We start from the raw sequence: 55,785 nt of genomic DNA, 5'->3' as shown, positions 1-55,785 counted from the left end.
CACGCGCTATGCCATTTACGACAATTTCGTGTTTTTCCCCAACCGTCCCGTACAAAAGTCCCGTTACCCGAATATTGGCCGATTTGTGCGAAAGAACCTTGAGAAACAGGTCGTGCACGGAAAGTGTTGAACCGTTCGTTTCTTGAAGCGCCTTGATTTCATCGCGTGCAACCGTGATTGCATTGTTGAGGTCGTCAACATCTTTTGAAGCAAGCGCCTCGCGTAAGAGTCCGACTTGCGAGACTGTTTCCGCCTCCTTTGCCTTCGTCATAATGAAGGACGGAATGATGAGAAGAAAAGCAATGACGCCGGTTATCGTAAGAAGCAGGAGCGAGAGAACCATGCGGCGGTCATTGTAAATCGTACGGATATTTTTCTTTTCAATTTCTGGTAAAAGATTAAACATATTATTCGTCTATAGGTAACGCAAGTCCCGAGGCTTCCGCAAACAGAAGTGATTTTTCAAAGGGAATTTCGGGAATATAATCGTCAAAAGAAAAAGCATTCGTCCACACATTACCCGTATCGGTGAGCACGCCCGTTCCGGAAGATATATAGTTGAGGAAATCCTGATTGTGAGAGCTGTCGCCGCAGAGAATAATTTTTTCAATCGTTTTTCCTTCGGTGTTTCCTTTATATGTATCCCAGTAAGAAATAAACTTTTTAATGGTGTCTCTGAATACCGCCGCCGCTTCTGGCTGAAACGCTTCGGGAAGATATTTTTTCCCCTTCTCGTCTTTTTTCAGGGATTCTCGCACTTCTTCCGGAAAAGCCGTGAACAGGGACTGACTTCCACGCGTAATCGTTGAAGAAAAGTGGACCACTCCTTCGTTCACAATGTAAAAACCGGCTGTTGTTTTGTCCATATTAAGAACCAAAATCGCCCGTTCGTCGCCTTCTTTGATAACCGCCTGCGAAATAGCCTGCGACTGAATACCCAAGGACAGTGGCGTAAGCTCAGCGGCTTTAAGAATATCCGAATACATCGTTGCGACTTTGACGGGAAGAACGCACACGACAACCTCAAGGTAATTTTTGTCTTCCCGCGCCCGCACCACACGATAATCAAACACGACTTCGGAAAGGGAAAGTGGGACGTTTTCTTCAATTTTAAACTCGATACTCTCCCGCACCTCTTTAGGACTGACAATAGGCACTTCGGTCTGGAAAAGATACCCTTTCTCTTCCGGAAGCGCCGTGCGGACAAAAGAAAGATTGTGGCGTTTTTTGAATTCCTTGAGAATCTCAATAAAAGATTGGGCATTTTCAATGTGCCCGGAACGCATTACTTGCGTTGGAACGGCTTTCTCTCCAAAACGCTTGATGCGCAAACCTTTAAGCGTACGCTCGTATTCCACGAATCGAATGGCGTCATCGGAAAGTGAAAGCCCGACAGCGGGCATTTTGAGAAATTTTGGGGCGGGGAAAAAATCAAAGAAGCTCTTTTTCTTCATTATCCTCTATTATATAGTATCTTTTCTTTCAAACGGAGAGCGTCGCGCACATTATCCCGCTTTGCTTCCGAGTAGCACGTTATGCGAGGGAATAAGAAGAGAAAAATTATCTTCCGTTTTTATTCCAAGAATCATCGCCTGACTCTCGAAGCCTTTGATAATACGTGGCTCAAGGTTTGTCGCAAACGCACAACAGATTCCAACAAGGGTTTCCGTATCTTCAAAATACGGGGCTATCCCCGAGACAACCTGGCGAGGATTCTCCTCTCCGAAATCCACCACCAGACACAAAAGTTTATCCGTTTCCGGAATTTTTTCCGCAGAAATAATTTTCCCGATTTTTATTTCTGTAGCATTAAAATCATCGATTGTCGCCATTTCTTTTTTTGTCGAGATACGCTTGCAAAATAAGTGCCGCGGCCGATGTGTCTATTTTCCCGTGCTCTCCTTGAATACGGGAGGCCTGAGCGGAGGTAAGAAACTCCGGTTCAAGGTCCACGGGAAGGTTTGTCTCTTTTTCAAGAACCGACACAAAGTTTTTTATTTCTTCCATGATCGGATTATCACGACCCTTAAAATCGGTTGATTCTCCGACAACAATGGCACCCACATTATTTTTTTCACAGATAAGTTTTATCTCCTCCAAGGCATTTTTCCCGCTTTTTACCACGTTCGAGGGAAAAGCGAGACTTCCATTTTCATCAGAAAGCGCCACTCCAATGCGCTTCGTACCATAATCGATTCCCAAATATCGCATAAAAGGAGTATACCACCGAAATTGCGCTGGGGTCTTTTTCTGGTATGATATTCGCCATGGACGAGGGATTCAGAATATTCATAGAGCAAAACGCGGGACTTATATCATTTGTCCTCATTTTAATCACTATTCTTAAAGGGCTTGCCCTGTGGAAAGCGGCACAACTCAATCAGAAGTGGTGGTTTATAGCGATTTTGTTCATCAATTCCCTCGGAATATTGGAAATAGTATATCTTCTGTTAATCTCTAAAAAATACACAGTTGAGATAAAAGAAGGGTAAGTTTTCAAAATCCACCCTGGAGAGGTGGCAGAGTGGTCGATTGCACCGGTCTTGAAAACCGGAGTACCTGAAAGGGTACCGTGAGTTCGAATCTCACCCTCTCCGCAGTTTAATGTTTTTCTCCCGTGTTACAATAAATCGGTATGGAGTCTCTCAAGTGGCAGACATACGAGTACGTGTATAAAAAGAAAAGTGCTGACTGGTTTTGGGCTGTTGGCATTATTGCCGTGTCTGTTGCCGTTACTTCCGTTCTTTTCAACAATTTTCTCTTCGGAATTTTAATTCTCATTGCCGCTGGAGCGTTAATGATGTATGCGTCACGTGAGCCGCTTCTTCTTGATATTGAAATCGGGATGAAAGGAGTGCGCGCGGGAAAAGATTTTTACCCGTATGCGAACCTTGAATCGTTTTGGGTAGCGTCAGAGGATGAATGGCCACGAATTATTTTGAAAACAAAGGCCACGTTTTCTCCCCTTGTCGTTATCGGCATTGAAGACATGGGTGCCGATGTGATACAGGGATATCTCAAATCGCACCTTGAAGAAAAAGAAATTGTGGAGCCACTTCTCGAAATGATTATGGAAAGATTGGGCTTCTGATTTTCGGGTAATCAGACTTGCTTTCCTACACATCTTTATTTATTGTTTTCTCATTCGCTCCCGTAGTTCAATGGATAGAATGCGAGATTGCGGATCTTGCGATGCAGGTCCGATTCCTGCCGGGAGCACAAGGAAGAAAAAGCAAATGGTTTTGCTTTTTTGCACACTTGTGCTGAGCGGAGCGATATTTTGCCAGTAGGTAAAATCGCGGGCTTGGGTCGCGAGATTTTTGAGCGACGGCGAAAAAATACTCGTGACCGCACAAACAAAAAACAGGGTGGTTTTTAACCACCCTGTTTGGGTAACGAACTGATTTATTTAGCCCGTTCTTGGGCAACATCCTTTACAACTTTTTCAAAGAGTTCCGAGAGTTCGTGTAAACTCTCTTCTTTGAAATAAGATTTGACTTGTGTAAACTCCGCGATGAATCCCTCCTTGTCGTTTTTCTCAATCATGTCTATCAGTTTTGCAATGGTAGACTGGAAAATTCTAAGGGCAGAAAGCGCGTAGGGATTGAACAATTGTATGTCGGCATACAGTTGCGGGTCTCTGCTCAGCACCCGCGCCCCCAAAACAAGATACCAATAACACAGAGGGGTCGCCTGCTCAAGAAACATTCTTGGGTCAAGCTGTTGAATGCGCAGTATTCCCACCATTCCCATCATTGCGATGAGAGTGCTGTGCAGAACCGGCTGTCCCGGAGCTACATAGATGTCATGAGTATGCGGCTGGTAATCAACAATCTTTGCCTTGGTAAGGGCAAGAAACGCATCAAGCCAACCACGCCATCGGCCGAGTCTCTCAACACACCTGAAGATAACCTGACCTTCAAATGAATCGACAGACGGTGCGGCCATCGGGTGAAGCCCGACAACTTCCGCTTTCGATTTCCGCATAAGCTCGATTGGAATAACTTTGACCGATGTTACATCAAGCCAAAGCTGGTCTGGGCGGGAAAACGGCAAGGCTTCCTCAATAACTTTAACTGCCACATGAGGGAGAACGGAAAAAATCACGACATCCGATTTTTTCACTACGTCTTCGTTTGATAAAGGCGTGTGGAGGTCGGAACCGATGACACGGAAACCGTTTGCAAGACAGAATTCCTTGAGTCGTGTGCCGAAACTTCCTTTATCGCCGATAATGCCTACTGTAGGATTTTTCTTCATTTTTCCCCCTCCTTTCTCTCGCAGAAACGAGGAAAGGAGCCGAGAATAAACAGTTGGCCCTCACTTTGTTTTCGAAGATGAGAAACAAGGGCCAAGCCTTTTTCATCATCGGCATGACACTCAAACTCGCAATAGAATGCGTAATGTCCGAGTTTCCCGACAGGGATAGAATGGAACTGCGTCATATTAATCCCCTTATCCCTCGTAATTAAAAGAGACGAGATGAGCGAGCCGGCTTTGTTTTCTCTGCCGGGCAAGCGGAACATGACCGCTGTCCTGTCCTTCCCTGTAGGTTCCATATACTTACGCCCCACAAGATGAAAACGTGTGGCATTGGATGAGAAATCCTCAATATTCGCGTGCAGGATTTTCAATCCGTATATTTTCGCCGCAAATGCGGTCGCGACGGCAGCCTTTTTCAAGTGTTCGCCTTCGGCAATGCATTTTGCAGCGGCGGCGGTGCTTGTATCGGCCTTAATTCTCACGTTCAGCTCTTTCAAGTGTGCGGAGCATTGTTCAAGCGCCTGAGGGTGTGATATCACCTCTTCGATACCTTCCATTGAAGATACCGAGCGATGAACAAGAAGGTGATGAGAGATGGGGAGTTCAAGTTCCGCCTCCACCTTAAGCGGACATAAGACATTTTCGGCAAGCTGGGCAAGCCAGAAACCACGAAGAACGTCCCCCACATAACCGGCACTTCCGTTTTCTACCGGAACAACAGCGAGACTATCCCTGTCATGCAGAGCACGCTCGAGAGCCTCTCTGTTTGTTTCGCAAAACTCGAAAGTACCTTCGGAAGGGAGCGATTGTGAAAATTTCTTCGCCGCCTCATGTGAATTAGTCCCCTCGGGACCAAGTACGAATATGCGGATCATATAACCGCTCCTTTCTGCGTCTGTAGTTTGTAAAGGTGCTATTTTGCATTTTCTTGCCTTATATAAGCATAAGGGGGGTTCTAAAACAACAAACCCTCCGAACGGAGGGTTTTAAGAGATTTTTTTTATTGAAGCGAACATGCGGGACTTTTTCCTGTCCGCGGTGTTTTTCTTTATAACCCCGCGCTTTTGTGCTTTATCCACCGCTTTCTGAAATTCTGGCACAAGCTTCAAAGCTTCTGCTTTATTTCCAGCGACAATCGCCCGTCTCAAACGCTTGAGAACATCGGTAAGAGTTTCTTTCCTGTGAATATTGAAAACACGCTTATGTTTTGATGCGCGCAGAACTTTTTTTGCCGATTTCGTGATTGCCATAGTGAAAATTATCCTAACAAATGAAAGGATAAAATGCAATAATCGGTATTAAACTTCTTGTTCGCCCCACTCGCTCGGGAGTGCGCATGAAAACATGCGCACTTCACTCACTCATTTAGCGAATAAAGTAGCCGTTTTAAGAGACTGATGTATGATAGATACCATGATAGGAAGGCTAAAAGGTGTTGTTGTGTATAGAGGATCAAACCACCTCATCATTGAAACCGACGGAATCGGATACAAGGTGTTTGTAACTTCGGCCGTGTTGAGCGGAATTTCGGAAGAAAAAGAAAAAGCATTCTGGATTCATACGGCAGTTCGGGAAAATGCCATCGACCTGTATGGGTTCGAAACAAGAGAAGATATAGAATTTTTCGAGCAACTGCTTACCGTTCAGGGCATCGGGCCAAAGTCGGCGCTTTCCGTTCTTGACGCCGCATCGGTAAAAACACTGAAGCAAGGAATATCGTTGGGTGATACGTCTCATTTGATAAAAGTTTCGGGTATCGGAAAAAAAAGTGCAGAAAAAATAATGCTTGGCCTTAAAGACAAGTTCAAAGACATGGAAGGGCATGCGGGACTTGAAAATGAAATTGACGCACTCGAGGCCCTGACCGCCCTTGGTTACACGCAAAGAGATGTTCGCGACGCATTTCAAAAAATAGATGCGAACATCGTCGACACGGGAGAGAAAGTTAAAGAGGCGATGCGCATTTTAGGTTCAAAAAGAAAATAATGCTTTCGTTTGTAAAAAAAATAATTCCAAGGTCCCTGCTCTCGGCACTTTTGCCCGCATATCACTTTTCTGTCGCGTGGCTTGCCGCCCTCGCGTACGGTTTCCCATCACGAAATATCCATGTGGTTGCTGTCACGGGGACAAAGGGAAAAACGACGACAACCGAGCTAGTGAACGCCATTCTTGAAGAAGCGGGTTACTCAACGGCTCTTGCGAGTACGCTTCGTTTCAAAATCGGACATCGTTCGGAAAGAAACATGCTTAAAATGACGATGCCGGGACGTTTTTTTCTTCAACGTTTTTTGCGGAAAGCAATCAAGAGCGGGTGCACATATGCGGTCATTGAAATGAGTTCCGAGGGAGCAAAACAGTTCCGTCACCGTTTTATAGAACTTGACGCACTTATTGTCACAAACCTTTCTCCCGAGCATATTGAATCGCACGGCTCGTATGAAAAATACAAAGAAGCCAAGCTTTCCATCGCACGCAAACTTGAGCGGTCTTCTAAAAAAAGAACGGTTCTTGTTGTGAACAAAGACGACAGAGAGTCGGCGTGTTTCCTTCCAATTTCCGCAAGTGAAACATACACATACTCGCTTGAAGATGCTACCGCGCATTCGACGGGAAAAGACGGAATTGATATTACGATTGACGGGAAAAAAATGCACTCGCACCTTCCGGGAATGTTTAATACGTACAACATTCTTGGCGCCGTTACATATGCACGCACACAGGACATAAGTCTTGAAGTGATCGCAAACGCGCTGGAAGGATTCAGAGGAGTAAGGGGCAGAATGGAACGTGTCTGTCTGTCCTCCCCATCGCTTCAAACACGACAAAATTTTGATGTTATCGTCGACTACGCCCACACCGCCGATTCTCTTGAAAAAGCGTATAAAGTTTTTGAGGATAAAAATAAGATATGCGTTTTGGGAGGAACGGGAGGAGGACGGGACAAATGGAAACGTGTGAAAATGGGAGAGATCGCAAGTGCCCACTGCAAGGAAATCATTCTTACAAACGAAGACCCGTATGACGAAGACCCGCAAGCCATACTTCTCGATATAGGTAAAGGAATAAAAAACAAACACGTGTATACCGTACTTAATCGGCGGGAAGCCATACGCAAAGGAATCGAGGATGCCAAAAAGGGTGATGTTGTTTTTATTACCGGCAAAGGTACCGACCCCTATATTATGGAAAAAGACGGAACGAAAATACCGTGGGATGACGCAACCGTCGCCCGTGAAGAGATTGAAAAGATTCTTACAACACGCTAGGCAAAAAGAAAAACGTGCCCGAATTACCCGAGGTCCATACAACCGTTAAAGGAATAAACAAGACCGCTCGCGGGAGCGTTATTCATGCCGTATGGAGTGATTACTTTTCCAATCATTACCGTAATAAAAAGGAAATAAAGAATCCTCTTTATTTTAAAGCTTTTTCCAAAGTAGTCACCGGAGCGAAAATAATCGGTGTGCGAAGACGTGGAAAAAACATCCTCATAGACCTTTCAAACGGAAGTGTGATTTTGGTCCATATGAAAATGACAGGGCATTTCCTATACGGTGCATATAAAAAAACGCTTGTCGGAAAAAATAAGGAGGTATGGGAAGCGGTCGAAGAAGGTCCGTTAAAAGACTCTTTCAATCGCTTTGTGCATTTGGTTTTTTCATTATCGGACGGGAAACACCTTGTGCTTTCCGACATGAGAAAATTTGCCAGAATTTCGATATTCCCCAAAAAAGAAGAGCCTGAGCAAAAAGAAATAAACGGGCTCGGCCCCGAACCTCTTGAAAAAGAATTTACATACAAAAAATTCAAAAAGATTTTATCGGAGAAAAAAGGGCCGATAAAAAAGGTGCTCCTGGATCAGACCGTCATTGCGGGTATCGGGAATATCTATTCCGATGAGATTTTGTGGGCAAGCGGCATTCACCCTCTCCAAGAAATCCGCTTTCTTGGAAATACACAAATGAAAAAGGTATTTTCCTCCCTTAAAACAATACTACGAAAAGGAATCGATTTTCGTGGCGATTCTACATCGGATTACCGCGACATCAACGGGATGCGCGGGGCATTTCAAGGTGCCCATATGGCGTATCGAAAGACCGGACAAGTATGCAAAAAGAAAAAGTGTGGTGGGAAAATAGTTCGTATTTTGGTTTCCGGGAGAAGCGCCCATTTTTGCCCTGTACACCAAAAAGCCATAGAATAAGGGCATGCAACAAAACAGTGTCGCCCCCCTCATTATCGCCGTTGTTTTAGGGCTTGCTTTGTATGCGGTAAGCGTTGATAGGGGTAATTCGCAGAACCTTGCGGAAGTCCGCGATTATGGAAATAGTCTTGAGAAAGGAACCGGGAAGGATGGCGCGGTAACCGCCACTGACATTGAAAAGGATATAAAAAGCGTTGAGAGAAGTATACAAAAAGTGGGAGAGGAACTGACTTCGCTTATCGAAGAGAAAAATCGTTCTCCATACGCTGATACGGTTTCAATAAAAGGGGTAAGCGGGCTTGGTTCCGTTGACCCGAAAAAAGAGTACGTCACTATTTCACTTTCCCAGTCAAGCAAAGAAAATGTCACGATCAGCGGTTGGCAATTAAAAAGCGACTCCACGGGTAAAAGTGTTGCTATTGGAAAGGGAGCGGCGGTATATTATCCGAATACGAGTTCACAAAATGATTTTGTAGTGTTGTTGCCGGGAAACACCGCGGTCATTACTACGGGAATGTCCCCTTTGGGGCTTTCTTTTAAGACAAATAAGTGCACAGGGTATTTGAATCAGTTCAATTCATTTTCCCCCACTCTTCCCCAACAGTGCCCCCTTCCTGAAAATGAAGATTTGCGTTCGATTCCTTACGTTCCCGCAAATTTTTCTTGCTTTGATTTTATTGAACGAATGTCACGATGCCGTCTTAACACGAAACCACTCCCCGTTACGTTCTCCTCAGAGTGCGTGGCGTTCATATACGAAAAAGTGGGTTATCAGGGATGCCTTTCCTTGCACCGAAATGATTCCGATTTTTTTGGAACGCAGTGGAGAATCTATCTCGGACGAAACGAGTCCCTCTGGCTCAACAAACGAGAAACCATACGGCTTATCGACGAGAACGGAAAAACGGTTGACACGTATGCGCGTCGCTAATCCAAGGAATCGCCTTCCGTAAATTTAAAAAGTGAAATACCCACGGCAACGGAAACATTGAGAGATTCTTTTTCTCCTCTCATGGGTATGTAGGCCGACATATCGCAGTGTTTTAGAATCCCGGAAGGCACGCCTTCCGTTTCGTTTCCGTAGACAAGTGCTAGCGGATAATGAGGTTGTATAGTCCGATAGTCGAGTGCATTGTGCGTTTGCTCAAGGGCAATTATGGTGACGCCTTGTTTTTTGAGAGAGACAAGCAAGGATTCAATGTCTGCGCAACTTTCCCACTCAACACTTTTTTCCGAACCAAGAGACACTTTTGCAAAATCTTTCCGCGAGCGGCCAAATCGGTCAACGGGCGTGGGAGTGTATCCTGTAAGAAAAATTTTTGAAACTCCGGCCGCATCGGCGGTACGAAAAATCGAACCGACGTTGTATACGCTACGGATGTCATTAAGAATCAGAGAAACAGGGCCGGATGTAGAAGACATGGATGTGTATGGTACAATACCACCATGTTAACTCTTTTTCCAGAACTACTGACATACGGCCTTGTCGCACCGTTTCTTTTGCGTATATCGATCGGTTTTGTCTTAATTAATCTTGGATACCTTTCTTTTAAGGGGGAAAGAAAACAATGGGAAAATGTAGGAAATCTTCTGCGTATTCCCGAAAAAGTCTTTGCTTCCGGGTACGGAGTGTTTCAGATTGCAGGAGGTATTTTTTTCGTCATCGGTTTATGGACCCAGGCCTTCGCGCTTCTGTTTTCGGCTCTTTTCCTTGCGGAGCTCTTGGTTGAGTACAGAGAGGAGAGTATATTAAAACGGGAGCTTGCTTTTTATCTTCTTCTCTTCGTAATCTCTCTTTCACTTCTCTTCTCCGGTGCGGGGTTTTTTGCCTTTGATATCCCTCTTTAGTTCTTCCCGATTATTGTTTTGTGTGGTATAAAATCGTAATCGGTAATTACTGCTTGCGGCCGTTTTGGTAGATAGCGGCAAAAGTGTTAATTTGAAATTAGTATATCCGCCCATAGCTCAGTTGGTAGAGCAGTTGCCTTTTAAGCAAACGGTCGCAGGTTCGAATCCTGCTGGGCGGACACGAATCAAAACATAGCGCTTAGGCGCTATTTTTGTTTACGTGTCCGAGACGGAGCGCGACGGCGCGAGTTGGGCTCGCGCAAAAATTCAGCAGAATTTTATGCGTGAGGACAAAAAATTTGTGACCGAATCCTGCATTGTTTACACGAGCCGGGATCGCAGAATTTTTCCGTTAGGAAAAATACCTGTGACGACAACCATTCTCTCTTTTGTTATATAATATCCCCATGGAACACTTTGTTTGCCGCGGGGAGTGCAAAGCGGTCTCCGACAAGCCGGGAGTGTGCGAGACGGAAGAATGTTCGCACAAAGGCCAAGTCCTTGAACTATGCGTATGCGAAGATGGAACGCATGATGTAGGAGTTGACTAATACTCAAGAATAAAAAGCTCAAGAGCGTCTTCCAGACCCTCTCCCCCCCTTCGAGACTCATGATACATTCGCACAAGAGAAGAAAGCATTTCTTCCGTCTTTTGTTTGCCCTGTTTTACCGCGGCAGTTTTTGATTTTGAAAAGACAAACGGATGAAGTCCCGCCTCTACGGCGGTTTTTGAGGTAAGTGAAAGTGACAGGGCTTTTATTTGCCAGAACAATGCACCATGAATTTCTTCCGCTGAAACCCCTTGTCGGATAAATTTTTCATACAACACCCACGCCTTTCTTCTGTCGCCTTGGGAAACCGCGTCGGTGAGAGAAAACACGTTCGGTTTTTTCTCGTCTTTTTCATCTGAAATATCGAAAAATTGCGTCTTCTCCGACGATTTCTCTATTCGGGAACGAAGAACGGAAGAGGGGGCTTTTTCAATAATGACAAATATGTTTTTTGATTGTTTAAGAGAGGAAAGGGTTCGTGTTAATGCGGGCTCAATTTCTTTTTCCTCAAAAAGGGAATCAAGAACAATAATATTTTTTTCAGAAAAAAGCCCCTGGGCTTCGATTAAATTTTCAAATTTTTCTTCCGACCACGAGTTTTTATCGATAAAAACAACGGATGCGTCGGGCTTCTTTCCCAAAAGCACATCAATAAACACATGAAGTTTCGTCCTCAGCGCCTTCGTATTTTTTCCGTAAAAAAAGTAAATCATTTCTGTTGAAAAGGCCCCATCTCTCCCCAGCTTTTTCCTATTTCGACATTTACCTCAAGCGGTATGCCCTCCGTTTTCTCCTTGGGAATTATTGACTCCATTATGGAGCGGATAGCGGGAACAATTTTTTGAACCACCGATTCTTCAATCTCATACACGAGTTCGTCGTGAACCTGAAGAATGAGTTCCGCTCTATTGAGTAAATTGTTTTCTTTCAAATAGTGGTGAGCGTGAACCATGGCAATTTTTATAATGTCCGCCGATGTACCCTGAAACGGGGCATTGACGGCCATGCGTTCCGCGGCGGCCCGTATGAAAGGCAGCGGTGAACGAAGCGACTTGAAATGCCTTCTGCGGCCGAAAAACGTTTCCGTAAAACCGTTCTTTTTCGCATTTTCTTTTATTTTCTCAAGGTATTCGGCAAGAGTACTGAAATTTTCAAAGTATGCATCATAAAATTGTTGGGCCTCCTTTCTGTCAGTGCCAAGATTGACTTTGAGAGCGTTGACACCCATTCCATATAAAATCCCGAAATTTATAACTTTTGCACGACGGCGCATTTCTTTGTCAACGGCGCTGACCGGCACGTTGAATATTTTGGAGGCAACCGCACTGTGAATATCGGTACCCTCCCTAAATGCATCTATAAGGTTTTTGTCTCCGGAAAGAAAAGCGGCGATGCGCAGTTCGATTTGTGAATAATCAAAGGAAGCGAGCAAGTTCCCTTCTTGCGCTATGAATGCATTTCGAATGTTTCTTCCCAGTGTTGTTTTAATAGGGATATTTTGGAGGTTAGGGTTGTGGGATGAAATTCTGCCTGTCGTCGTTCCGGCCTGCCTGAAAGTTGCCCTAAGACGTTTGTCCTTTGGGAGCATCTTTGGAATATTGTCTATGTATGTCGATAATAATTTTTGGAGCTCCCGGTATTTTAATACGCAGTCGATAATCGGATGCAGGGAACGCATTTTTTCAAGTTCGGATTCTTTTGTTGATTTCACTCCTGTTGATGTTTTTTTGTGGCGCAAAATACTGAGGTTCAGTTTCTCAAAAAGAATGCGACTCAATTGCTGGGACGAGTTAACATTAAATTCTTCCCCCGCATATTTCCAAATTTCTTTTTCAAGAGACGAGAGTGTCGCATGGTACTCAAAAGAAAGTTTTTCAAGACACTTGGTATCAATGAGAACCCCCTTCTCGTTCATTCGGGAGACAACAGGCATGAGAGGGTTTTCAATGTTCTGGAAAACTTTTTCAAGGTTTTGTTTTTTAAGTTCCGAAAAAACAAATTGTTTGGCAACTTCAATGGATTTCGTGTTTGAGAATCTCAGCAGGTCGTCAACGGTAGGGTCCACTTTGTCTGAATCAAGAAGCCACAGGGCAATGAGAGCCTCCTTTGCTTCGGCGAGGGTTTCACCTTCAAACAAGGTTTCGGTATGCGCAATCGGAACTTCCGGAAGTTTTTCATTTGGAAAAATTTCGGGCAGACGTGACTTGAGGCTTTTGAAATCCAAATCGTCGAATAGCCGGAGTATTTTTTCTTTATCCTTGTGATCCTTCCATTCGATATTTTTGAGGGTAAAATCGATGGGGGCATCGCGTCGGATAGTTGCGAGCATCTTTGAAAATGCCGCCTCCTCTTCGTTTTCTTTCAAAAGAGAAATGATGCGTTCGGAGAGCCCGGCCGTTTTAAGTTTTTCGGGATTTTTTTTGAGAATCTTATATATATTTTCTATCGTTCCAAAATTGGTTATAAGAGTCGTTGCCGTTTTTTCTCCGATGCCCTTGATACCAATGATATTATCCGAAGGGTCTCCGCGCAGTCCTTTGAAATCTATCAGGAGTTTCGGTCCGAAGCCGAATCGTTCCTCCACCGCTTTTTCGTCATAAACAATAGTGTCTTTTATTCCCTTCTTGAGAGTAAACACACGGACACGGGCGCCGGAAACAAGTTGCAACGTGTCCATGTCGCCGGACGCGATAACAACGTTAAGATTTTTTTCTTTTGACGTCTCTTCAACGATTGTTCCGAGCATATCATCGGCTTCAAAGCCGGGACGCGAATACATGGGAATGCCGAATGCGGTGAAAACATCCTTGGCCCGCTCCAACTGGGACACAAGGGCCTCATCGGTTTTCGGACGTCCCGCTTTGTAATCTTCATACGCTTCGTGGCGATATGTTGGCTCCGGAAGATCGAAGCAGGCGACAATATAATCGGGAGAAAATTCCTTGATTATGGAAAGAAGCATTGTTGTAAGGCCATACAAAGCTCCCGTCGGCTCGCCTTTACTTGAAGAAAAATCGGGAAGAGCATGATATGCCCTGTGCACTATGGCGTGGACATCGAGAAGCACAAGTGTTTTTTTCTTGGATAAAGACATTTTAAAATCGTATATTCCGTGTCGTATCGTCTATAAATTCAAAATATATCTTTTTTATCCCCTTAGGAAGGGCGCTCAGAACTCGCTCCGGCCACTCGATAAAAACCAAGTTGTTTCCTTCAAGCGTATCGTTCCATGAGAGAGACAGAAGGTCTTCACCTTCTTTCAGACGATACGCATCAATATGGGCAAGTGTTGAAAAATTTTTTTCTTTGAGGGAATAATTTTTTTGGATGACGAATGTGGGACTGGTGACGTGCCCCTTTACACCGAGAATTTTTGCAACCATTTTCACGAAAGCTGTTTTCCCGGAGCCTAAATCTCCGCACAAACCGACAACAATCGCCTTTTTCTTCGGAGAAAGGGTTAAGAGAAATTTTTCCGCGAGGTGTTCCGTTTCCTTGAGACTTTTGCTTGTATACCCTCTCATGCGGTGATTGTAGCACAAACAAAAAGGCGCATTCGATTGAACGAACGCGCCTTGTGGTGAGGAAAACCTAGTTGGAATTTTGTGCAGTTTCTAAAACATTAATGTCTCTTTCGTGGAGAACGATCGGTTCGATTTCTCTTGTCTCTCCGACATAGATAGTGAACGTACGAGTCCTTCCATATCTTCGAGACGATTCATGAAACCCCGCGGAGCCCGGACTGTTGTAGACCCTTGGGGAAGAAGACCGAACGTAAGTTCTTTTCTTTGTCTTAATGTCTCCCTTGGGTATTCCGACGTTTACCGAATACGTCTGTGTCACTCGCACGGAACGGTGACCTTGTCGCACAAGCATAATACTTGGGCCAATTCCTGCATATTGATCCGTTCCCGGATAATATGCTTTGACAACAAAAGCGGCAGTTCGTATGCCGGAGTCGTTGAGCGTAAGTTTACTCAAAGGCACCTGAAACGACATGCTTTGTCCGGTGACAACTCTTCCCGACCTTATCGGAGCTTCTGCGCTTCGCGATAGTTCTCCCGAAACAGGTTGGCTCACACGTTCAACCTCAATATCGAGCCCGGTCGAGTTGACGATGGTAATTGTCGGAGTTTCATAGAAAAGTCCGGCAAATACGGGGGTCGTAAGGTTGGAAATAAGAAGCAGTGCGACAAACACTGACACAAAATATTTAATTCCTTTCATGGGAATCCTCCTTTTTGAAAGAACATTATATTTATCTTACCTATGTACATTATACCACTTATCATATGAAAAGTCAATGGTTTTTTACTTTTCCTGCGCCCAGAAAAGAGCTTTCTTTGGACGTAAAATTGCGTTTGTGCCTTATTCGTTGTGAAAGGAGTTTAAAAACGTTACTATTACCCTATATGGTTGAATTTAACGAGGAAAAACAAAACCAAAAGATAGAGGATTTGCACAAAGCCGAGGAAGAAAACCTCACCCTAATCCTCTCCTCAAAATACAATCTACCCTATCTTGACCTCGCAAGCGGCACGGTTAACCGCGACGCTCTTCGTGTCCTTCCGGAAGATAAGGCAAGAGAGGCAAAAATCGCCATTTTTAACATTGTAGATAAAAAAATTCATATCGGCGTACAGTCTCCGAATAATCAAAAGAGCCAGGATGCGATTAAAGAACTGGAAGAAAAAGGATTTGTTCCCGTGTTGTATATGGTTTCCTCGCAAGGACTTGAGCGCGTATGGGAAAAATACAAAGACCTTTCCTACTCTTTTGAAACAAGAGGAGGGGCGCTTGATATTTCAAACGAAGAGATAACAAACGTCGTTCAAACGGTCAAACATCTGGAAGATGTCAGAAAACTTATCGAAGACGTTCTCGCGGCAAAGAAAGGATACCGAATATCGCGCACGCTTGAAATAATTCTCGCAGGTTCCCTTGCGACAAAAGCTTCGGATGTCCACATTGAGCCCGAGGAAAAATACGTACGCATCAGATACAGGCTTGATGGCGTTTTGGTTGATGTCATCAATTTCGACCATGAAACATTCGCACTTCTTTTGTCACGCATTAAGCTGATTTCGGGTCTTAAACTGAATATCAAAGGTATCGCGCAAGACGGACGGTTCACGATAAAAATGGAAGACAGCGATATTGAAATAAGAACATCGGTGCTCCCCGGGGCGTACAGCGACTCTGTCGTAATGAGAATTTTGAATCCGAAGGCGATTTCCGTTCCGCTTGAAGAACTCGGCATCCACCCGCGTCTTCTTAAAATTCTTGAGCATGAAATAGCCAAACCGAATGGAATGCTTTTGACAACGGGTCCGACAGGCTCCGGAAAAACGACAACACTGTATGCTTTCCTCAAAAAAGTTCATACGCCTGAAATAAAAATTATCACCATAGAAAATCCGATTGAATATCACCTGCCGGGAATTGTTCAGACGCAAACGGACAGCAAAAAAGGCTACACTTTTCTTGAAGGACTGCGCTCCGCCCTGCGACAGGACCCCGACGTTATCATGGTCGGTGAAATTCGCGATCAGGAAACCGCGGAAATCGCCATCAACGCTTCCCTGACCGGGCACCTTGTTTTTTCGACGTTGCACACAAACAATGCCGCAGGGTCCTTCCCCCGCCTTATTGACCTTGGTGTCAACCCGAAAATTTTGACATCGGCAATAAACGTTTCAATGGCGCAACGGCTGTTGCGTACGCTGTGTAACGACTGCAAAAAAATTGTTCCCCTTCAGGGAGAAGAAAAGGAACTTATCGACAGCATTGTGGAGACAATTACCGACAAAACGTATTTGAAAGATGTTCAAAGAGAAAGCGTATGGGAACACCAAGGATGCGAGAAATGCAATTTTACCGGTTATAAGGGCAGAATCGGAATTTTTGAAGCCATAAAAACGGACGAGGCCATAGAACGTGTTGTGAAAGAAAATCCGAGCGAGCGGGAGGTTGAAAAGGCGGCATTGGCACAAAATATTCTTAACATGAAGCAGGACGGAGCAATCAAAGTACTTGAAGGAAAAACATCGCTTCTTGAACTTCAGCGTGTGGTTGATTTGCAAATATGAGTGAAAAATCTACGCCACTGTTTTTAACAAGGTCAATATTGCGGTCTCTCGATGACAAGGCATAGAATTGGGGTCAGAAGGAAAACAAAAAATCCAAAACACAAATCTCTAAGCAGCACTTTTAATATGCGTACTAGAAGTTAAGCATTCCTTTCAAGGATGGCATCAGCACGTTACCCGAAGGTAACACCAGTGCGTCCTTAAAGAAGTGCTAGAAAGCCCCGAAGGGCTCCGCTGCTTAGAGATTTGTGTCTTGGATTTAAAATAACCACTCAGGCTGTCAACGATAAGACTAGCATAAAAAACTTATAATGTCAAGTAACCGCCCCGTAGAACGTTTAGGAGAGGGCGAAGTTGCCTTTCTCGATCAGACACTGCGTCCAACAACGTGGAGTGAATACGTTGGACAAAACAACATAAAAAATAACCTTGAAATACTTCTCAAGGCCGCGAAAGAACGAGGGCATCCGCCCGAGCATGTTTTGTTTTACGGGCCTCCGGGTCTTGGAAAAACAACGCTTGCGTACCTTATCGCAAGAGAAACGGGAATGCAGATAAAGGTGACCTCCGGCCCGGCGATTGAAAAGGTGGCCGACCTTGCCTCTATCCTTACCAACCTTTCCTCCGGCGACATTCTTTTTATCGACGAAATCCACCGTCTTAATAAAACCATTGAAGAAGTGCTGTATCCCGCAATGGAATCCGGTTCGCTGGACATCATTATAGGGAAGGGTCCGTCGGCGCGTACCGTACAGCTAAGCCTTTCTCCTTTCACGATTATTGCCGCAACAACACAAGTGGCCCTTATCTCCTCACCACTTCGTAGCCGATTTTCCGGAGGGGTTTTTCGATTGGAATTTTATAGCGTTAATGAGATACAAGAAATTATCAGGCGCTCTTCACGGCTCCTTGAAGTTGTTATTGAAGAATCCGCCGTAAAGGAAATCGCGATACGAAGCCGCTTTACTCCGAGAACGGCAAATTATTTTCTTAAACGATGCCGTGACTTTGCACAAGTGCACCGGAAAAGCCTTGATGAGGAAACCGTTAAAGGAGCTCTTTCCATGCTTGGAATAGATGATAATGGCCTGTCTGTCTCGGACAGAAGTATCCTTCTCGCTATTTCTAAAAAATTCAACGGAGGGCCGGTCGGCCTTAACACTCTCGCCACCTCCCTTTCCGAGGAGGAGTCAACTATAGAAGAATTCAACGAACCCTATCTTATTCAAATAGGATTTCTTGAGCGTACCCCCCGCGGACGGGCATTGACCCTTAAAGGTAGAGAATACATCGAAAAGTTTTCCGGAAAAGACTCGTCACGCCTCTTGTAAACTTAATAAAGTTAAGATAAAAACATACTATGGCAGGACACAGTAAATGGAAACAGATAAAAAATAAAAAAGCAGCGACAGATTCAAAGAAAAGTAAAATCTTCACGAAACTTATCCGCCTTATTACCGTTGAAGCAAAAAAAAGCAACGGAAAGGAGGATGCGCCGGGGCTTCGTGCCGCAATCGAAAAAGCGCGGGAGGCGAATATGCCCAGTGAAAACGTGGAGCGCGCCATTAAAAAAGCGACTGACACATCCTCTTCGGCCATGGAGCCCGTTATGTACGAGGCTTACGGCCCCGGAGGATGCGCCCTCATCATAGAAGGACTCACGGATAACCGAAATAAAGCGGCGGCGGAAGTACGCCACATTCTCTCCAAGCACGGTTTTGAACTCGCGGTATCGGGAAGTGCCACATGGGCATTTGAAAAAACAGGTTCGGAATGGTCCCCTAAAACAACCGTTACCCTTGAGGAGTCCGATGCCGTAAAACTTCAAGAAATTGTGAGTGAACTGGAGGATAATGACGAAGTCCAGGAGGTTTTTACAAACGCCGAGTAATATGCCCTATTCGGTATTATCTATTGACCCAGGCTATGACAGACTCGGGGTTGCCGTGATTAAAAAAGAGAACGGGCGGGAAAGTCTTGTGCATTCGGACTGTATTACTTCATCGAAAAAATTAACTCACCCGAAACGGCTTGCGCTTATCGGGGAAACACTTAAAAAACTTATCGGGGAATATGCTCCAAATGCCATCGCGGTTGAGAAATTGTTCTTCAACATGAATCAGAAAACCGCTTTTTCGGTGGCGGAAAGCAGGGGTGTGATTTTGTACGAAGCGGGACGAGCGGATATTTCCGTGTATGAATATACTCCCGGTGAAATAAAGGCCGCGGTTACCGGACACGGAAGGAGCGATAAAAAACAGGTAGAAACAATGGTTGAAAAAATTCTTTCGATAAAAAAAGATATCTCTTACGATGACGAGTACGACGCTATCGCGGTAGGGCTCGCTCATATGTCTCTCTATCGCGCGAAGGACCTGGACAAATGATATCAACATGATTATCGGGTTTTTGTTTGCAACTCTTTTTTGCATTTGATACAACATAAGGAGAGAAAATTAAGGTCGTTATATAAAGATAAAAAATTAAGCTTGATAAACATGCGAGACGAGGATTTGCTCGAAGAAAACGAGGGGTTTGAGGATGAAAACGAAGTCGGAGAGGGAGAGTTTAAAAAGAAAAAGGAAGGAGAAGAGAGTGAGGAAGAGGAAGGCTATGAAAGTTACAGTGACGATGAAGATAGTTGGGATTCAATGTAAAAACTGTTTGAATTCACTTTTCAGAAACACGATAAAATTCTTCTGAATTTTTCTCTACTTTCCTTCACGTCTCCGTAAGGTTTTTGAAAGGTGAATTCTTACTACAACTAGAAGAAAAAGGAAAGATAAAACCCGCCGAAGAGGCGGGTTTTATCTAGACGTCATGTGAGTATAATTTTTACAAATCTTCTTTTTCCTACTTTTATAACCGTGTTGCTTTTAATTTTTTCGTTTATATCGGTGATTTTTTGTCCATGGTCCATGTCAAATACTGCACCGTCCTCAGCAAGACGCCTCCATTCGGTCTTTGACGAAACCAGACCAGCGCGCAAAAGAACGTCCGAAAGAAGTTCTCCTTTCTTGACCTCAACAGAAACGACGTCATCAGGAACTCCTTTACCCGTAAAGACCTTTAAGAATTCGCGTTCGGCCCGAGCAGCCTTTTCTTTGTCGTAATAAAGGGTGACTATCTCACGGGCGAGACGAATTTTCTGGTCGCGGGGGTTGGCAGTTTTGTTTTTTATTGAATCGCCAATCATTTTCACCTCGTCGGAAGCGACGTCAGTGCATAATAAAAAGTACTGTTCAATTAATTCATCGCTTACCGACATCACCTTTCCGAACATGTCGGACGGCTCATCCGTTATGTTTATGACATTGCCCCAACTTGTTGACATTTTTCTTCCGTCCGTGCCCGGGAGCATTGAGATTGTCAGCACGTCTTGTTCGGGAAGTCCGTGGTGTTTTAAGACGACTCGGCCGGCCTTTAGATTGAATAATTGGTCAAAGCCGCCAATTTCAACGTCCGCTTTTACGACAACCGAGTCAAAGCCCTGAATGAGGGGGTAAAGAAACTCTCTCAACGAAATTTCCTCCCCTTTTTCATATCGTTCCTTGAAGTTTCTTCTCTCAATCATCTGTCCGACGGAAAACATTTCGGCAAGACGCATAATTTCCGAAAAACCAAGCTTTGCCAGCCATTCGCTGTTAAATCGAAATTCGGTTTTTGATATATCCAAAATTTTTCCAATCTGGGCGCGATACGTATGGGCGTTTTTCCCAATCTGAGAAGAAGAAAGCATGGGACGTTTCTCCAATTTGTCGGAAGGATCCCCTATTTGTGCCGTAAAATCACCGACAATGCACACAATCTTATGGCCAAGGTCTTGAAAAGCCCTCAGCTTTCTTAACACGACCGCTCGTCCGATGTGGATATTGGGGCCGGTTGGGTCAATGCCGAATTTTATTCTCAGTTGCTTTCCGGAAAGTAGTTTTTTTTCCAGACTTTCACGGATAAACACGTCCTCAACTCCCCGATTGAGTATTTCGGCTATTTTTTGGGAGTCTGTACTGGTTCGAGGGGACAAAAAACCGCTAAACATAAGGTTACTGTACCATATCACCCTTGTTTTTGGTATAACCCAAATAATGCTAGTATGGAAAGGTGAAAAGAAAATACTCCATAAAAAAGGAAAAATTGATCAGAAATAGCCTTGCTATAGCGGGGATTGTTGTGTTGTTTTCTCTCGGGAGCACCCTTTTTTGGGTTTCTAGCTTTAAAATTCCGACCCTTGAGTCGTTTGAGGAACGGAAAGTCGCCGAGTCGACAAAAATTTACGATAAAACAGGAAAAGTCCTTCTGTATGATGTTTTTCAGAATGTTAAGAGAACCGTAGTGCCGTTTGATGAAATTTCCCGTCACGTTAAAAATGCCACCGTTGCCATTGAAGACAAGGAATTTTACCAGCATGGAGGAGTCAAGCCGACCGCGTTTCTTCGGGCAATCCTTGTAAACCTGCAAACAGGTGAATTCAGCCAGGGCGGCTCGACAATCACCCAACAGGTTGTCAAAAACTCATTACTTACAAACGAAAAGAGTATTTCCCGAAAACTGAAGGAGTGGCTCCTTGCCATCAGAATTGAAAAGGAGCTCGATAAAAATACCATTCTTTCCATGTATCTCAATGAAATTCCCTACGGAGGAAGCGTGTACGGAATTGAGGAGGCAAGCGAGACTTTTTTCGGGAAAAAAGCAAGCGAGGTGACGCTTGCCGAGGCGGCGTATCTTGCGGCCCTGCCCCAAGCACCCTCTTTTTATTCTCCCTATGGCTCCCATAAAGAATCTCTTGAGAAAAGAAAGAACCTTGTTTTAAGCAGGATGCTTGAAAGTGGTTTTATAAACGAGGACGAGTTTGCCAAAGCCAAGGAAGAGAAGGTGGAGTTTATTCCTCAAGAAGAAAAAGGAATCAAGGCACCTCATTTTGTTATGTTTGTCAGAGAATATCTGGAAAAAAAATACGGAGCGGATGTATTGGAAAACGGGGGGTTGCGCGTTATAACTACACTTGATTATTCCCTCCAGGAAAAAGCCGAGCGTCTTGCCCAAGAGTATGCCCTTGAAAATAAAGAAAAATTCAACGCCGAAAATGACGCGATTGTCGCCATAGACCCCAGGACCGGAGGTGTTCTGGTGATGGTTGGATCAAGATATTACTTTGATACGGAAATAGACGGCAATTTCAACGTTGCAACGGCATATAACAGACAGCCCGGGTCCGCTTTCAAACCTTTTGCTTACGCCGAGGCTTTCAATAAGGGATATCTCCCCGAAACCGCTCTGTTTGACTTACAGACGGAATTCTCAACCCTGTGCGACCCCCAAGGGAATCCTCTTTCTCCCCTTCAGACAAAAGAAGAGGTGTGCTACATGCCTACAAACTACGACGGCATTTTCCGGGGACCGATTACCATGCGGGAAGCGCTTGCACAGTCTATCAACGTCCCCGCCGTGAAAACGTTGTATCTCGCCGGAATGCAAGATACCTTGACCTTGGCAAAAAACATGGGAATTACAAGCCTTACAGACATTAACCGATACGGACTGACTCTTGTCCTTGGTGGCGGAGAAGTTTCTTTGCTCGATATGGCGAGCGCGTATGGAGTATTTGCCAATGACGGACAACGACATCCCTATCAAGTGATATCGGAAATACAGGACAAAAACGGAAACATTATTGAAACTGCAAAAAATTCCTCGGCGCAGGTGTTACCGCAAGAAACGGCTCGTAAAATTTCCAATGTGCTGTCTGATAATAACGCGCGCGCGCCGGCTTTTGGAGAACAGTCTTTTCTTAACTTTCCTGGGAAAGAAGTCGCGGTAAAAACCGGTACAACGAACGACTATCGTGACGCGTGGATTATCGGGTACACTCCTTCCGTTGTGGTCGGAGCATGGGCCGGGAACAACGACAACCGCCCTATGGAAAAAAAAGTTGCAGGGTTTATTATTGCCCCTCTTTGGAACGCCTTTATGCAAGAGGTTCTAAAAACACTGCCCAATGAGTATTTTGTTAAACCACAGCCGTTAAGTGAGAGCGCCCTGTACAACATCAAGCCCGTGATAAGAGGAAAATGGCAAGGAGGAATATCCTTCCCCATCGATACGGTTTCCGGTAAAAAAGCCTCTCCTTACACGCCCCAAGAGACCCTTGGAGAGATCTTGACCGGTGGAGTGCACTCAATCCTTTATTGGGTAAACAAAGAAGACCCCCTTGGTGTGGGTCCTGTAAACCCCCTAAATGACCCTCAGTTTGAGCGCTGGGAATATCAGGTGCGCCGGTGGGTGGTTACACACAATATCGTGGAAACGACAGATATGTCCGTCCCCCAAACATTTGACGATATCCATAAACCAGAATACGCACCAAAGGTTTCTATTGTAAGTCCTGCGTTCGGGAAGCAATATGACAGGCAAGAGAGTCTGTTCGTGTCTATAAGTTACAGTGGAACATATCCGTTACAAAAAATAGAATATTACCTCAATGGAAACTATATCGGAAATTCGTCAAAGTCTCCGTTTAATTTTTCCTTTATCCCCCAAGAATTTGAAAGTTACATCGAAAAAACCAACGAACTGAGGGTGGTTATATACGATTCCGTGTACAACAAAAACCAGACTTCGATTTTCTTTGATGTGGCGGAAAATTAAAAAATTCCGTCGATAAATATTCCTCGCTCCTTAAGGCCTGAAAGAATAGAACTTTTTTTTAAGAAAATTTCGTTTTTTATCGCAGGATGGGAGGAAATTTTAATTTTTTTATTCGAGACCGTTATCTCATTTACCGGCACTTCTATACCGGTTTCTTTTTTTATAATACAAACGATGTCGCCCTTTAGAACCTGTCCTTTGAGAATCGTTTTTTTTATTTTCTCAAGAAAATCTTCAAGAGGTCTCATTCCTATTTATTCATAGGCATAACAATGTATGTAAATGTCTGGTCTGATACTCCCTGTATTACCATTGGCTTCCCGGCCCCGCTCATCTTTAATGACAAACTGTCACTTGCAATCGACTGAAACGCGTCAAAGATATATTTATAATTAAAATTAAGAGAGATCGGTTCACCCCTCACAACCGCGTCAATAGACTGAACACTTTCTCCCACTTCCGAATTTTTTGTTTTCAACTCAAAACTTTTCTTTTTCGGGTCTATAAGAAAGCTGACTTGATTGAAGTGGTCGGAAAATATCTGAGATATCTTCATTGCGTTTATCAGGTCTTCTTTGAGAAGAATTATTTCAGTGAGAGACTCTTTAGGAATGATTTGTTTATAATCCGGAAACGTTCCGTCAACCAATCGGGATGTGAGATATACTCCGTCTTTTGAGAAAGAAATTTGGTTTTTATCTATACGTACTTTTATTTCTCCATCCGATTCTTCGAAAACTCGTATAATTTCCGAAATATTTTTAATAGGAATAAGTATTTGAGGAATAGTGTCGGATGTTTTTAATTTAATCTTTTTTTCAGCGAGACGGAACGAGTCCGTAGAAACAAAAAATAAATTTCCTTTTTCCGGGCATAAAAAAACACTCGAGAGCTCGGGTTTTATATTTAAAGAAGACGCACTAAACCAAACAGAACGAAGTCCGTTAATAAAATCTTTTACGGAAACTTGTGCGAGCACCCCATCAACTAATGGAATTGTAGGAAATTCATTTTCAGAATATGTTTTCAATGTGGCGGAATTGTGTTTTGTGACAATCTTCAGAACGTTCTCATCTTTTTCCAAAGAAACCACTGTATCATTTTTAATATTTTCAAGAAAAAGACTTAGTGTTTTCCCTGGAACAACAACAATACCCTCCGAGTGTATTTTTGCAGGTATGATGATTTCAATACCTAAATCAAGGTTTGTTGAACGTATTTTAACCTCCTTATTTTTTACTTCAATACAAATATTATTAAGTATCTGTAAATTAAGGTTCTTACCGGAAATTCGCTCAGCTTTAGAAAGAGCTCTTTGAATATTATCTTTAATACATTCTATTTTCATATATAAAGAAGTTATTTTTATATAGGGAGTGGATATGTTGGTAAGTTTATTTTTTGTCTTAAAACCTGGTTATTTTAGAGAAATTTTCGGTAATAGTATGTTTATTTAAGAAAACTACCTGTATATAACAATCCCTTTTCATCTTTTTAACACTATTTTCATAAACTTACCAACACCCTTTCTTCAATATATCAACTCGCTATTAACACTATGAAATCATCGCTCGTATCTGATTTAACTCCTGATTAAGTAGTTGGTTTGTTTTCAACTCATTTTTTATCTTCTCGCATGAATGAATAATTGTGGCGTGGTCCCTCCCCCCCAACTTCTCCCCTATTGAAGGATAAGAAATATTAAAATCCTCACGAAGAAGATACATGGTAACCTGTCTCGGTTTAATGATTTCCTTCTTTCTTGTTTTTCTATATATATTCTCTTCTTCAATATTATAAAAATCGGCAATTATCTTTATCACGTCTTTTGGCGCAAGGCTTCTCTTTGGTTTGGCGCTGTCTTTAATAAGGTTTTTTATTTCATGAAGGAGTAAGTCCTTTCCTTTTAATTGTGTTTGAAAAATCAACGAGTTGAGCACTCCTTCCAATTCACGGATATTACTCGGTATTGATTGGGCAAGAAAATCAATAACTTCTTCATTTAAGATAAAGTTGTTCATGCGTGATTTTGCCCTTAAAATCGCCGCGCGTGACTCTTGATCCGGAATCGGTATATCTATAATCATTCCCGCCGCAAACCTTGATTTAAGCCTTTCTTCAAGGTTGGGAATATAATTCGGATGTTTGTCAGAAGAGAAGATAATTTGTTTGTTGTTGTCGTAAAGATAATTAAAAAGATGAAACAATTCCTCTTGGGTTTTCTCTTTATTTGATAGGAAATGGATATCGTCCATAATCAAAACATCATACTTTCTGTATTTTTGTTTGAAATTATTTGTTTTATTGTTTTGTACTGAATTTATATAATCAAGAGCGAATTTTTCCGAGGTAACATAATGAATTCTTTTTTCCGTCTGCGTGCTTTTTATATGGTTGCCAATCGCTTGAATCAGGTGCGTTTTTCCATGTCCGGTGTTTCCGTAAATAAAAAGAGGATTATATGTAATACCGGGCTTTTTTATTACCGCTTGGGACGCAGCATAGGCAAGCTCGTTAAAAGGTCCGATAACAAAAGATTCGAAGGTATAGCGTGGGTTTAAGTTGTCCTCCTTGTTTATATATAAATCATGTAGTGGAAGTTCGGAAAAAGTCCTCTGAGGCTCTATTTTTTGTTCTTCCTGCGGCTTTTCCTCGCTTCTTGAGATTGTATACTCCACGGAACGAATCGTCTCAAGAGCGCTTCGCAGCGACTTCAAGATAATGTTGTGGTATTTGTTGAGAAGCCACTCTTTTACAAATGCGTTTGGCACACTTACAAAAACAACCCCGTCTTCTTCCTTGGAAACGTACGTGTCTTTAAACCATGTCGTAAAAGTTGCCCGTGAGACATTCAACTCTATTTCAGTAAGTACGCTATCCCAAAGTTTTTTTGTATCCATCATCGTACTTTTTAGGTAGGGTTAATTATATCCTCGTCTTTGAATTATAGAACTTCCTTTTTTCTCTCATTTATGTTAATAAGTTGTGTATAAGGGGTGTACAAGGAACATGAAATACACCTTGAATAAGTAATACAAACATTGTAGAATACAATACTTATGTCACGAACATACCAACCTAAGAAAAGAAAAAGAAAAACAACGCATGGTTTCCTCTCGAGACAGAGGAAACACGCCGGCAAAAAGGTAGTGCAGCGTCGAAGACGAAAAGGGAGGGCGCGCCTGGGTTTGTAGCTGTTTTTATGCTTCCGAAGAGACAAAGACTAACCTCCTCTGAGGTCCGTCATCTTCTAAGAGAAGGGAAAAAAGTTTCTTCCCATCCTTTTTCCTTGTGCGTTAGTTCAAAAAGCGACAAAAAAGGCTATGCTGTCGTTATTTCTTCAAAAATAGCCGGTTCCAAAGTAAAAAGAAACAGCATCCGACGCCTGGTATACGAGATAATTGGGTCGGTCATGGGCTCTCTGTCTCAGAAAGAAGTGGTTGTTTTTGTTCTCTCCGACGTTTCCTTGATTCCGCAAATGGAAATACAAAAGAAAATCGTTGACCTTTTTGTAAAAGCAAAAATAATGATCCCGCCAAAATGACATTGAACGGCCCTTTGAAATACGTTACAATGCGAAAATGATTTCTTCCTTTTTTCACACCTTTTTTTACCAGCCGTTGTATAACGGGCTCATCCTGCTTATTGATTTCCTTCCATGGTTTGATGTGGGAATTATTGTTGTTCTCTTTACGATTATTATCAAAATGGTTCTCTTCCCTCTTTCACGAAAATCTCTTCATGCGCAGCAGAAACTGAAAATTCTTGAACCGAAAATTTCAGAAATAAAAGGAAAAATAAAAGACCAGCAGGCCCAAGCGGAACAAATTATTGCTTTATATAAAGAAAACGGGGTCAACCCCTTCATGAGCATTCTTCTTGCTTTCATACAGTTTCCTATTATCTTTGCTCTCTACTTTATTTTCGCGCAAAGCGGACTCCCTTCCGTTGACACAGGAATCCTCTATTCTTTTGTGGGCATACCTCAAAATTTAAATATGATTTTTCTCGGTATCTTTGATGTAACAAAAAACAGTCTTATTCTCGCTGTCATTGTTGGCGTTTCTTCTTTTTTCCAAATGCGCATATCACTTCCTGCCCCTGCTCCCGGCGTGCAGGAAAACGAACTCGCAAAAAGTATGCGTGTTCAAATGAAATATATACTACCCGTGATGATGGGCTTTTTTGCTTATCAAATTTCTTCCGCCGTGAGCCTTTACTGGGCCACGAGTAATCTTTTTACCATCGGCCAGGAGATGCTCCTTAAAAGAAAACCTAAGGAGTAATTTGAATTCCCCACAAAGAGGAATCTTTTTTATTCAGAAAGACAAGATAGTTTTCTTCTGCATTGAGAGAAAGTGAAACTGCGTCAACCTCTTCCCCTACCGCCTCTTTCGTGTCGGCGATTACGGAAGTTGTGTTATTCTCAAAATCTATTTTCAATATTTTATCCGAAAAAGATACAATCCCCTGGTACCACGCGTCCGGATAGTCATTGCTTGGTATTGTTTTAGGGACCGCACAGTAAATAACAGATTTCTCTTTCTTGCTCCACACACACTTTTCGGGTAGGGTTTGGGACGGAGACCTGGTAATTGTTTTGTCAGCAATATTGAGTAAATTCAGGAAGAAGCTTTTTTGTTTGCTCTCGGAGTAAAGCAGATAGTTCAGAGACTGGTCTGCGCTTGCCGTTATGCCACCCACTTCCCCTGTGATTTTTCCCAGCTCTCCGGTCGAGGTGTTAAACGTGTATACATAACCTCCAACCTCCGCGCTCGGTTTTGTTGTAAGAAGAACTGTGTCCTGTGTCGGCCATGAGACAACCCATTCTTTAAGGGGAAGAGGAAAAGTTTGTTTCTGTGTTCCATCGGGCCGTGAAATGACTCCGCTTCCACTCGTCACTGAAGCAACCAAGGAAAAAATACTGTTTTTATCCGGAGAAACTGCAATTTCTCTTATGTCGGTTTGAAGAAAACTTCCCTCAAGGTCCGAGACCGAATTTCCATCCGCTCCGGAGATAGAATTTTTTGAAAGCTTTGCATAAAATGTCTCAATCGTTTCGTTGTCGTCTTTCAAATATCGAAGAATGACCGAATCTCCTTTCCCGGTCCACAAAGCTTCATAAATTTTCGGGATAGTTGTATTTGATATCTTTTTCAAAGCAAGTGTAAGGGCGTCTGCTTCGTATATATGTCCCGTACCCCTTTCAATGTAACGGATAACCGTTGTGCTAGCCGCGTCAATAAGGGTTACCCCTGCCACCTGTTCCCCCGTTATTTTGCGTATCTGAGGGGCAGGTAAAATATTCGCTTCTTCATTACCGTTACCATTTTCCCCACCACTCTCTGTCACAGTTGAGCCATTTCCCAAATCAGGGCCTTGTCCGAAAGGAAAAAGGTCTCCAAAAAAAGTATTATTGGGATTTTTGTTTTGTAAAAAGAAAAAATATGCTCCCAGTGCTCCTGCGATAATAACAAAAATAATGACGGGTATGAGAAATTTTTTAAGCATGATTGTGTTAAATTAAAAACCTCCTCCTCCCCCTCCGCCCCCTCCCCCACCGGAAGAATTTGACGAAGGTATCACATTAAACTTCAACAGGTCCGGATTGATTGTATTAAGGATAAGCCAAGAAAGAATTGCGAGTAAAAGTCCACCTATAGCCCCTGTAATCATGCTCCTGCCCTCTTCTTTGCCGCTGATTGCGTCGGTAGAGAGATAGCGGATTCCTCCAAGGATAATCATAATAACCGCGAGCACTCCTGTGATGCCGATAGTAAATTGAAAAGCAAACTGAAGATAGTTCCCAAGATCCGAAGTCGAATTGATTGTTCCGCCGGAAGGATTTGTGAGGGGCTCTAAGAGAGTGTACTCACTTTGTGCGAAAACAAACAAAGGAAACACAAGTCCCACTGTCCATATTTTCTTTATTAAATTAAAGATTTTTTCCATTTTCTTATCTTACTCGCTTTTTTCCTCGCTAAATTTAAGCAGAACGGTGTTTCTTGCGGACTGAAGAATTTTATTCCCACTCTCTACACCAAGGGCAATTTGCGAAACTCCGACGGTTTCAGGCCTTCGGAATGTAATGACGTTTTTGTTCGCCTCGCCATCAATTTTCTTGTTATTAAGAGACCAGACATGACTTAAATTATCACCCGCCTTGTCTTGGCTGCTGAAAAAGTACGGAGTAGCGATAAGCGTCAGTTCCTTTCCTCTCATCTCATACTCTTTTCCGATCGCGCTCGCGTATCCTACACCATATAGTGGGTTGATCTCGTAAAGAAGCACTTTTGCCTGAGACGGCTTAATGGTTATTTTTTTAACCGCTTTTATATTGCTTTTGGGTGAAGTTACTTCAACGGAAATTGTAACGGGCCTTGAAATGATTGAGCCATTGAAAACAAACGTATTTCTTCCAGACCCCGACAAACTTCCTTGCACCGTATTGTCCTTACTCCATTTGTAAATAAGATTTGCTGAATTTATCCTTACTCCTCCCTCAACAACGTATGGAATGGCGGTTATAACCACACTTCCCTGAGGCGCGTTTAAAGCCTTGCCTTTATAGAAAGGAGGTGTGTATGACTGCGCCTCCCAAACAAGGTCAACGTCCACCGGCCGTAATGTTATTTCTTTCTCAATATTTATTCCTCCATCGGCTTCAATTGTTGCGGAAACAACGGTAACACTTCCTAGCCCTCCCAAAACAAGTTCAACGCTCTTTGCTCCCGGTCCCGCCTTCCGTGCCACTCCGTTCACGGACCAAGTGATATAGGAACTGTTGAGATTAACGCTATACCCTTCAATTTCCACAATAATTTTCTCAAAAGGTTTTGGCGCATCCGGTTTGCTTCTGATACTTATCATTGACCCATACTGGCTTTGAATCGCGTCTTGGAGTTTCTGTAACTGTTCACCCAGGTACTGACTGTTTGTTGTAGAAGTAAAAGACGTCGTGCTTCCTGTTTGTGTAAGGGCCAATTCCTCCGGGCTCAGCTGATACGGATCGGAAGTTTGAGCAAACGAAAAAGCAGACATTGCACACACAAACACCACAAAAGACACTTTAATCAGAGAAATACTACGCATATGCATTTATTGTATCACAATGTTTTGTCAACTTTTCCACACTTATTTTTTATTTGGCACCGGTGCTGCCGCAGGTGCGCGCTCTTTTGCGGCTTCAAACATGACGCGGGCAGTCCAGAAAGGAAGGCCGTTGATGACGGGAATTGTTTCCCCAAAAAAGGTGACAGGAAACCACGTTCCGAAAAAAATACCAAATGTCAAAAATGTTCCCAAGGTGATGGCAAAAGACACCATTGAGGCAAGAATAGTTCCAATAACGGGGAACAAATGAAGGAAATTAACTACAAATTGCAACCCGTCAGCGATACCGGCAACTAAAAAATGTGCCATCCCCACCCGTTTTGTTTCATTAAACATAATCTAAGAATTTACCTCCAGATCCTTTTTCGACTTTTCAATGGCAAGTATTTGTGAGGGGTCGGAAGTAATAATCTGGTCTTCGGTATACGAGGCGATGATTTTTATGGCGACGTGCTTAAGTCCTGCAAAGAATATCCCTTCCCCAACGTCAGACTCAAGAAGCAGATACTTTTCCTCGTCTGTAAGATTAAAAATTTTCTGCAACTTCTCGGCGGCCGGCGGGGCTTGTTTGAGAAGAAGCTGAATTGAAGAGTTTGTTACGATGGGCATTCCGTATTGAGACCCAAGGAAGTCGTCAACGTCTTGGGTAATGGTCGCGACGCCAAGATAATATTTTCTTCCGCGCTTGGTAAGGCCAAGCAAAAACGACGCGGTGTCATCCGATTTCATCATCCACCACGCCTCATCAATAACGAGGAGGCGTTTTTTGATTTCTTTTCTGATGGCATTCCATATGTAGTGGGTGATGATGTAAATGGCAATGGGTTTCAGCTCATCTTCCATGTCGCGAACCGAGAAAACGATAAATTTCTTGTTTATGTCAATGTTGGTCGGCTGGTTGATGAAACCTGACCACGTTCCTTTTGTGTACTTACTTAATCGTTGCGCCAGGGACTCTCCCCCTTCCATACCCGACAACACAAGCTCAAAATCTGACAAAAGAGGCGGTGTCACGGCGGAAAAATCCGAATTCGGGCTTATATCCTTAAGTGCATATGTTTCGGAAATTGCCCGGTCAATAACCGCGTCTTCTTCTGAGGTAAGTCCTCCAAGCATAATTCTAAACAGTCCGACAAGGTTTATGATGTTTGAGCGCAGTACATTTGCTCCCGATTCCCCTTCCTGAGGGACGGGGAGATCAAAAGGGTTAATGTGGTGTTCCGAAGTGAGAGATATTTTAAAGTATCTTCCTCCGGTGGCCTGTGCGAGATATTCATATTCACGCTCGGGGTCGATGACAATGATTGAAGTATCGAACATCAGTGACCGAAGAATCTCAAGTTTGGTGGCATATGACTTTCCCGCGCCTGATTTCGCGAACGTGATTGAGTTGTAATTTTCAAGGCTGAATCGGTCAAACAACACAAGACTCGAGTTATGCCTGTTTATCCCATACAAAATTCCTTTGTCCGAAGTCAGGTCAAATGAGATAAAAGGAAAAAGACTCGATAAAGGAGCGGAATTAAACTTCGAATGAACTCCCAAAAGGTCGGTTCCTACGGGCAACACGCTTTTGTACCCCTGTTCTTGCTGGAAAAGCGCCGGTTTTACATATACAAGTTTTGACTCAAGAATGGACTTCACCTGGCCTTCCGCTTTGTTGAGGTCTTCATCGTTTTCTCCATATATTGAAATATATAATCCGACATCGAAAAGTTTCTCCTGTGCTTGCTGCAGTCGGTCACGCAATTCTTCCAAGTCGCGATATGCGGTATCAAGCTTCGGGTCGCGGACAAGGCCTTTTTCTTCGCGTTCATGAATTTGGCTCTGAACCTCCGCTACTTTCTTTTGAAACTGCCTTAGAATGGTTGCGGTTTCAATGGGATGAATGAAAATCGAGACATCAAATACCCTGTCGAGGTTAATGATCGGAGAAAACCAACTTTCCGCGAGAAATCGCGGATAAGAAATAACAAAAAAACTTCGGACGGATTTTCCTCCAAGATTAAGGTCTTTCGTGCCGACTTTCAAGGCGCTTGGAGCGATAATGTCTTTTAATTCAAGAGCCCCCGCGTCATATACGTCTTGCGGCAGTATCATAGAGACCTCCTCCTCTTTCTTTTTCGGTTGTAAAAAATCAAGTAACCCCATATTACGATGTTTGTATTGCTTTCTCGGTTTCGCCGGGATTGAAAATTTTGTAATACAACTCAATCACCTCTTCCGTGCCTAAGAGCACGCTTCGGATGCCGCAGCGCACAAGGCCTTGTTCAACGACGGCAACGCGTTGTTCAAGCTGGGTGCGGTTTTCCTCAAAGACGGCCTCATTGGTTTTTTGGGTTTCTTTTTGAGACTTTGTTTTTCCGAAATTAAGCAAATCTCTCGTTGATTTGTTTGTTTGAAGAAAAGCCGGGGTATACGGCACAACGATAAAGAAATTTTTCGTCATAATATTCGTTGTTTCGGTAAAGTTTTTTATAAACTCGATATATTCTTGAATCTGAATCCGCATGAGCTCATTTACCTGTTCCTTGTAGCGCTGTTCGATAAGCGCGAGATATGGCCGAATATCGAGTCGTCGGGACTGTATGAATATTTGCATGGAAAAATCCAGTGAATTGAGAAAATTCTGAAACTGTGAAATGATGGCATTTTTTTCCTCCTCGCTTTTGAGCGCGAAATTAAGAGATGAAACCATCACTATTGAGCGCAATGACCCGTCCTTTAGAATGACGATGCCGTCTTTGATTTCACTAATTGGAACAAAGTCTTGAGTTGCCTGTGCCTGGATAGCCATTGGTATAATAATAAGAGGTATTAAACCTCAGAGCAAGCCAGACAGACTCATTTTATGCTCGAAGGTTTGTCCCAAATCGCAATAATCTGCGGGGATATTAAACTTCTATGGTAATACCGTCTATTCACCTATTGCCCAATAACAGAACTCTTTTCTTTCGGTTGCGTCTGGTCTTTGACACCAAGACTCCAGGTAAGGTCTTTTAACTTACTGTCCGAAAGGCGGGGGACGTAAAGTCCCAGGTCGGTTCCACCTTCTTTTGGTTCCGAAGGCATTGCCTTTTTCGCTTCTTTTTTCCACACATATAATTTACTACCGGAAACATACGAAAAAAACGATTCCATGATATTTACAAAAGGCTTGTTGTTTACGGTATAAAATGCAAGCGCCAGTGAAAGAGCGATAACCGGCAATCCTAAAAGAACGGCAAAAAAGGGAGGTAACAACGTCCACAAAACGACAACAAGCCCTGCCCCTCCGGCAAGATATACGAACTGTTTAAACGTCAGAGGACCGAAAATCTTGTCCTCAACGTCAATGAATTGTGGGGTTTGAAACTGCATTGTTAAAAAATCCCGCTACTCAATCGGTTCCCGATAAGGGTCCGACTGAATCTGTCCTTCTGGTTTAGGGCCTCCATTTTCATCATATTTTTCTTGCCGTGGCAGTTTAACGATTTTGTTGAGCTTGTCGTCGATGATGTTCCCCCCAGCCACTCCGGAAGGAAGATGTTCAAATGCGGGAGTAACCTTTTGAGGATTTTCAATGTCATGAAGAACCTGCGTCTTATTTATCACTTCCCCGTTTGCCATTACAGACCTGTTGCTTGTCTGCTCAGACACCGAGGTAGTTTTTATCATGTTTCCTGTTTCTGGGAACACGTACTGCCCACCTATTTTTTCTATACCAGACGCCATGCCTGTTTTTTGAGCCGCCAGATAATTTTTTAGATTCTCAGTAATTATCATTTTTCTCACGTCCTCCGCTATTGGTTGTACTTTTTGAATATTTCCGTCCAACGCCTTTTCAATTTGTGCGGTAAGTGTTTCTAAAGGCTCAACACCGTATGCAACCGAATAAACAGCATCAGAAAATCTGTCAGTCTTCTCTTTTTCTATTCCATGTTTTTTAACTATCTCGAGGAAGGCATCAAAAGCCTCCTCGGAGGTCACTTCATATTTCAATTCCTTAGGGAATTTTTGAAGTGCATTTTTTATTTTCTCTCTGAGTTGATTGTTCATCATTTTAGAAGATGCTGCCCTGCGGGCTCGCAAGCCACGATGCCGTTTTCTGAAGCTGGACATTCCCTATGTTAGTCGGAAGTGCGGCTGCAGCAATAATATTAGCTCTTACCAATGCTTTATCGACGAAACCAAGAGTCCCTTCATTAGTTATGCGCTGTAACGCAGGGACACTTAAATGTTGTGCGAAGTTAGGATCAACAAGGATTGGTTGCGGAAGTTCTGCCATCTCATTTGGTTTAGCACGCTTTGTAACCGCGAACAGTCCTGCTGATCCAGATGCATTCCAAAGATTGACAAGTCCTGCATCGCGTCTATTTTCAATCAAATTACTTTCTGTTTGTGTAAACTTAGTGCTTTTCTTAATGTCTTCCATTTGACTGTGTGATAATCCTGTGGCAAACTCACTTCTTTGCAAATTTGCTAAGCTTGTATTTTCAATATCGTTTGTACTCATTTTGCTCACTTGTTGTTGCATAGCAAGAATATCCGCACCTGTGGCTGTAGGCGCCAAACCAGTCGAAACAATTGCTGTTCTCGCTCCAGCAACCCTTAGCTGGTCATCCTTAAGTACCCTTTCTCTTTGGCTGTCCTTACTTGTAACATAACCACCCTGGCCTTTTCCTTTACCCAAACTACCTTCTCTAGAAATAGTTTCACCAATACCGAGTGTTTTTATATTGCGCGCATCAAAACTTGCCCTCGATAAGTTTTTGGTACCCTGAAGAGTTAATCGAGCAGCTTTCCCCGCAAGATTATTTTGACCTGCAGCTCCTTGTAAGGAAGTGTTTTGGCTTAATCTGTCACCAGCCCAACCCAATGTTCGCCTGCCAAGCCACGCGGCTCCGCCAATAGTTGCTCCACCAACAACCCCACCTACAAAACTCTGAATTCCTTTTCCGGCACTTCCGGCAAGTTTCTTAGAAATGGTAAGAGTAACAATCATGAATGTTATTGCGATTCCGAAGTTGGCAAACACAGCGGCTGCACCCGGAATCGCAGTTTTGTTTCCGTTCGCATCCATACTCCCTGCAATGGCGTCTTTTAAGCTTGCTCCTGCGCCCAAGGTGCCCAGTGCACCATCAAGCACCTGAAGAGTTGCCCATGAAAGAATAAAGAAAACAGGGGCAAAAATTAGTTGGTCCCACAAAGCTTTCCACCAATCTCCGGAATATTTGTCATTAGGGAGGGCCATAGCTGCAAAAGCAGGGGCAGAAGTGATCATGAGGAAAACAAGCACAACAAAACGGGTGATGAACATTACGGCTGCGGCAAGAAAAACAAAGGCGGCTACAAGGAAAAATATTGCACCCAAAAACCCTACCTCCGGAAACTTTGTAAGGTCAGCACCAGCACCACTACCGGGTTGATAAACGGTTGTGAGCAGAAGTTTCTGCATATATGCATATGAAATGCCGTCACTTCCGGAAACACCACTTAAAATGGCATTATAAAAGCCAACCGAAAGGGCGTTGGACACATCAATCATCACCCGCGTGAAGAAAAGACTGAAGTTTATGAGAAGGGCAATAATAATCACCCGGGTGATTATTTTTTTTGTATTTACTCCTCCCATCTGAAGGACGGTAGCAATAGCCGCGTAAAGGAGAATGAATATGAAGAAAATGTTCGCAAGGTCTCGTAACGCCGCCCAAGCAGTGCTGATCCCGGTAATTACACCTACATTCGCAGACATATCAACAATTGTGTATTTAATGACGAAGTCCAATAATGTTCCTGCCGCAAACGTAACAAATGCCGCAAGACTGAGAATAAGATCCGCTATGGAGCCTACAAGTTTGCCCCACGCCATCTCTATACATCCGGCCATGTTAGTCCAGCCACACTTTTCCCCGCTTTCCTGAGTCGAGGCTTGTTGTGCATTTACAAAGAAAGGAACAAGGACAAGAAGCAACAGTAAGAAGGATGACAGGAGTTTCAGGAAGATTTTTTTATTCTCTCTTTTAAACATTATTATCAAAATTTAAAGTCCAAGAAAACCACTACCACCGCTAAACATCTGTGTGACGAGGCCCGCGACAACAGCGCCGATTACCTCATCAATTTCGTCAGCAATTTCAAGTGAGCGTGTTCCAGAGCCTAGGGAATGATTTAGCTGGTTCTCAATAATTTTTCCCGGGGTCTGAACAAGTCCGTCAGCATCACGGAACGAAAAGAAGCCTTGTCCCCAATCAAGAAACTTAAGTTCTGTTCCCTGTTTTTTTGCCACCTGCACATTCAGTTCCGACTGTGCCAAGAGAAACGCTCCGTAAGGGTTGTTTCTTTTGTTTTGTGTCATTGAAAACCACCCATCCCAGCCTCCTTGTGTGAAATCTCCATTCAAGAAACCGTCAATGTTGTCGATGACATCGGAAAGTGTACATTCAATTTTATCAAAAACAGGCAGAGAATAACTCAAAGAAAGGTTTGTTTGAAGAGAGATACGGAAAGGTTCACAGAGAAAAGGCGCGATGTCGCTAATCACAAGTCCTGCTGTCTGGTCCCCAACGTCCCGTAGAAACCCTTCAGGGTCTTGGATAAAAGACGGTCCACCATTAAAGCCGTTTTGGGCCCAGGTAACAATACTTTGAAGCATGTTCTGGATAATAACTTTTGCGGCAGCCCAAGCAATGGCGTCAAGGATGGTTTCTTTTACTGTGAGAGATGTTGTGTTTGCAGTTTCTATTCCGGCATATGTTGTAAATGCTGCAGTATATGCTGCAAATGCAGGGTTAAGTCCTACGTCAAATGTAGGTACAGCGGCCTGAACTTTTTGTGGCATAAAAGCAAGGTTGGAAAAGAAAAAAACAAATACAAGTAGTGCTGCCACAACCTTTTGTCCCAAGAAACTTTTTTTATTATACGGGTGCATTATGCCGAACTGCGTTCGTTATAGAAAATCCTTACCTGAAATTATATCGTATTCATAATTAGAGTACCATCCTCTTCCTGTTGAAAAACAACGCCCTGTTCACGGAGATAATCACCGATTCCCTTTACGGAGTTCCGCATTTCCACTACGGACGAATTGTAATACATCTGGACATGAAGCATTGCCTTTAACGGGTCATTTAATCCGTCACCCATCCCCTTGAAGTTTTCGGAAACAACACTCATTGCATTGAGAAGTCGAACATGCCTTTCTGCCAGGTCTGAAGGGACTTTAACAGAAAGCAAGTCGGCTACTATTCTGCTGCTTGTTTCATATATGTCTTTCAATTTCTTGATTTCACTCTCGTCTTCTTTTTCAAAAGCCTTTTGCAAAATAAGAAGCGGGTCATACGCGCTTTGGGGAAGAGTGTTTACTCTGAAAGTTTTTCCCGCAGCATTGGCGTAATCCTTAATTGACTGGGAATCGTTTTGGGTAGTTACTGTGACGTCATTTTTTGTATACACTTTCCCCCTTGATATGGCATTCTGGTCCAGCGCTTTGCTTAAAAGGTCTTGTTCAAATGCTGCCCCCACTGTCCCGCCCCCTTGTTTTTGAGTGAGGTATGAGGAAAGAAACTCTCTCGCAAATTTATCCGTGAGAGTTAAGTCCTCTTGACCGGAATTTGTTTTTTCGTCGAGTTGTGATTGGGTCAGTGTGTCATTCGGGCCCGCAACCGCGGGGTTCCTTCCAAGCATCACCTCCTTCCCATCTATCGTACCGTCCCCGTCCGTATCAGCATTTGAAGGAGATGTGCCCCACAACGCTTCCTCCCAGTCTTTCAGTCCATCGTTGTCTCCGTCCTGCTGCGCCTGTGCTGAAAGAAGAGTTCTGACGGAGCTGTCTATTGAAAGATTTTCCGAACGGTATGTGTCTTTGCTTACGGTTGTTATAGCCCACCACAAAAGACCCCCCGCAAAAATTACGGCGATACCGATTTTAAACCACCTGCTCTTTAACCAACCCATACGAGTATTGTAACACCTTAATTGTGTGAAGAGGCTTTATTTAATTCACGCGCGAGACACTTCCACTGCGACAAACTTAGTTTCTCAGCCCGAACTTTTTCGGGGATTGAACATGTGTTAAACGTACCCGAAACGGCGCTTTCCCCGAATTTTTTATTCAAATTATTTTTCAATTGTTTTCTTTTTTGTGAAAATCCTATCTTTACCGTTTCAAAAAACGTTTCTTGCGAGATATCGTCAAAAAATTTATCCGAAATGTTTTCTATTGAAAGAATTGCCGAATCGACCTTTGGTTGGGGGCTGAAAGCGGTGTTTTTCACCACTGCCATTTTTTTCGGTTCCCCAAACGCTCTTACCGATATAGAAAGAAGGCTCCCTTTACCGTCTTTTTCGACGATACGTTCGGCGACCTCCTTTTGAACCAAAAGAACCGCGTGCGATGGCGGGGTTTCCCCCCCAACAAATTTTCTTAGGATTTCTCCCGTAATATAGTAAGGAATATTTGCGACAAGTTTGTACTTTCCTTTTTTGAGACCGTACTTTTCAGGAAAGAAATCTCTTATATCTTTTTCAATCACCAGAAGTTTATCGGTTCCGATTTCATTTCCAAACCGACTTTTGAGAAACTCGACGAGCACAGGGTCTTTTTCTATGGCGATTACCTTCCCCGCATGGGCGAGTAACTCTTTTGTGAGTACCCCCTCCCCCGGTCCGATCTCAAGGACGGTATCCGATGGAGTAAGGGATGCGGCTGAAACAATATCCGCCAATGCTTTGGCGGAGCGGAGAAAATGCTGACCCAAAGGTTGTCCGGAATTCATATCTAGAATTCTATGCTAAAAATCGCCGCAATTCCTCTTTTTCTTTTTTCGTCAATCGTCCAGTCTTTTTTCTCCAGGTACTCGGGTGGAATATCAAAAATAAACTCTGATGGCATACTTACCGTTTTTGTGCCATAGAGCGTTCGTGTCTGGGCGTACGAGAGAGTCAATTTCTTTTTTGCCCGGGTAAGCGCAACATAAAAAAGCCGTCGCTCTTCTTCCTTGTCTTCCTCGCTCACTTTCGATTCGTCAATTCTCCGATGGGGAAAAAGGTTGTCTTCCAGTCCTACAATGAAGACATGTTCGAACTCAAGGCCCTTTGAAGCGTGGACAGTCATAAGTTTCACTCCCTCTTTCCCGTCTTCCAGTTCATCCTGGTCTGCGACAAGGGCGGCGTCCGAAAGAAATCGTTCCAACCCTTCATTTGGTCCATGCTCGTCATATCGGGACGCAAGAGTCACCAATTCCCTCAAATTTTCAAGTGTATCGAGTTCTTTTTCATATAGCGCATTCATGCCCGTTTCTTCCATGATGTATTTTATGCTTTCCGAGGGAGTGTGTTCCGGAAGATAATTTTTAATGCGTTCAATCAGTTTTTTAAATTCCTTAATTTTTTCTTTTGTTTTTTGAGGCAGAGACTCTTCTTTTCCTTCAAATATTTTCAAAAGTGTCACTTTTCCGATACCCCGGGGAGGAAGATTAATAATACGTTTTATGTCGCCAAAACTTTCCGGATTGAGGGCCGCATGAATAAAAGCAAGCGTATCCTTGACTTCTTTGCGTTCAAAAAACTTCGTTCCGATAAGTTGGTACGGAATAGTGCGCGCCAAAAACGCTTCCTCAAGAACCCGAGACTGGAAATTCGCCCTGTATAAAACGGCAATGTGTTCCGGGCGGACTCCGCTTGAAATAATGTGTGCTGTTTGTGCCGCCACAAATTCCGCTTCCTCCGTCTCGTTTCCTCCCTCAAATAAACCTATTTTTTCTCCAATAGAATTTTGAGTAAATAGTCGCTTGCTCTTTCTGTATTTGTTCTTTTCAATGATTGTGTTTGCGACGTTGAGTATTGTCTGGGTAGAGCGGTAGTTTTCCTCCAAGAGAATGACAATTGCCTTTGGATAATCTTTCTCGAAATCAAGGATATTACGCAGTTTCGCGCCCCTCCAGCTGTAGATGTTTTGGTCAATGTCGCCGACGACGCAAAGATTTTGATGTTTCTCCGAAAGAAGTCGTACTAAAAGATACTGAATTTTGTTTGTGTCTTGGTATTCGTCGACATGAATATATTTCCATCGATTTTGGTATGTTTCTCTAACAATCTCGTTTCCCTTCAGGAGCAAAAACGCCTTGAGCAAAAGGTCGTCGAAATCAAGGGCCCTCTCTTCTCTTAAAATCCGCTCGTAGTGGGTCCATATATTTTCCACTAAACCTGTTTCTCTGCCGACATTTGTTTTGTAATCCTCGACGGTATACGCTTCACCTTTTTCTCGGGAGATAATATTTTGTATTTTTCCCGGGTCCACTTCTTTCGGATTGAGTCCCGAACGCTCAATGGCTTCTTTTACCGCCCTTCGTGAGTCGTTTCCGTCAAAAATCTTGAAATGTTTCGGCAATGCCGCCTCCTTCGCATGAATTCTCAAAATATATGCCGCAAGCGCGTGAAATGTACTTATGAAAGGTCTCTCTTCGGGAGACAGTGCGGTGCCCGGGTCATGCTCGAGCAAGGAATTAACCCGTTCCTTCATTTCTCTTGCCGCTTTGTTTGTGAATGTGATGGCTAGAATCTCTTCCGGAGAAGTGCCTTGTTTGATCAAGTGGAAAATTCGGGAAGTGATTGTTTTTGTCTTTCCCGCTCCTGCCCCCGCAAGAACAAGCAGAGGTCCTTGTGTAGTTAGGACGGCTTTTTTCTGTTTGTTGTTAAGATGAGCAAAATTTTTCTCTTCCATTTTTCTGTAAATCTCTCAAAAACACTTCCTAAAACCATAATTTTGTTATCAACACCGGCGGGTTTCCTTTGTTGACTTTTGGTTCTCAGAGACTATAATCCACAAATATACAGCAATATACTGATTTTTCCAAAAATGGCTCAGTTGAGCCATTTATTTCTGAGAAGGATGAGTTATCATTAAAATAGGGCTTATTTTACCCACTTTCCAGGACCCTGGCTTTCCTAGCAACCAATCTTTAGCTAGAAACCAGGCGACAAAATCACTTTTTTTCGGGCTTTTCAAGAATCCTGTTGTCTTTGTTTTACTTGCGATAATGTTTTTTCCGAACGGTCTTCACGCCGGCTTCCTTTCCCTTTTTTCTGATTTTATAAATCGCGTTACTTTTGTTAATGAGCGCGAGGCTAATTCCCAAAATATAGCCTTACTCCAAGGGGTTCTCAACCCCACATTCAACCCGGCAAGCGGTGGTGGCGACCTTGTTATTGTTGACGACTCAGCTTTATTGCCTGAGACTGGACCAAGTGGAGATGAATATGGGAAAGTTCGCCCCTCAAGTGACCAAATCAGCCTCTATGTTGTTCACGAAGGAGACTCCCTGTCGCAAATCGCAAAAATGTTTAACGTATCGGTCAACACTATCGTCTGGGGCAACAATCTACGTGGTTCAACCATCAAACCAGGCCAAACCCTGGTGATTCTGCCGGTTTCCGGTATTCGACACACGGTAAAAAGTGGCGACACTCTTGCCAAAATTGCCAAAACCTACAAAGGAGACCTTGATGAAATAGTCCAATATAACAATATTTCCGCAAACGCCTCCCTCGCAGTGGGAAGTGTTGTCATTATTCCTGACGGAGAGGCACCTCAGACAGCTACAATAACAAGCTCAAGCGTTAAAGGGACAACATACCCTCATTATGAAGGGTACTATATGCGCCCGGTTCAAGGTGTTCGTAGTCAAGGACTCCACGGGTACAACGGAATTGATATTGCGGCACCGTCGGGCACTCCCGTTTTTGCTTCCGCGTCGGGTGTAGTGATTATCAGCAGGGATTCCGGATGGAACGGAGGGTATGGAGATTACGTTGTTATTGCGCATGACAACGGTACTCAGACCTTGTATGCCCACATGAGCAGAGTCCTTGCCAGGGTAGGACAAGTCGTTTCCCAGGGAGAAGTTATCGGGTATGTTGGTTCAACCGGCCGTTCAACAGGAAGTCACCTTCATTTTGAAGTTCGTGGCGCCCGAAATCCGTTTTAATAAAAGGTGTTCTTTTGTTGCAGTCACCGGCTCGTAGGAGATAATATAAGAACTTCCTCACCTCATTCGCTGCGCCAAGCAATAACTTTACAATCTAGATAGTATTCCGAATACAAAAACCGCCCTGAGGCGGTTTTTGTATGTAACTTCCTAAATTAATGTACAATTTTATAAATGAAATGGTTTTTACCTCTTCTCTCCGGGCTTCTTCTCTCTCTTTCACTTGAAAGACCTTATTTCTGGTGGGTAGTGCTCCTTGCCCAGATTCCCTTTTTTGTTTTTCTTGAAATAACGGGAAATCAAAACAAAAACACACGAAGGGAGGTGTTTCTTGGGGGTTGGCTTTTGGGTTTTGTTTTCTTCTCCCTTACGTTTCGTTTTATCTTGTATTCTTTCCCGGGAGGCTGGGCGGGTGTGCATAACACCCTGTCAGCCGCGCCTTTATTTGCGATAGCCTGGCTCGGGACCTCTCTTTTTGTCAGTCTCCCCTTCGGATTATTCGGTCTGCTTTCTTTGAAGTTTTTAAAAATATTTCCATTCATCACCCTTCCGTCTCTATGGATACTCTCCGAATATTTCCGAGCCGTGCTTTTCGGCGTATTTGCATGGGGACCAGGCGCAACACTCGGACCTCACTGGACATTTGGGGACCTTGGGTATGTTTTCATTGATACCCCGATTGTTTTTTGGTCTCGCCTTGTAGGTTTATACGGGTTAAGTTTTCTTGTTGTATGCATAAACTTCTTTCTTTTCCGCATTTTTAAAAAAGAGTTTCGCCTTATTTTTCCCGTCACGCTCTTTCTTCTCTTTTTATTTTATGCCCCCAATTTGTTTTTCCAGGAAGGACCCCAAGAAAAACCTCTTAATATAGCCCTTGTTCACACAGAAAAACTACTAGGGTCCTTGAGTCAGGACGACTTCAGTTCACTATGGGAAAAGGCGATTACCAAAGAAAAAGGGTTCCAACAGCCTGACGTAGTAATTTTTCCGGAAGGGGGTACTCTGTTTTCCGATGACTCCAACAAGACTTTGCTTGAAAACATTTTCTCTAAAAAAGATACTGACGGCCTTATTATCACGAGCAGTGTCGTTTCATATGAATCCGGCACGAAGGAGCGAATGATATATCGAACCCAAAATAATGAAATTCTCTCTGTACAAGACAAAACATTTCTCATTCCCGGGGGAGAATATCTCCCTGTGATTCTTAAAGCCTTTTTGTATTTTCAGGACAAGACATTGCTTGAACGCTTCAGTTCTTCAAGAACACGAATTCCGGGAGACGTTCTTGAAATGCCGGTGCCGTTTGGGGATACAAAAATCGGTGCGCTCATGTGCTCGGGGATAGTGTCCCCTTCACTGTATCGTTCCCTTGCCAATAAAGGAGCGGAAATCCTTGTTAACTCGGCAAGCCAGATAGTATTTCGCAACGAACCTTTTTTTCTTCGTCAAATAAAAACAATGGCCCGTTTCCAGGCGGTTTCAACCGCCCGCCCGTTTCTTCAGGCGTCAAACGGCGGCCAATCGTTTTTTATTGACTCAAGGGGGGATGTGATAAAAGAATCGTCATCTTTTGAAGACCAGATTCTTTTTGTTCAAGTAAGTCCTTCAGAGACCAAAACCCCCTATACCCGTTTTGGAGACTGGCCCGTTATCATTTCATTATCAGTGCTTGTTTTTTCTATATTCCGCACCCGCAAATTCCGGTCGTCGGATCCCAAATAGCAGCTGAGGGGAAACATCTATCAAGACACCCGTTCCCATACAAACATCCTGTGCACTGGCAAAAAGCCGTCCAGGTTTCCGTACCTGCTATAGGGGTTGCCACGCCCTCTTGAACACACACGGGTAATATGTGGCATTCCCCGCACGGTCCCCCTCCTCCCGCTTGTGCCGTGGGAAGCAAAAGATTCTTCAGTTGGTCAGCAAGTCCCGCCAGGTAGATTCCTTGAGGTGCTTGTTTTGTTTTTGAAAAATTTGCGATGAGAAAATCAGTCATTTTTTGCACGAAGGAGCGATTTTCGAGAGCTTGCTTTCGTAATTCAAGCTCAAAAAATTGAATTTGGGGAAGTGTAAAACGAATGGTCGTGATATACCGCTGTGCCTCATCGGTGTTCAGCATGTTTGCGGAGAGCAGTGCGACAACGATCTTCTCCTGAACAAAACGGACGTGTGAATCGTTTTTTATTTCCGGAAGCGGTTCATAGCTCGGGTCGTACTCTTTCAGAAGATTTTGGCTATCCTGAAGATCTTGTAAAAAATAAGAAGGATACAGATAGTTGAACTCTTCGTCCGTGAGCGTTAATTTGATTTCCTGCGTTGAGGTCGCGGAAAATGTCGAAGACAAAGCTCCCGGGCTTGAAGATGTTGGTGTGCTTACTTTTCTCTCCACGACTTCTTGGACGGCCTCTGCCGCCTTTTTTATATTTTCAAAAAAGGTGACATATTTCGGGAGAAACCCCTCGCTTTCCGTAACCTTATCCATTTTTGGCTGAGGAATTGGCAATACCGGAACATTAAGGCCGCTTTCTTCGGGAAATGCCCGTGATGGTTCCGAAATTTTTTCAAATGTTACTCTTTGGGAAATCGGTATATTTGAGTCGGCTACGGTTTCCTTCACTTCTCCTTCCGAGATTTCTTTTTCAGGATTTAATTTTTGATTCAGCCTGTCCCACAGTAAGAAAATACTTACAGCGACAAGAAGCATAAGAGAAAAGACTATAAGGTACCTATATTTTTTAATCATTAATATTCGGGTTAAAGTAGCGCTCTACAAATAATAGCCCCAATCAAATATAAACTCAAAATTACCCTCGTTCTTCTTGTTTCGGTCTGTACTGCAGAGCCTCAAACAGGTGTTCCTCTTTTATGTTTTCCGAAGGCTCGAGATCGGCGATGGTACGGGCAACCTTTATGATTCTATGATACATTCGCGGAGATAAATCAAACCGACGGGCGGCATCATCGAGCACCTTTTTTACCGATGTGTCCAAAGAAATATGATTAACGATACTTCGTGGCCCAAGCTCGCTGTTGGTTTTCAATTGTAAATTTAGGCTCTTGAATCTTTTCTCTTGGATTTCTCGCGCATGTAATACCCGTTTGCGCGCTGTTTCTCCATAATCAACCCCCTCCCCTTTTTCCATAAGTTTCTCATGTCCGATGTTTGCGACCTCAACCCACAAATCGATTCTGTCTATAATCGGTCCGGAGATTTTTCTTTTATATCGCAATATATCTGCCGGTCTGCACACGCACGATTTTCCTTTTACTCCGAAATATCCGCATGGACAAGGATTCATGGCGGCAATAAGGATAAATTTTGCAGGAAACTGAACCGAGCCCCGTGCCCGTGACACCCGGGCGACCCTTTCCTCGAGCGGTTCTCGCAGAGAATCAATAACCCTGCTTTCAAACTCGGGAAATTCGTCGAGAAACAGTACACCATTATGTGCCAACGTCACTTCACCCGGTTTCGGAATTGTCCCGCCGCCAATGAGGGATACGTACGAAGAAGTGTGGTGTGGTGCACGGAAAGGAGGATGTATGAGAAGGTCGTCCTTTAGGATTCCGGTAGCCGAATGAATGCTTGTTACCTCAAAAATATCTTCACGGGAAAGAGGTGGTAAGATACCGCAAAATGCTTTTGCAAGCATGGTCTTTCCTGTTCCGGGCGGCCCGTACATCGCAATATTGTGCCCTCCCGCGGCTGCAATCTCTAGCCCCCGTTTTGCCCCTTCTTGCCCTTTTATATCCCCGAAAGTTATTTTCTGCGGTGCATTTTCAAAGACAATCGCGGTTTCTTTTTGCGGCTCGATAAGAAATTTTTTTTGTTTTTCTTTTTTTTCTTCGAGATGTTCGGCAACCTCTTTCAAATTTCGTACTCCGAAAATTTTTATGTTTCGAACAAAAGCCGCTTCTCTCGCGTTATCTTTTGGAAGAAAAACTTCGGTAAACCCTTCACGTTTTGCTTTTTCAACAAGAGGTAATGCACCTTGAATTTTCCGTAACGTCCCGTCAAGCGACAATTCACCCAGAAACAAACGTTTTTCGGGAGAGAAAGAAACATCTTCCGATGCAAGAAGATAAGCAAGAGCCATCGGCAAGTCAAACAACGAACCTTCTTTTTTGAGTTCGGCGGGTGCAAGAGATATAACCACTTTCTGATTTTTGTTTTTAGGTGATTTAAATCCGGAATTTTTTATTGCCGCCGATATTCTGTCGCGCGCCTCCTCAACCGCCTTATCGGGAAGTCCCACGATTGAAAAAGAATATAGACCTCGGGAGAGGTCTACTTCAATGTGCACAATATGAGCGGAAAGAAAGGAAAGCTGGGCGCTATATACTTTTCCAAACATATAAGCTTACTCCATGTGCGCCTTGCATGTGCGCGCGGCGGGATTTGCTTCTAAGCGCTCCTGCTCAATCGGTTCACCACCCTTCTCGCACATTCCGTATGCCCCGTCTTTGATGCGTTTAAGAGCACCTTTTAATTCGTTGTATCTGATTTCCAGCTGTTTCAAAATAGCGGTATTTTCTTCATATTCTTCAATTGTGTCCGCCGATTCATTGGCGTCCGCGACAGCAGACATTCCCGAAGCTTCCGTCACCGCCTCCCAGTCATTGGGGTTTGCGGGATTTTTACGTCCCACCGAAGAAAGCTCTTTTTCAAGGAGAGCCATTTCATCCTCAATTTTCTTTTTGAAAAGCTCGATATTTTTTTGTTCCATGGCCCTATGATAACAAAAGTAATGCGGTAAGAAAAGAAAACGTTACCGAACAAGTTTTGAATTGAGATATCTCCCGAGAATTTCGGAAAATACACTTTCTTTTGTGGTGATAATCAGCGTTTTTTTATCAAGAAAGGAATACAGAAGAACTGTTTCCCCGTTTATATTCTTGGCGATGCGCGTATCCTTATTTTTTACAATTTTGTCTTCAAAAATTGTCGATCCTGTCGTTGTGGCGAACATCTGGTCGCTTGCAAAAAAAACGGAAGTAGCGTCGGAAAGAAGTGTTTCCTCCCATGCAAGCATTCCTGAAAACGCGGTTTCATACGAATTTGTTTTAATTATGAGAAACGGCTCATTTCCCGAGAGGACATAAAGTCCGAGCATGTAATCTTTTTCGAACGAACGTTCAAGATATGGAGGAATGGACGGCGCGATAACGGAGACCAACTCACTGACGGGCACGGAAGTCGGCGCCAATTTTTCTCCGCCCATGTTCTTTATGAGGTCAAAGTAAACAACCGACCCGATTTTCGCTTCCTTGGAAAGAATGTTCTCCCGTATTGAAAGACGGTTTTGAATAATTGATTCGGGTATAAATGTTATTTGGGTTCCGGTATCGGAAGGAACAATAGTTTGCTTATAGAGGGTGATTACCGCTTTGCTCTGTTCGTATTTTGCATACAGAAAAATAAACAATGAACCTGCGCCCGCAATCACAAGGACAAGAATGAGAATAACGATAAGCATGTTCTGCGGTCCCGCTCTTTTTTGGGTAGATGTTTTTTCCCCTCTTGTTTCCTTTCGTTTTTTTTCCGCGATAGCGATGCTTGTAACGGACGCGTTTTTATTTTGAATCGCTTCCTCGACATCGCCGCGATATGTACGCAACGGCTTGATCGGGTAATCGGAATATTTACTACGTATAAGCTCTTGTACACGCGATGGACGATTGTCTTGTACGGGCGCTTGCGTAGACTGTTTGATTTCTCTCTGTTTGGCAAAAGCATCGAACTGATTCTTCGACATTTTGTTTCCAAGATTTTCAAGAACTCCCGCTTTTTCTTCCATCCGTGCCAACTCTCCCGCCACTTCTTGCGTAAGCGGTGAGCTCTCGTCTATTACCGGGACGGTACTTTTTTCGTTTTGATTTAAGGACAAGGAATTATTGTCCGTGTTGGTGTCCTGTGTAGGGAGGTTTGTTGGGGGCATTGTGATTAAGTTCGGGTTTTTTAATGAAGTTCGGGTCCCTGTCTTTAATAGAAAGTTTTATTCTTTCTTTTTCGTCTATCCCCTTTATAATAACAGGAACTTTGTCTCCAGCCTTCAGCACACTGTCCACTCTTTCGATTCTGAAGGGCGCAATTTCCGAAACATGGACAAGTCCTTCGGCATTCGCTCCTATTTTAACGAAGGCCCCGAAGTCGGTAATTTTAACGACCTCTCCTTCAAATGTTTCTCCCGCTTTATATTCACGGGTCATTTCACCTATAATTCGTGCCGCTTCTCCCGGTCCATCTCCCTTTCCGGTAATAAAGACCGTTCCGTCTTCTTCAATGTCGATTTCCGTTTTTGTTTTCTCTCTGATTTCGTTTATTGTTTTTCCTCCCGAGCCGATAACCAATCCGATTTGTTCCTTTTTAATTTTTATTGTCGTAATTCTCGGCGCGTTTGCGGGCAATTCTGTTCGTGGAGCAGGAATTTCTTTTTCAATGACATCAAGAATGGCAAGTCTGGCCTTTCTTGCGCCCTCAAGGGCTTCTTTAAGAATTGCCGTCGGTATCCCGTTGATTTTGACATCAAGCTGAACCGCAGTTACGCCGTTTCGGGTCCCGGCAATTTTGAAATCCATATCGCCATGGTGGTCTTCCGGTCCCTGGATGTCGGTCAAAACTTTATATGTGTCGTGAGATTCCATCATAAGACCCATAGCGATACCTGCGACGGGAGCGAGAATCGGAACCCCCGCATCCATAAGGGCAAGCGTGCCTCCGCACACCGAACCCATAGAGGTTGAACCGTTTGAAGCCATTGCTTCGGATACGACACGAACGGTATATGGAAATATTTCTTTGGGAGGAATGACTGCAGCAAGCGCTTTTTCGGCAAGGGCGCCGTGTCCTATCATGCGGCGGTTTGTCGATCCTATTCTTCCTGTTTCACCTGTTGAGAATGGCGGAAAATTATAATGGTGCATGAAACGCTTTTGCGTCTGTTGTTCTTCCATGGCATCGATAAGTTGCGAATCGCCCGGTCCGCCAAGAGTGGCTACGGAAAGTATATGGGTTCCGCCTCTGTAAAAAATTCCGGAACCATGAAGCACGGGCGACACACCTCCCGCTTTGACATAAAGAGGACGCAGTTCGTCGAGTTTCCGTCCATCGGGCCTATTTCCTTTTTTGATCGCTTCTTCATGTACAAGCTCATCAAGTTTTTCTTCATAATATTCTCCCGCAAGAAGGGTCCTTTCTTCGGGAAGAGTTTCAGAAACGGCCGCAAGCCATTCATTTTTTGATTCCTCGATTCTTGCCTTTCCCGGCACTCCGGTGAACACATACTCATGCAGGCGTGAAGCAAACTTTTCCTTAAATAAATCGCGGGCTTCGGAAGAAAGTGTTTCAATTTTTATCTCCTGTTTTTCTTTTCCTATTTCCGAAATTATTTTCTTTTGAAAAATTTGAATTTTTTCAATTTCTTCTTTTGCACGTTCAAGTCCCTGGAGCACTGTTTCCTCTCCCGTTTCTTTCGCACCAATCTCAATCATGTTGATGACCCCGTCTTTCCCGCAGGCGAGAATGTCGGTTTCAAAGTCATCGTTTTGTCGGAGGGCGAACGTCGGATTGGTTTCAAATTCGTTTTTTCCTTTAAGTTTTCCGATTCTCACGGCGCTTACCGGTCCGTCCCACGGAACATCCGAAGTGCCTAAGGCAAGTGAGGCGGCAATAACGCCAAGAACGTCGGGGTCATAATCACCAAGCGATAAAACGGTAATGACAACCTGAACCTCGTTTCTTAAATTTCTGTCGAAAAGAGGCCGAATGGTTCTGTCGGTAATTCGTCCGCTCAAAATTGCTTCTTCCGACGGTCTTCCCTCACGCCGTACGAAGCGACTTCCGAGAATAAGTCCTGCCGCGTAAAATCTTTCCTCGTAATCGACGGTCAAAGGGAAATAGCCGATATCCGGTTTTGGGTTCTTTGACATAACCACAGTACCCAAAACAACAGTGTCTCCATAACGAACCATTACTGAACCGTTTGTCTGGTCAGCAAGGTCGCTAAACTCGGCAACGAGAGGCCTGCCTGCGAACTCAAACGAATATTCTTTTTTCTGCATACATTGTGGAGTGATCCTTGGATTCCAGACTTGAAAGTGTCTTTCAAATCTATCTATCCAAAGACCACCGATTAACCTAGTAATGATGCCAGTCTAACAAAACCTATTTTTTGTTCAAGACTTTCTCACACACCCACACACTCTCCACTATCTGTAGTCGGAACCCGGCATGAGATATTTTTTTGAATTGACGTCCAGGTCAATAAAATCGTCTGCCGCTTCAATGAGTCGTGCCGAAGACGATTTCCCGAACGCGATAACCTCCACCTGGCATCCCTTATTGTATTTTAGATATTCGACAAGCGGAACAAAGTCACCGTCTCCGGAAACGAGAATCACCGCGTCGAGTTTGGGAGAAAGATTAATGGCGTCCACCGCGATACCGACATCCCAGTCGCCCTTTTTTGCTCCTCCCCAAAATATCTGAAGATCTTTTGTTTTTGTTTCTATGCCGGACTTTTCCAGAGCGTCAATAAACGCTTGCTCTTCTCCGCTTTCGGTTTTCACAACGTAAGCAATAGCGCGTATAAGCGCCCTACCCGCGAGACCCTCTTTGACAACTTGTCCGAAGTTGACTCTCCTCTTATAAAGGTTCTTGGCACTGTGATAAAGATTCTGTGAATCAATAAAAACTCCCACTCTTTGTCCCGGATGTTTGATAACTGTCATAACGTAATAAAATTTAAGTAAAAACCGAACCCGCCTTAAGGGCGGGGGCGATTATTTTTTAATATTGAGTTTTTTTGCGAGGGAGTTGTAGCGTCTCACGTTTTTCTTATGGAGATACCCCATATGTGTCTGTCTGGTGGCCACCATCTTGAGAAGACCCCGTCTTGAATGCTTGTCTTTCTTGTTTTTCTTGAGGTGGTCAGTCAATTCTTCAATCCGTCTCGTTAAAAGTGCAATCTGAACCTCCGCCGAGCCGGTATCGGTGTCGTGTATTTTAACGCCTTCTATAACTCTTTTTTTCTTCAATTTCGTAAGCATGTGGGTGAAATATAGCACGAAAGTCCTTCTTTTGCAAGACTTTTTTCCTTTCCCTCTTTTGTCAAATGTCGCACAATGTTGTTATGACGCTTACCCAGCTCAAACGAGAATTTCTCGAATATCTTGAAATCGAGAAAGGCAGAAGCCTCAAAACAGTTGAAAATTACGCCCATTACCTGGACTCCTTTCTTATTTTTATCGGAACCGAGCAACCGGAAGATATTTCCGACGATTTAATCAGGGAATACCGCCTTTTTCTTAACAGAAAAAAGACGAAAAGCGGAGGCCCTTACGACACGCTCAAAAAACGTACCCAAAATTATTATCTTATTGCCCTTCGTTCCTTCCTTAAGTATCTTATGCGCCGGAAAATACAGTCTCTGTCTCCGGATCGTATAGAGCTTGCCAAAGTGGGAGAACGCTCCCTGGATCTCATTTCGGCGGATGAACTGCAACGCCTTATTGAAGCCCCAAATGCCAAAACAGTTAAGGATTTGCGGGACAGGGCGATACTTGAATTGCTTTTTTCCACAGGTCTTCGTGTTTCAGAACTTTGCTCTCTTCCCCGAGATATTGATTTGAGGAAAGATGAAGTTTCCATCCGTGGAAAAGGAGACAAAGTGCGCGTAGTTTTTATTTCCCCGCGTGCGAAGGAGGCAATACGCCAGTACCTTGGAAAACGAACCGACATGGAAGATGCCTTATTCATCCATGTAAGCAGGCACGACACTAATGCCAAAAGACTTACTTCACGTTCGGTAGAACGAATTGTAAAATACTATGCCATTAAGGCGGGTATCACCAAAAAAGTAACGCCGCATGTCATCCGGCATAGTTTTGCGACTGATCTTCTTGAGAGCGGCGCAGATTTACGCTCGGTTCAAGCCCTTTTGGGCCACGCGCACATTGGGACAACGCAAATCTATACTCATGTTACGGATAAGCATCTTCGTGATGTGCACCATCGATTCCATAACAAGGGCAATCAAAAGTAATTTTAGATTAACTATGAACATTATCTCTTGGAACGTAAATGGAATCAGGGCATGCCACAAGAAAGGTTGTTGGGACTGGCTTATAAAGGAGAGCCCCGATATCTTATGTCTTCAAGAAACAAAGGCGCACCCCGACCAATTACCGGAAGAAGTACGGAACCCGAAAGGTTTTTCCGCGTATTTTGACCATGCAAAAACAAAAAAAGGATACAGCGGAGTCGCTCTTTACACTAAACAAAGGCCGGAAAAAGTGGAAATCGGTCTCGGAATTCCCGAACTTGATCAAGAGGGACGAATGGTTACCGCTCTTTTTAAAAACTTCGCAATTTCAAATGCCTACTTCCCTAACGGAGGCGGAGGGCCTCATCGGATAAAGTTTAAACTTGAATTTTACAAGGCCTTTCTTGCTTATGTTGAGCGTCTTCGAGCCAAAGGCTTCAAAGTTATTTTTTGCGGTGATGTAAATACCGCCCATGAAGAAATAGACCTTGCACGGCCGAAAGAAAACGAAAAAAATACGGGCTTTCTTCCTGAAGAAAGGGCGTGGATAGACGAAGTTATAAGCAAAGGATACATAGACATTTTCCGAAAATTAAATCCGGAAACACGAGACGCGTATACATACTGGGATATGAAAACTTTTGCGAGAGTAAGAAATGTTGGGTGGAGAATCGACTACTTTTTCATTAGTCCGGATACCGAAAAAAATGTTATTTCTACAAAGATTTTGAAAGATGTAACGGGCTCCGATCATTGTCCGATTTCTCTTACCCTCAAAGGCCTAGAATAAAGGACAAACTATAAAAGACAGTTATCAACACCCAAGATCTTTACTTGTCCTTTACCACTGATATACTTTCAATTAGACGTTGGATGGAAATCTTGAACAAAGAAAAAATCTGACGTTAGTTCTTTGGAATTAAGTCGACTTACTAAGACTCTTATGGTAAGAGTTTTGTCACACATATACATACTCGCAACAAAAACCTCTCTTAATTTTTCTCCTTGGGTATGATAAAGGACAATATATTTTACTGTATAGCTCTTAGAACCGCCTCCACGTTGAGGCGGTTGTTTTTGTACATAAAAAACCCCCACAGGAACTGTCGGGAAAAGCCGTTGCTCTATATCTTTTTATTATTCTCCTTTTGTCTTTCTGCCGGTTGGAGTAAGTAATCCCTTTTTCAGAGACTAGCGAATGCGACGGCATGAGCTCAAGGAATTTTTTAGCAGAAAAATATTCGTGCTTTGAAAAAGGGATTACGAACGGCTCTTATTTAACCCAATATTTATCTCGAATTTCTTTGATTTTTTCCTCCTGGAGGTTTTCTTTTTCAACTTTTCCCTTCTCTCCCATTTTTTTAAGCTCGGAATCAGATAATGCGGCTAATTCCCTTGATTTTTTCTCAAGATAGTCCTCTGTATTGTTAAGGGGATTTTCCAACACCTCCTCTAAGAGGGCATGTAAAATATAGCCGATTTTGGGTCCGGGACTCAATTTTAATTTTTTTATAAGTACATTCCCGTCTATTTTTAACATCCCGACGGAAATAGGGTCAGCCATAACCTCCTCGATCATTGATTGGTACTTCCTGAGCCTGTAGGGGCTCTCTTTCGGTCTCCCTGTGCCTATCCTGTCGCACACCCGAAGATTCATCAAATCCCACACATTCTCTTGTCCTACGCGCGAAACGAGCCTACGCACCGCCGACAGGGTTATCTGGTCCGTGTCGGAAAAAAACATATGCCAACGGACCAATTTACCAACTTTATCGATAACCTCTTTAGGGAATTTCAAATCTTTAAGAGTTTTTTCCGTAATGCGGGCCCCCACGACGTCATGGCCATAAAATGTCCAATCCTTTTTTTCCGGGGACCATTGTCTTGTCGGTGGTTTCCCAATGTCGTGGAACATCGCAGAAAGCCGCAGGCTTAATCCCCATTTTTTACTCACTGCGTGCTGAAGCGTTTTGAGGCCGTGTTCCCAAACGTCATATGAGTGGGCCTGATTTTGTTCAATCCCTACCCCTTTTTCAAGCTCAGGTATGATGTGTTCCAAAATTCCCAATTCACGGCTTAAAACAAGGGAATTAACAGGATTGTCAGACATTATAATTCGGACAAATTCGTCCCTGATTCGTTCCTTTGAAATTTTTTTAAGTAAGCCCCCTGCTCTTTTTATTGCCTCCAAGGTCTCTTTTTCTATCGTGAAACCAAGTTCTGCGTGAAGCCTAATGGCTCTCAAAATTCTTAGTCCGTCTTCTTCAAAGCGTTCGAGGGGGTTCCCAACCGTGCGCAATATTTTTTGTGACAAGTCACCTCTGCCGTCGTGCAGATCAACTACTGTGTTCCCCGAAACACTGTACGCAATGGCGTTTATTGTAAAATCTCTTCTTTTTAGGTCGTCTTCTATTTTTTCACTAAAAGTAACCGAATCAGGCCGGCGATTGTCTGAATATTCCGCCTCAAGTCTATACGGGGTAACCTCAACAATAGAAAGAGTTTTGTCTTCTATTCCTTTATTTACCACCCCCACCGTTCCGTACTCATTTTCATAGAATGTTTCATCAAATAAAGAAATAATTTCTTCAGGCTTCGCGTTTGTGGTTATGTCCCAGTCCTTTGGCCGTCTGCCTAAAAGCAAATCTCTGACACACCCACCGACAATGTAAGCCTCAAAGCCAGCTTTTTCCAAAGCTTCTGTTATTCGTGAAACTTCGTCCGGTATTTTAGAATTGACCTTATTTTCAGCCTTTTTCATCGTTCCATTTTATTATATATTTCGTTTTTTTCCTAACCGCGTTATGATGTATGTTCATGCTCCTGTGGTGAAATGGATATCACAGCGGTCTTCGGAACCGCTATTGCGGGTTCGAATCCTGCCAGGAGCGCACGTAGTGCCTCTAATGAGCCGCAAACCGCCTTGTGGTGGGCAGGATGAGGTCAATTGTAAATATTTTTGAATAGGGCTATAATTGCGCTTATTGCGAGTATAGTTTAATGGTAGAACATTTGGTTGCCAATCAGATGGTGGGGGTTCGATTCCCCCTACTCGCACCA

58 protein-coding genes and 5 tRNA genes (1 of these 63 only partly in view) are annotated in these 55,785 nt (G+C 43.5%); 26 read left to right on the top strand and 37 right to left on the bottom strand.

Going from position 1 to position 55,785, the window contains the following annotated elements; genetic code table 11:
- The 4 genes in view from Q8O71_02355 to ruvX are tightly spaced (at most 51 nt apart) and all read right to left on the bottom strand, a layout consistent with a single transcriptional unit that may run on beyond the window.
- Nucleotides 1-406, bottom strand: the 5' portion of a protein-coding gene (locus tag Q8O71_02355; protein MDP2705219.1) for a hypothetical protein. The gene continues 134 nt to the left of window position 1, outside the view; 406 of the gene's 540 nt are visible here — the first part of the coding sequence; the start codon lies at nucleotides 404-406; its stop codon lies off the left edge, out of view.
- A 1-nt stretch (nucleotide 407) separates the two neighbouring features.
- Nucleotides 408-1,454 (bottom strand): pilus assembly protein PilM, encoded by a 1,047-nt coding sequence (gene pilM / locus Q8O71_02350; protein ID MDP2705218.1) that lies wholly within the window; start codon nucleotides 1,452-1,454, stop codon nucleotides 408-410.
- Nucleotides 1,455-1,505: 51 nt separating this feature from the next.
- A complete protein-coding gene (locus Q8O71_02345; GenBank protein ID MDP2705217.1) occupies nucleotides 1,506-1,832 on the bottom strand; it encodes a methionine--tRNA ligase in 327 nt (108 codons plus the stop codon).
- Nucleotides 1,816-2,211, bottom strand: a complete 396-nt coding sequence (gene ruvX, locus Q8O71_02340; GenBank protein ID MDP2705216.1) for a Holliday junction resolvase RuvX — start codon at nucleotides 2,209-2,211, stop codon at nucleotides 1,816-1,818. The genes Q8O71_02345 and ruvX overlap by 17 nt, the downstream gene beginning before the upstream one ends.
- 56 nt (nucleotides 2,212-2,267) lie before the next feature.
- Between ruvX and Q8O71_02335 the strand changes: the two genes are divergently transcribed.
- The 4 genes from Q8O71_02335 (at nucleotide 2,268) to Q8O71_02320 (ending at nucleotide 3,219) form a co-directional block, all read left to right on the top strand.
- Nucleotides 2,268-2,492 carry a DUF5652 family protein gene (locus Q8O71_02335; GenBank protein MDP2705215.1) on the top strand — a complete coding sequence of 75 codons (225 nt, stop codon included), beginning with the start codon at nucleotides 2,268-2,270 and terminating at the stop codon, nucleotides 2,490-2,492.
- Between the two features lie 18 nt (nucleotides 2,493-2,510).
- A tRNA-Ser gene (locus Q8O71_02330) sits at nucleotides 2,511-2,597 on the top strand.
- 38 nt (nucleotides 2,598-2,635) lie between these two features.
- Nucleotides 2,636-3,091: a hypothetical protein gene (locus tag Q8O71_02325; protein MDP2705214.1), complete on the top strand. Its 456-nt coding sequence runs from the start codon at nucleotides 2,636-2,638 to the stop codon at nucleotides 3,089-3,091.
- Nucleotides 3,092-3,147: 56 nt separating this feature from the next.
- Nucleotides 3,148-3,219: transfer RNA gene (locus Q8O71_02320), tRNA-Arg, on the top strand.
- Nucleotides 3,220-3,405: 186 nt separating this feature from the next.
- On the opposite strand, the gene Q8O71_02315 is transcribed toward Q8O71_02320, so the two are convergent.
- From Q8O71_02315 to rpsT, 3 genes are all read right to left on the bottom strand, one after another.
- A complete protein-coding gene (locus Q8O71_02315; protein MDP2705213.1) occupies nucleotides 3,406-4,260 on the bottom strand; it encodes a prephenate dehydrogenase in 855 nt (284 codons plus the stop codon).
- The gene (locus Q8O71_02310) at nucleotides 4,257-5,138 is read right to left on the bottom strand and encodes a prephenate dehydratase domain-containing protein (GenBank protein MDP2705212.1); all 882 of its coding nucleotides are present in this window, start codon (nucleotides 5,136-5,138) and stop codon (nucleotides 4,257-4,259) included. The genes Q8O71_02315 and Q8O71_02310 overlap by 4 nt, the downstream gene beginning before the upstream one ends.
- Before the next feature lie 111 nt (nucleotides 5,139-5,249).
- On the bottom strand, nucleotides 5,250-5,513 hold the full coding sequence (rpsT, locus tag Q8O71_02305; GenBank protein MDP2705211.1) for a 30S ribosomal protein S20: 264 nt from the start codon (nucleotides 5,511-5,513) through the stop codon (nucleotides 5,250-5,252).
- Nucleotides 5,514-5,664: 151 nt separating this feature from the next.
- Between rpsT and ruvA the strand changes: the two genes are divergently transcribed.
- Genes ruvA through Q8O71_02285 form a run of 4 tightly spaced genes read left to right on the top strand, consistent with a single transcriptional unit; the run spans nucleotide 5,665 to nucleotide 9,398 of the window.
- The gene (gene ruvA, locus Q8O71_02300; protein MDP2705210.1) at nucleotides 5,665-6,249 is read left to right on the top strand and encodes a Holliday junction branch migration protein RuvA; all 585 of its coding nucleotides are present in this window, start codon (nucleotides 5,665-5,667) and stop codon (nucleotides 6,247-6,249) included.
- On the top strand, nucleotides 6,249-7,529 hold the full coding sequence (gene murE / locus Q8O71_02295) for a UDP-N-acetylmuramyl-tripeptide synthetase (protein MDP2705209.1): 1,281 nt from the start codon (nucleotides 6,249-6,251) through the stop codon (nucleotides 7,527-7,529). The genes ruvA and murE overlap by 1 nt, the downstream gene beginning before the upstream one ends.
- 14 nt (nucleotides 7,530-7,543) lie before the next feature.
- Nucleotides 7,544-8,467, top strand: a complete 924-nt coding sequence (mutM, locus tag Q8O71_02290; protein ID MDP2705208.1) for a DNA-formamidopyrimidine glycosylase — start codon at nucleotides 7,544-7,546, stop codon at nucleotides 8,465-8,467.
- 4 nt (nucleotides 8,468-8,471) lie between these two features.
- Nucleotides 8,472-9,398, top strand: coding sequence for a hypothetical protein (locus tag Q8O71_02285; GenBank protein MDP2705207.1), 927 nt, complete (start codon nucleotides 8,472-8,474; stop codon nucleotides 9,396-9,398).
- Here Q8O71_02285 and Q8O71_02280 read toward each other — a convergent pair.
- A complete protein-coding gene (locus tag Q8O71_02280) occupies nucleotides 9,395-9,889 on the bottom strand; it encodes a TrmH family RNA methyltransferase (GenBank protein MDP2705206.1) in 495 nt (164 codons plus the stop codon). The two genes, Q8O71_02285 and Q8O71_02280, sit on opposite strands and share 4 nt — an antisense overlap.
- Before the next feature lie 24 nt (nucleotides 9,890-9,913).
- On the opposite strand from Q8O71_02280, the gene Q8O71_02275 reads away from it, so the two are divergent.
- The 3 genes from Q8O71_02275 (at nucleotide 9,914) to Q8O71_02265 (ending at nucleotide 10,866) form a co-directional block, all read left to right on the top strand.
- Complete coding sequence (locus tag Q8O71_02275; protein ID MDP2705205.1) at nucleotides 9,914-10,315, top strand: DoxX family membrane protein; 402 nt, start codon at nucleotides 9,914-9,916, stop codon at nucleotides 10,313-10,315.
- A gap of 106 nt (nucleotides 10,316-10,421) precedes the next feature.
- Nucleotides 10,422-10,494, top strand: a tRNA-Lys gene (locus tag Q8O71_02270).
- Between the two features lie 228 nt (nucleotides 10,495-10,722).
- A complete protein-coding gene (locus Q8O71_02265) occupies nucleotides 10,723-10,866 on the top strand; it encodes a hypothetical protein (GenBank protein ID MDP2705204.1) in 144 nt (47 codons plus the stop codon).
- Here Q8O71_02265 and Q8O71_02260 read toward each other — a convergent pair.
- The 4 genes from Q8O71_02260 to Q8O71_02245 form a co-directional block, all read right to left on the bottom strand.
- Nucleotides 10,863-11,579 carry a hypothetical protein gene (locus tag Q8O71_02260; GenBank protein MDP2705203.1) on the bottom strand — a complete coding sequence of 239 codons (717 nt, stop codon included), beginning with the start codon at nucleotides 11,577-11,579 and terminating at the stop codon, nucleotides 10,863-10,865. The two genes, Q8O71_02265 and Q8O71_02260, sit on opposite strands and share 4 nt — an antisense overlap.
- Complete coding sequence (locus Q8O71_02255; protein MDP2705202.1) at nucleotides 11,576-13,960, bottom strand: DNA polymerase; 2,385 nt, start codon at nucleotides 13,958-13,960, stop codon at nucleotides 11,576-11,578. The genes Q8O71_02260 and Q8O71_02255 overlap by 4 nt, the downstream gene beginning before the upstream one ends.
- Before the next feature lies 1 nt (nucleotide 13,961).
- Entirely contained in the window at nucleotides 13,962-14,390 is a 429-nt protein-coding gene (tsaE, locus tag Q8O71_02250; protein ID MDP2705201.1) for a tRNA (adenosine(37)-N6)-threonylcarbamoyltransferase complex ATPase subunit type 1 TsaE, read from the bottom strand.
- Nucleotides 14,391-14,457: 67 nt separating this feature from the next.
- Nucleotides 14,458-15,093 (bottom strand): hypothetical protein, encoded by a 636-nt coding sequence (locus Q8O71_02245; protein ID MDP2705200.1) that lies wholly within the window; start codon nucleotides 15,091-15,093, stop codon nucleotides 14,458-14,460.
- A 185-nt stretch (nucleotides 15,094-15,278) separates the two neighbouring features.
- Here Q8O71_02245 and Q8O71_02240 point away from each other — a divergent pair, with 185 nt between their 5' ends.
- The 5 genes from Q8O71_02240 (at nucleotide 15,279) to Q8O71_02220 (ending at nucleotide 19,612) form a co-directional block, all read left to right on the top strand.
- Nucleotides 15,279-16,955 carry a GspE/PulE family protein gene (locus tag Q8O71_02240; protein ID MDP2705199.1) on the top strand — a complete coding sequence of 559 codons (1,677 nt, stop codon included), beginning with the start codon at nucleotides 15,279-15,281 and terminating at the stop codon, nucleotides 16,953-16,955.
- Between the two features lie 311 nt (nucleotides 16,956-17,266).
- Nucleotides 17,267-18,286 (top strand): Holliday junction branch migration DNA helicase RuvB, encoded by a 1,020-nt coding sequence (ruvB, locus tag Q8O71_02235; GenBank protein MDP2705198.1) that lies wholly within the window; start codon nucleotides 17,267-17,269, stop codon nucleotides 18,284-18,286.
- A gap of 29 nt (nucleotides 18,287-18,315) precedes the next feature.
- A complete protein-coding gene (locus tag Q8O71_02230; protein MDP2705197.1) occupies nucleotides 18,316-18,846 on the top strand; it encodes a YebC/PmpR family DNA-binding transcriptional regulator in 531 nt (176 codons plus the stop codon).
- A gap of 1 nt (nucleotide 18,847) precedes the next feature.
- On the top strand, nucleotides 18,848-19,342 hold the full coding sequence (ruvC, locus tag Q8O71_02225) for a crossover junction endodeoxyribonuclease RuvC (protein ID MDP2705196.1): 495 nt from the start codon (nucleotides 18,848-18,850) through the stop codon (nucleotides 19,340-19,342).
- Between the two features lie 111 nt (nucleotides 19,343-19,453).
- Nucleotides 19,454-19,612 carry a hypothetical protein gene (locus Q8O71_02220; protein ID MDP2705195.1) on the top strand — a complete coding sequence of 53 codons (159 nt, stop codon included), beginning with the start codon at nucleotides 19,454-19,456 and terminating at the stop codon, nucleotides 19,610-19,612.
- A 161-nt stretch (nucleotides 19,613-19,773) separates the two neighbouring features.
- On the opposite strand, the gene tyrS is transcribed toward Q8O71_02220, so the two are convergent.
- Nucleotides 19,774-20,994, bottom strand: coding sequence for a tyrosine--tRNA ligase (gene tyrS / locus Q8O71_02215; protein MDP2705194.1), 1,221 nt, complete (start codon nucleotides 20,992-20,994; stop codon nucleotides 19,774-19,776).
- Nucleotides 20,995-21,056: 62 nt separating this feature from the next.
- Here tyrS and Q8O71_02210 point away from each other — a divergent pair, with 62 nt between their 5' ends.
- On the top strand, nucleotides 21,057-23,600 hold the full coding sequence (locus tag Q8O71_02210) for a PBP1A family penicillin-binding protein (GenBank protein MDP2705193.1): 2,544 nt from the start codon (nucleotides 21,057-21,059) through the stop codon (nucleotides 23,598-23,600).
- Here the strand turns inward: Q8O71_02210 and Q8O71_02205 are convergent.
- The 3 genes from Q8O71_02205 to dnaA all read right to left on the bottom strand — a co-directional run bounded on the left by Q8O71_02205 (nucleotide 23,597) and on the right by dnaA (nucleotide 26,500).
- Nucleotides 23,597-23,848: a hypothetical protein gene (locus Q8O71_02205; protein ID MDP2705192.1), complete on the bottom strand. Its 252-nt coding sequence runs from the start codon at nucleotides 23,846-23,848 to the stop codon at nucleotides 23,597-23,599. The two genes, Q8O71_02210 and Q8O71_02205, sit on opposite strands and share 4 nt — an antisense overlap.
- 2 nt (nucleotides 23,849-23,850) lie before the next feature.
- Nucleotides 23,851-24,948, bottom strand: coding sequence for a DNA polymerase III subunit beta (gene dnaN / locus Q8O71_02200; GenBank protein MDP2705191.1), 1,098 nt, complete (start codon nucleotides 24,946-24,948; stop codon nucleotides 23,851-23,853).
- A gap of 208 nt (nucleotides 24,949-25,156) precedes the next feature.
- The gene (dnaA, locus tag Q8O71_02195; protein MDP2705190.1) at nucleotides 25,157-26,500 is read right to left on the bottom strand and encodes a chromosomal replication initiator protein DnaA; all 1,344 of its coding nucleotides are present in this window, start codon (nucleotides 26,498-26,500) and stop codon (nucleotides 25,157-25,159) included.
- A 159-nt stretch (nucleotides 26,501-26,659) separates the two neighbouring features.
- On the opposite strand from dnaA, the gene rpmH reads away from it, so the two are divergent.
- The 3 genes from rpmH to Q8O71_02180 are packed head-to-tail and all read left to right on the top strand — an operon-like array spanning nucleotide 26,660 to nucleotide 27,886.
- Nucleotides 26,660-26,794 (top strand): 50S ribosomal protein L34, encoded by a 135-nt coding sequence (gene rpmH, locus Q8O71_02190; GenBank protein ID MDP2705189.1) that lies wholly within the window; start codon nucleotides 26,660-26,662, stop codon nucleotides 26,792-26,794.
- 8 nt (nucleotides 26,795-26,802) lie between these two features.
- Complete coding sequence (gene rnpA / locus Q8O71_02185; protein MDP2705188.1) at nucleotides 26,803-27,144, top strand: ribonuclease P protein component; 342 nt, start codon at nucleotides 26,803-26,805, stop codon at nucleotides 27,142-27,144.
- Between the two features lie 37 nt (nucleotides 27,145-27,181).
- Nucleotides 27,182-27,886 carry a YidC/Oxa1 family membrane protein insertase gene (locus tag Q8O71_02180; protein ID MDP2705187.1) on the top strand — a complete coding sequence of 235 codons (705 nt, stop codon included), beginning with the start codon at nucleotides 27,182-27,184 and terminating at the stop codon, nucleotides 27,884-27,886.
- On the opposite strand, the gene Q8O71_02175 is transcribed toward Q8O71_02180, so the two are convergent.
- The 13 genes from Q8O71_02175 to Q8O71_02115 form a co-directional block, all read right to left on the bottom strand.
- Nucleotides 27,876-29,111, bottom strand: a complete 1,236-nt coding sequence (locus Q8O71_02175) for a hypothetical protein (GenBank protein ID MDP2705186.1) — start codon at nucleotides 29,109-29,111, stop codon at nucleotides 27,876-27,878. The genes Q8O71_02180 and Q8O71_02175 overlap by 11 nt on opposite strands.
- A 12-nt stretch (nucleotides 29,112-29,123) precedes the next feature.
- Nucleotides 29,124-29,552 carry a hypothetical protein gene (locus Q8O71_02170; GenBank protein ID MDP2705185.1) on the bottom strand — a complete coding sequence of 143 codons (429 nt, stop codon included), beginning with the start codon at nucleotides 29,550-29,552 and terminating at the stop codon, nucleotides 29,124-29,126.
- 9 nt (nucleotides 29,553-29,561) lie between these two features.
- Complete coding sequence (locus Q8O71_02165; GenBank protein MDP2705184.1) at nucleotides 29,562-30,692, bottom strand: hypothetical protein; 1,131 nt, start codon at nucleotides 30,690-30,692, stop codon at nucleotides 29,562-29,564.
- Between the two features lie 42 nt (nucleotides 30,693-30,734).
- A complete protein-coding gene (locus Q8O71_02160; GenBank protein ID MDP2705183.1) occupies nucleotides 30,735-31,022 on the bottom strand; it encodes a hypothetical protein in 288 nt (95 codons plus the stop codon).
- A 30-nt stretch (nucleotides 31,023-31,052) separates the two neighbouring features.
- Entirely contained in the window at nucleotides 31,053-32,864 is a 1,812-nt protein-coding gene (locus tag Q8O71_02155) for a DUF87 domain-containing protein (protein ID MDP2705182.1), read from the bottom strand.
- 1 nt (nucleotide 32,865) lies between these two features.
- Entirely contained in the window at nucleotides 32,866-33,510 is a 645-nt protein-coding gene (locus tag Q8O71_02150; protein MDP2705181.1) for a hypothetical protein, read from the bottom strand.
- Nucleotides 33,511-33,638: 128 nt separating this feature from the next.
- Entirely contained in the window at nucleotides 33,639-34,073 is a 435-nt protein-coding gene (locus Q8O71_02145) for a PrgI family protein (protein MDP2705180.1), read from the bottom strand.
- A 15-nt stretch (nucleotides 34,074-34,088) separates the two neighbouring features.
- Nucleotides 34,089-34,751, bottom strand: coding sequence for a hypothetical protein (locus tag Q8O71_02140; GenBank protein ID MDP2705179.1), 663 nt, complete (start codon nucleotides 34,749-34,751; stop codon nucleotides 34,089-34,091).
- Between the two features lie 4 nt (nucleotides 34,752-34,755).
- Nucleotides 34,756-36,723: a hypothetical protein gene (locus Q8O71_02135; protein ID MDP2705178.1), complete on the bottom strand. Its 1,968-nt coding sequence runs from the start codon at nucleotides 36,721-36,723 to the stop codon at nucleotides 34,756-34,758.
- A gap of 12 nt (nucleotides 36,724-36,735) precedes the next feature.
- Entirely contained in the window at nucleotides 36,736-37,533 is a 798-nt protein-coding gene (locus Q8O71_02130; GenBank protein MDP2705177.1) for a hypothetical protein, read from the bottom strand.
- 131 nt (nucleotides 37,534-37,664) lie between these two features.
- Nucleotides 37,665-38,648 (bottom strand): hypothetical protein, encoded by a 984-nt coding sequence (locus Q8O71_02125; protein MDP2705176.1) that lies wholly within the window; start codon nucleotides 38,646-38,648, stop codon nucleotides 37,665-37,667.
- Nucleotides 38,649-38,665: 17 nt separating this feature from the next.
- Nucleotides 38,666-39,469: a 16S rRNA (adenine(1518)-N(6)/adenine(1519)-N(6))-dimethyltransferase RsmA gene (gene rsmA / locus Q8O71_02120; protein ID MDP2705175.1), complete on the bottom strand. Its 804-nt coding sequence runs from the start codon at nucleotides 39,467-39,469 to the stop codon at nucleotides 38,666-38,668.
- A gap of 2 nt (nucleotides 39,470-39,471) precedes the next feature.
- Complete coding sequence (locus Q8O71_02115; protein ID MDP2705174.1) at nucleotides 39,472-41,415, bottom strand: UvrD-helicase domain-containing protein; 1,944 nt, start codon at nucleotides 41,413-41,415, stop codon at nucleotides 39,472-39,474.
- A gap of 316 nt (nucleotides 41,416-41,731) precedes the next feature.
- Here Q8O71_02115 and Q8O71_02110 point away from each other — a divergent pair, with 316 nt between their 5' ends.
- On the top strand, nucleotides 41,732-42,679 hold the full coding sequence (locus Q8O71_02110) for a peptidoglycan DD-metalloendopeptidase family protein (protein ID MDP2705173.1): 948 nt from the start codon (nucleotides 41,732-41,734) through the stop codon (nucleotides 42,677-42,679).
- A 174-nt stretch (nucleotides 42,680-42,853) separates the two neighbouring features.
- On the top strand, nucleotides 42,854-44,404 hold the full coding sequence (locus Q8O71_02105; GenBank protein MDP2705172.1) for a nitrilase-related carbon-nitrogen hydrolase: 1,551 nt from the start codon (nucleotides 42,854-42,856) through the stop codon (nucleotides 44,402-44,404).
- Here the strand turns inward: Q8O71_02105 and Q8O71_02100 are convergent.
- From Q8O71_02100 to rpsO, 7 genes are all read right to left on the bottom strand, one after another.
- A complete protein-coding gene (locus Q8O71_02100) occupies nucleotides 44,361-45,425 on the bottom strand; it encodes a hypothetical protein (GenBank protein ID MDP2705171.1) in 1,065 nt (354 codons plus the stop codon). The genes Q8O71_02105 and Q8O71_02100 overlap by 44 nt on opposite strands.
- A 61-nt stretch (nucleotides 45,426-45,486) precedes the next feature.
- Nucleotides 45,487-47,037, bottom strand: coding sequence for a YifB family Mg chelatase-like AAA ATPase (locus Q8O71_02095; protein MDP2705170.1), 1,551 nt, complete (start codon nucleotides 47,035-47,037; stop codon nucleotides 45,487-45,489).
- Between the two features lie 6 nt (nucleotides 47,038-47,043).
- Complete coding sequence (locus Q8O71_02090; protein ID MDP2705169.1) at nucleotides 47,044-47,409, bottom strand: TraR/DksA C4-type zinc finger protein; 366 nt, start codon at nucleotides 47,407-47,409, stop codon at nucleotides 47,044-47,046.
- Between the two features lie 42 nt (nucleotides 47,410-47,451).
- A complete protein-coding gene (locus Q8O71_02085) occupies nucleotides 47,452-48,621 on the bottom strand; it encodes a hypothetical protein (GenBank protein ID MDP2705168.1) in 1,170 nt (389 codons plus the stop codon).
- Nucleotides 48,575-50,743, bottom strand: a complete 2,169-nt coding sequence (locus Q8O71_02080; GenBank protein ID MDP2705167.1) for a polyribonucleotide nucleotidyltransferase — start codon at nucleotides 50,741-50,743, stop codon at nucleotides 48,575-48,577. The genes Q8O71_02085 and Q8O71_02080 overlap by 47 nt, the downstream gene beginning before the upstream one ends.
- Nucleotides 50,744-50,890: 147 nt before the next feature.
- Nucleotides 50,891-51,412 carry an NYN domain-containing protein gene (locus tag Q8O71_02075; GenBank protein MDP2705166.1) on the bottom strand — a complete coding sequence of 174 codons (522 nt, stop codon included), beginning with the start codon at nucleotides 51,410-51,412 and terminating at the stop codon, nucleotides 50,891-50,893.
- A 51-nt stretch (nucleotides 51,413-51,463) separates the two neighbouring features.
- Entirely contained in the window at nucleotides 51,464-51,730 is a 267-nt protein-coding gene (gene rpsO, locus Q8O71_02070; GenBank protein ID MDP2705165.1) for a 30S ribosomal protein S15, read from the bottom strand.
- A gap of 65 nt (nucleotides 51,731-51,795) precedes the next feature.
- On the opposite strand from rpsO, the gene Q8O71_02065 reads away from it, so the two are divergent.
- Both Q8O71_02065 and Q8O71_02060 read left to right on the top strand, forming a co-directional pair.
- Nucleotides 51,796-52,725: a tyrosine-type recombinase/integrase gene (locus tag Q8O71_02065; protein ID MDP2705164.1), complete on the top strand. Its 930-nt coding sequence runs from the start codon at nucleotides 51,796-51,798 to the stop codon at nucleotides 52,723-52,725.
- A 13-nt stretch (nucleotides 52,726-52,738) separates the two neighbouring features.
- On the top strand, nucleotides 52,739-53,515 hold the full coding sequence (locus Q8O71_02060; GenBank protein ID MDP2705163.1) for an exodeoxyribonuclease III: 777 nt from the start codon (nucleotides 52,739-52,741) through the stop codon (nucleotides 53,513-53,515).
- Between the two features lie 483 nt (nucleotides 53,516-53,998).
- Here the strand turns inward: Q8O71_02060 and Q8O71_02055 are convergent, their stop codons facing one another.
- On the bottom strand, nucleotides 53,999-55,486 hold the full coding sequence (locus Q8O71_02055) for an HD domain-containing protein (protein MDP2705162.1): 1,488 nt from the start codon (nucleotides 55,484-55,486) through the stop codon (nucleotides 53,999-54,001).
- 58 nt (nucleotides 55,487-55,544) lie between these two features.
- Between Q8O71_02055 and Q8O71_02050 the strand changes: the two genes are divergently transcribed.
- Nucleotides 55,545-55,616 (top strand) — tRNA-Arg (locus Q8O71_02050).
- Between the two features lie 95 nt (nucleotides 55,617-55,711).
- Nucleotides 55,712-55,785, top strand: a tRNA-Gly gene (locus tag Q8O71_02045).

This window comes from bacterium, assembly GCA_030690305.1.
In the GTDB taxonomy this organism is placed as follows: Bacteria; Patescibacteriota; Minisyncoccia; order Phycocordibacterales; family JAGLPS01; genus JBBUCK01.
The sequence above is the reverse complement of the archived record's forward strand: the minus strand, read 5'-3'. Positions and strand labels throughout refer to the sequence as shown.

Bases quoted from the DNA above. Each gene is read 5' to 3' on its own strand.
- pilM (MDP2705218.1), bottom strand. From the start codon at position 1,454: ATGAAGAAAAAGAGCTTCTTTGATTTTTTCCCCGCCCCAAAATTTCTC.
- Q8O71_02345 (MDP2705217.1), bottom strand. From the start codon at position 1,832: ATGGCGACAATCGATGATTTTAATGCTACAGAAATAAAAATCGGGAAA.
- ruvX (MDP2705216.1), bottom strand. From the start codon at position 2,211: ATGCGATATTTGGGAATCGATTATGGTACGAAGCGCATTGGAGTGGCG.
- Q8O71_02335 (MDP2705215.1), top strand. From the start codon at position 2,268: ATGGACGAGGGATTCAGAATATTCATAGAGCAAAACGCGGGACTTATA.
- Q8O71_02325 (MDP2705214.1), top strand. From the start codon at position 2,636: ATGGAGTCTCTCAAGTGGCAGACATACGAGTACGTGTATAAAAAGAAA.
- Q8O71_02315 (MDP2705213.1), bottom strand. From the start codon at position 4,260: ATGAAGAAAAATCCTACAGTAGGCATTATCGGCGATAAAGGAAGTTTC.
- Q8O71_02310 (MDP2705212.1), bottom strand. From the start codon at position 5,138: ATGATCCGCATATTCGTACTTGGTCCCGAGGGGACTAATTCACATGAG.
- rpsT (MDP2705211.1), bottom strand. From the start codon at position 5,513: ATGGCAATCACGAAATCGGCAAAAAAAGTTCTGCGCGCATCAAAACAT.
- ruvA (MDP2705210.1), top strand. From the start codon at position 5,665: ATGATAGATACCATGATAGGAAGGCTAAAAGGTGTTGTTGTGTATAGA.
- murE (MDP2705209.1), top strand. From the start codon at position 6,249: ATGCTTTCGTTTGTAAAAAAAATAATTCCAAGGTCCCTGCTCTCGGCA.
- Q8O71_02285 (MDP2705207.1), top strand. From the start codon at position 8,472: ATGCAACAAAACAGTGTCGCCCCCCTCATTATCGCCGTTGTTTTAGGG.
- Q8O71_02280 (MDP2705206.1), bottom strand. From the start codon at position 9,889: ATGTCTTCTACATCCGGCCCTGTTTCTCTGATTCTTAATGACATCCGT.
- Q8O71_02275 (MDP2705205.1), top strand. From the start codon at position 9,914: ATGTTAACTCTTTTTCCAGAACTACTGACATACGGCCTTGTCGCACCG.
- Q8O71_02265 (MDP2705204.1), top strand. From the start codon at position 10,723: ATGGAACACTTTGTTTGCCGCGGGGAGTGCAAAGCGGTCTCCGACAAG.
- Q8O71_02260 (MDP2705203.1), bottom strand. From the start codon at position 11,579: ATGATTTACTTTTTTTACGGAAAAAATACGAAGGCGCTGAGGACGAAA.
- Q8O71_02255 (MDP2705202.1), bottom strand. From the start codon at position 13,960: ATGTCTTTATCCAAGAAAAAAACACTTGTGCTTCTCGATGTCCACGCC.
- tsaE (MDP2705201.1), bottom strand. From the start codon at position 14,390: ATGAGAGGGTATACAAGCAAAAGTCTCAAGGAAACGGAACACCTCGCG.
- Q8O71_02245 (MDP2705200.1), bottom strand. From the start codon at position 15,093: ATGAAAGGAATTAAATATTTTGTGTCAGTGTTTGTCGCACTGCTTCTT.
- Q8O71_02240 (MDP2705199.1), top strand. From the start codon at position 15,279: ATGGTTGAATTTAACGAGGAAAAACAAAACCAAAAGATAGAGGATTTG.
- ruvB (MDP2705198.1), top strand. From the start codon at position 17,267: ATGTCAAGTAACCGCCCCGTAGAACGTTTAGGAGAGGGCGAAGTTGCC.
- Q8O71_02230 (MDP2705197.1), top strand. From the start codon at position 18,316: ATGGCAGGACACAGTAAATGGAAACAGATAAAAAATAAAAAAGCAGCG.
- ruvC (MDP2705196.1), top strand. From the start codon at position 18,848: ATGCCCTATTCGGTATTATCTATTGACCCAGGCTATGACAGACTCGGG.
- Q8O71_02220 (MDP2705195.1), top strand. From the start codon at position 19,454: ATGCGAGACGAGGATTTGCTCGAAGAAAACGAGGGGTTTGAGGATGAA.
- tyrS (MDP2705194.1), bottom strand. From the start codon at position 20,994: ATGTTTAGCGGTTTTTTGTCCCCTCGAACCAGTACAGACTCCCAAAAA.
- Q8O71_02205 (MDP2705192.1), bottom strand. From the start codon at position 23,848: ATGAGACCTCTTGAAGATTTTCTTGAGAAAATAAAAAAAACGATTCTC.
- dnaN (MDP2705191.1), bottom strand. From the start codon at position 24,948: ATGAAAATAGAATGTATTAAAGATAATATTCAAAGAGCTCTTTCTAAA.
- dnaA (MDP2705190.1), bottom strand. From the start codon at position 26,500: ATGGATACAAAAAAACTTTGGGATAGCGTACTTACTGAAATAGAGTTG.
- rpmH (MDP2705189.1), top strand. From the start codon at position 26,660: ATGTCACGAACATACCAACCTAAGAAAAGAAAAAGAAAAACAACGCAT.
- rnpA (MDP2705188.1), top strand. From the start codon at position 26,803: ATGCTTCCGAAGAGACAAAGACTAACCTCCTCTGAGGTCCGTCATCTT.
- Q8O71_02180 (MDP2705187.1), top strand. From the start codon at position 27,182: ATGATTTCTTCCTTTTTTCACACCTTTTTTTACCAGCCGTTGTATAAC.
- Q8O71_02175 (MDP2705186.1), bottom strand. From the start codon at position 29,111: ATGCTTAAAAAATTTCTCATACCCGTCATTATTTTTGTTATTATCGCA.
- Q8O71_02170 (MDP2705185.1), bottom strand. From the start codon at position 29,552: ATGGAAAAAATCTTTAATTTAATAAAGAAAATATGGACAGTGGGACTT.
- Q8O71_02165 (MDP2705184.1), bottom strand. From the start codon at position 30,692: ATGCGTAGTATTTCTCTGATTAAAGTGTCTTTTGTGGTGTTTGTGTGT.
- Q8O71_02160 (MDP2705183.1), bottom strand. From the start codon at position 31,022: ATGGCACATTTTTTAGTTGCCGGTATCGCTGACGGGTTGCAATTTGTA.
- Q8O71_02155 (MDP2705182.1), bottom strand. From the start codon at position 32,864: ATGGGGTTACTTGATTTTTTACAACCGAAAAAGAAAGAGGAGGAGGTC.
- Q8O71_02150 (MDP2705181.1), bottom strand. From the start codon at position 33,510: ATGGCTATCCAGGCACAGGCAACTCAAGACTTTGTTCCAATTAGTGAA.
- Q8O71_02145 (MDP2705180.1), bottom strand. From the start codon at position 34,073: ATGCAGTTTCAAACCCCACAATTCATTGACGTTGAGGACAAGATTTTC.
- Q8O71_02140 (MDP2705179.1), bottom strand. From the start codon at position 34,751: ATGAACAATCAACTCAGAGAGAAAATAAAAAATGCACTTCAAAAATTC.
- Q8O71_02135 (MDP2705178.1), bottom strand. From the start codon at position 36,723: ATGTTTAAAAGAGAGAATAAAAAAATCTTCCTGAAACTCCTGTCATCC.
- Q8O71_02130 (MDP2705177.1), bottom strand. From the start codon at position 37,533: ATGCCACAAAAAGTTCAGGCCGCTGTACCTACATTTGACGTAGGACTT.
- Q8O71_02125 (MDP2705176.1), bottom strand. From the start codon at position 38,648: ATGGGTTGGTTAAAGAGCAGGTGGTTTAAAATCGGTATCGCCGTAATT.
- rsmA (MDP2705175.1), bottom strand. From the start codon at position 39,469: ATGAATTCCGGACAACCTTTGGGTCAGCATTTTCTCCGCTCCGCCAAA.
- Q8O71_02115 (MDP2705174.1), bottom strand. From the start codon at position 41,415: ATGGAAGAGAAAAATTTTGCTCATCTTAACAACAAACAGAAAAAAGCC.
- Q8O71_02110 (MDP2705173.1), top strand. From the start codon at position 41,732: ATGTTTTTTCCGAACGGTCTTCACGCCGGCTTCCTTTCCCTTTTTTCT.
- Q8O71_02105 (MDP2705172.1), top strand. From the start codon at position 42,854: ATGAAATGGTTTTTACCTCTTCTCTCCGGGCTTCTTCTCTCTCTTTCA.
- Q8O71_02100 (MDP2705171.1), bottom strand. From the start codon at position 45,425: ATGATTAAAAAATATAGGTACCTTATAGTCTTTTCTCTTATGCTTCTT.
- Q8O71_02095 (MDP2705170.1), bottom strand. From the start codon at position 47,037: ATGTTTGGAAAAGTATATAGCGCCCAGCTTTCCTTTCTTTCCGCTCAT.
- Q8O71_02090 (MDP2705169.1), bottom strand. From the start codon at position 47,409: ATGGAACAAAAAAATATCGAGCTTTTCAAAAAGAAAATTGAGGATGAA.
- Q8O71_02085 (MDP2705168.1), bottom strand. From the start codon at position 48,621: ATGCCCCCAACAAACCTCCCTACACAGGACACCAACACGGACAATAAT.
- Q8O71_02080 (MDP2705167.1), bottom strand. From the start codon at position 50,743: ATGCAGAAAAAAGAATATTCGTTTGAGTTCGCAGGCAGGCCTCTCGTT.
- Q8O71_02075 (MDP2705166.1), bottom strand. From the start codon at position 51,412: ATGACAGTTATCAAACATCCGGGACAAAGAGTGGGAGTTTTTATTGAT.
- rpsO (MDP2705165.1), bottom strand. From the start codon at position 51,730: ATGCTTACGAAATTGAAGAAAAAAAGAGTTATAGAAGGCGTTAAAATA.
- Q8O71_02065 (MDP2705164.1), top strand. From the start codon at position 51,796: ATGTCGCACAATGTTGTTATGACGCTTACCCAGCTCAAACGAGAATTT.
- Q8O71_02060 (MDP2705163.1), top strand. From the start codon at position 52,739: ATGAACATTATCTCTTGGAACGTAAATGGAATCAGGGCATGCCACAAG.
- Q8O71_02055 (MDP2705162.1), bottom strand. From the start codon at position 55,486: ATGAAAAAGGCTGAAAATAAGGTCAATTCTAAAATACCGGACGAAGTT.